Source organism: Streptomyces sp. NPDC046900 (assembly GCF_040644975.1).
Classification (GTDB): Bacteria; Actinomycetota; Actinomycetes; order Streptomycetales; family Streptomycetaceae; genus Streptomyces.
Genome location: NZ_JBEYXD010000009.1, coordinates 57,672 through 115,342 on the forward strand (window position 1 = coordinate 57,672; position 57,671 = coordinate 115,342).

A 57,671-nucleotide genomic window follows, 5' to 3' on the forward strand; every position below is an offset into this window, starting at 1 on the left:
TGTCCTGGAACCTGTGACGCGAGCGGCGAGCCGCACGCACCTCGTGAGCCGTGAGCCGTGAGCCGTGAACCGGGGGGCGCTGACGGGCCCGTGGACGACGGGCCGACCGCCGGTGCCGCCGCCAGGGCCCGCCTGGGCGGAGGCCGTACACCGACGGCCCGTAGAATCGGGCCCACCATGGCTTACCTCGACCACGCCGCGACCACCCCGATGCTTCCCGAGGCGGCAGAGGCACTGACCGCGCAACTCGGCATCACCGGAAACGCCTCCGCGCTGCACGCGTCGGGTCGCCGTGCCAGGCGAACCGTGGAAGAGGCCCGCGAGACCCTCGCCGAGGCGCTGGGCGCCCGCCCCAGCGAGGTCGTCTTCACCGCCGGCGGTACCGAGGCCGACAACCTCGCGGTGAAGGGTCTTTACTGGGCCCGCCGCGACGCCGACCCCGCCCGCACCCGCGTCCTCTCCAGCCCCGTCGAACACCACGCCGTGCTCGACGCCGTCCACTGGCTCGGCGAACACGAGGGCGCCACGGTCGAGTACCTGCCGGTCGACTCCTACGGCCGCGTCCACCCGGAGACCCTGCGCGAGGCCATCGCCCGCAACCCCGACGACGTGGCCCTCGCCACCGTCATGTGGGCCAACAACGAGATCGGCACGGTCCTGCCGGTCCGTGAACTGGCCGATGTGGCGGCGGAGTTCGACGTTCCGCTGCACTCCGACGCGGTGCAGGCCTTCGGTCAGGTCCCGGTCGACTTCGAGGCATCGGGACTCGCCGCGATGACGGTCTCCGGCCACAAGATCGGCGGACCGTACGGCATCGGCGCACTGATCCTCGGCCGCCAGTACAGCCCTGTCCCGGTACTGCACGGCGGCGGGCAGGAACGCCACGTACGCTCCGGCACCCTCGACGTACCGGCCGTCGCCTCCTTCGCCGTGGCCGGGCGGCTGGCTGCCGAGCAGCGCGAGTGGTTCGCGCGCGAGATCGGCGCGCTGCGCGACGATCTGATCGCCGCCGTCCGTGCGGCCGTGCCGGACGCGGTCCTCGGCGGGGATCCGGTGAACCGGCTCCCGGCCAACGCGCACTTCACGTTCCCCGGCTGCGAGGGCGACTCCCTGCTCCTGCTGCTGGACGCGCAGGGCATCGAGTGCTCCACGGGCTCCGCCTGCACCGCCGGTGTGGCCCAGCCGAGCCATGTCCTGCTCGCCACGGGCGCCGATCCGGACCTCGCCCGCGGCACCCTCCGCTTCTCCCTGGGCCACACGTCCACGGAGGCCGACGTGGAGGCGGTGGCCAAGGCCATCGGCCCCGCGGTGGAGCGTGCTCGCAGCGCGGGGCTGACCTGACCGACGGCCGCTCTCGCCGCCCGGCCGTCGGCGCCCATGCGGGCGGTCGTCATGCCCGGGTCCGGGCCGCCCGCCGTACGAGGCCCACGTACCGGCCCCAGTTCCAGTACGGGCCCGGGTCCGTGTGGTCCGTACCCGGCACCTGGGCGTGCCCGATGATGTGCTCGCGGTCCACGGGGATGCCGTACCGCCCGCATATCGCTGCCGCGAGCCGCGCCGACGCCTCGTACATCGCGTCCGTGAACGTGGAGGCGTGCTCGACGAAGCCCTCGTGCTCGATGCCGACGCTGCGCTCGTTGTACTCCCGGTTGCCCGCGTGGAACGCCACGTCCAGTTCGCGGACCATCTGTGTGATGCGGCCGTCCCTACGCACGATGTAGTGCGCCGCGGCAGCGTGCTCCGGGTCCTGGAACGCCTTGACCGCGCTGCGGTAGCCGCCCTGGGTGACATGGATGATCACGCGGTCGATGCCGTAGTCGTCGGGGCGGTCCGCGTGCCGCAGATTCGCCGGCGAGGCCGCCACCCACCGTGCGCCCCGGAAGTCGACCGCGCCCGGGAGCCGTGGCTTCTCCACGCCGGGCAGCCGCCACCACAGGCGCGCTAGCTCGTCCCGTGCGAGCGCGGCCGTGCCCACGGCGGCCGCCGTGCCTCCGACGAGCAACGCCCGCCGCCCGAGCCGCCGGTCACCGTCGTTCGTGGCCCCACCGTCCCCCATGTGATCGACAACGGATACTCACGGGCCCCGGTTCCCGTCCGCCCCGTACTCTTGAAGGGCTATGACTGACACTCCGCGCCGCTCCCTCCGCGTCCTCGCCGCCATGTCCGGCGGGGTCGACTCCGCAGTCGCCGCCGCCCGCGCCGCCGAAGCCGGCCACGACGTGACCGGCGTCCACCTCGCGCTGTCCGCGAACCCGCAGTCCTTCCGTACGGGCGCGCGCGGCTGCTGCACCATCGAGGACTCACGGGACGCCCGCCGCGCCGCGGACGTCATCGGCATCCCCTTCTACGTCTGGGACCTCGCCGAGCGGTTCCGCGAGGACGTGGTCGAGGACTTCATCGCCGAGTACGAGGCCGGGCGCACCCCCAACCCGTGCCTGCGCTGCAACGAGAAGATCAAGTTCGCGGCGCTGCTGGACAAGGCCCTCGCCCTCGGTTTCGACGCGGTCTGCACGGGCCACTACGCCAAGGTCGTCACCCTCGAGGACGGCACGCGCGAGCTGCACCGCGCCTCCGACATGGCGAAGGACCAGTCGTACGTCCTCGGGGTCCTCGACGAGAGGCAGCTGGCGCACGCGATGTTCCCGCTCGGGGACACGGTCACCACCAAGGGCGAGATCCGGCAGGAGGCCGAGCGCCGGGGCCTCGCGGTCGCCAAGAAGCCCGACTCGCACGACATCTGCTTCATCGCGGACGGGGACACCCAGGGCTTCCTCGCCCGGCGTCTCGGCCGTACGGAGGGCGACATCGTCGACGAGTCCGGCACCAGGCTGGGCACGCACGACGGCGCCTACGGCTTCACGATCGGCCAGCGCAAGGGCCTGCGGATCGGCACCCCGGCGCCCGACGGCAAGCCGCGCTACGTGCTCGACATCTCGCCGGTGGACAACACGGTGACGGTCGGCCCGGCGGCCTCCCTGGACGTGAGCGGGCTGACGGCGATCACGCCGCGCTGGTGCGGTGCCGTCCCGACCGGCCCCGGCACCTACACGGCCCAGCTGCGCGCCCATGGCGGCGAGTGCGAGGTCACGGCGGAACCCGTCGACGGCGAGCTCCGGGTGACCTTCACCGAGCCGGTCCGCGGCGTCGCCCCCGGCCAGGCGATCGTGCTGTACGACGGCACGCGCGTGGTGGGCTCCGCGACGATCGCGACGACCACGCGCGCGACGACCGCCGTGGCGTGACCGCCCGGCGCTAACCGGCGAAGAAGTCCGCGAGCAACGGCGCCAGCACCTCGGGGTCCACGACGTGGGTCTGGTCCTCCAGTGCGCGGTACGTGCCCTCCTGTGCCGCGTCCGCCACCGCCCTGGTCGCCCTGCGCATCCACTCGGGGCTCGCGGCACCCGCCACGGCCAGGACGGGCACTCCGATCGCGGCCAGCCGCTCCCGGGGCACCAGCCCACCGTCCATCACCGCGTCGTCGTACGCGAGGGTCGGCGCGATCGCCTCCATGTCGGCCCACATGGGGGACTGGCGGGCGCTCGCGATCACCTCGGGGGCCAGGCCGGTGAGCCGGAGGAACAGCTCCACCGCGTCCCCGGGGCGGCCCTGCCCGAGCGCTTCGCCGAGCCGGGCGGTGTACTGGGCACGTTCCCGTACGCCGCCCCCGAAGTCGGCGTACGGCGGCTCGTAGAGGGCGACCCGGGGGACGGGCAGCGCGCTCTCGGCCGCGTGCAGCACCAGCGCGCCGCCCGACGAGATGCCGTACAGCGCCGCCTCGCCGCCCGCCGCCTCGATGAGCGCGGCGAGGTCCTCGACCTCGCGTGCCACCGCGTACGGCTGGGTGTCGCCGCTGGCGCCGCGGCCCCGGCGGTCGTACACGATGACACTGAAGCGGCCGGAGAGGTGCGCGGCCAGGGGCGTCACCGTGGCGCCCGTGGACATCGCGCCGCTCACCAGGACGACCGCCGGGCCCTGTCCGGTGCGTTCGTACGCGATGGGGGTCCCGTCGCGCGAGATCGTCTGCTTGTCCATGTCTGTGAGACTGCCGCAGAGCGACGGCGTTAATCGCTCACGACACTGCTACTCGGTCATGACACTTCCACGTCGTAGAAGCAGAGGTGGTCCTTGATCCGGGCGACGTCCTCCTTGGGTTCCGGATACGCCCAGACGAGGTCCGGGGCGCCCGGCAGGGACCAGTACGACGCCGTCCCCTTGAAGGGGCAGACGGTGTGGGTCTCCGAGGGCGTCAGCAGGTCGAGGCGCACGTCCTCGGCCGGGATGTAGTAGCGCGTGGGAGAACCGGTCTCGTGCAGCACGAGGGGCCGGTCGCTCTCCGCCAGTACCTGTCCGTCGTGCACCACGCGGACATGCTGGTCGGCTTGCTCGATGGTGATCGTGTGTCCTTGGGTCATATCCGAAAAGCGTTTGCGGGCCGCCGCTTCTTCCCGCCTACGGTTGCCGCATGAACATCTGTGTCTTTCTCTCGGCCGCCGACCTCGCCGACACCTACACCCGTCCTGCCCGTCAGTTCGCCGAACTGCTCGGCAAGGGCGGTCACACCTTGGTGTGGGGCGGCTCCGACGTGGGCCTCATGAAGGTCGTCGCCGACGGTGTGCAGGAGACGGGCGGCAGACTGGTGGGGGTCTCCGTCGGGTTCCTGGCGGCCAAGGCGCGGGCGGGAGCCGACGAGATGGTGATCGCGAAGGATCTCGCGGAGCGCAAGAGGCTGCTGCTGGAGAAGGCCGACGCGATCGTGATCATGGTCGGTGGGACCGGGACGCTCGACGAGGCGACGGAGATCCTGGAGCTGAAGAAGCACAGGCACACCGACAAGCCGGTGGTCCTGCTGAACACGGCCGGCTTCTACGACGGTCTGAAGGAGCAGTTCCGCCGCATGGACGACGAGGGGTTCCTGCCGCGGCCGCTCACCGACCTGGTGTTCTTCGCCGAGGAGCCGGTGGGGGCGCTGGCCTATCTCGAGGAGTCGCTCGGCGTTCGCTAGTACCGTGGTGCGAGCATGGCGGACATGGCAACTCATGTGATCACCGGAGCTGGCTCCGGCATCGGTGCGGCCGTGGCGCACCGCCTGCACGCGCGCGGGGACGACCTCGTGCTGCACGCGCGGGACGCCGGGCGGGCCAAGGAACTGGCGGCCGAATTCCCCGGGGCGCGCACCCTGGTCGGCGACCTGTCCGATCCCGACAGGCTGTCCTGGGCGTTCTCCCACCAGACCCTCCCGGACCGGGTGGACTCCCTCCTGCACATCGCGGGGGTGGTCGACCTCGGCCGGGTGGGCGAGCTGACCCCGAAGTCCTGGCGCCACCAGCTCAACGTCAACCTGATCGCCCCCGCCGAGCTGACCCGCCACTTCCTGCCCCAGCTGCGCACGTCCCGCGGCCATGTCGTCTTCGTCAACTCGGGCGCGGGGCTGAACGCCCACGCGGAATGGTCGGCGTACGCGGCCTCCAAGCACGGACTCAAGGCCCTCGCGGACTCCCTGCGCCACGAGGAGCACGGGAACGGCATCCGGGTCACCTCGGTCTACCCCGGCCGCACGGCGAGCCCCATGCAGGCCAAGGTCCATCAGCAGGAGGGCATGACGTACGACCCGTCCCAGTGGACCGCCCCCGATTCGGTGGCGACGACGATCCTGATGTGCCTGGACCTGCCGCGGGACGCGGAGGTCAACGACCTGACGGTCCGGCCGGGCGCATAGCACCGCGACCGGAGCACCATCGGGACGGGGCGGTACGGGGGAATCCGACACCAGGCCCGGCCGGCCCGGCATGGCGTCGGGTTCCCGGGCCGAACCACCGGACGGCGTCCCCGCCTCCGGCACCGTCCCGGGGACGGCCCCGGGCAGGCCTCGCCGGCGGAGGGCCTACGCTGCCGGGGTGAGCGAAAACAGCCAGTTCAGGTTCGGTGGCGCCACCGGGGTGGGATCCATGCCCGGACAGGACGCGCGGGAGGCCGCCAAGACCGTCACGGGAAGCTTCGAGGACTTCCCGTTCCTCGCCGAACTGCCCACCCGTGGACCCGGCGCGGACATGATCGGGCGCAGTGCCGGGATGCTCGTGGACCTGTACGCGCGCGTGGAGCCCAGCGGCTGGCGGTTCGGTGACCGGCCGGGCCGGGACACCAGGCGGGCCCGCTCCTGGCTCGGTGAGGACCTCGACGCCCTGGAGGAGTTCACGCAGGGCTACGAGGGGCCGCTGAAGGTACAGGCGGCAGGCCCCTGGACCCTCGCCGCCGCCCTGGAGCTGAAGAACGGTGAGGCGTCGCTCTCCGACGCCGGCGCCTGCCGCGATCTCGCCGGTTCCCTCGCCGAGGGCCTGCGCCTCCACCTCGAGGAGGTCCGGCGGCGGGTGCCGGGCGCCCGGCTCGTGCTCCAACTCGACGAGCCGTCGCTGACCGCGGTCCTGCGCGGCCAGGTGAAGACCGCCAGCGGCTACCGGACCCACCGGGCCGTGGACCGGCAGATCGTCGAGGCCACGCTGCGGGACGTCGCCGGGGTGCACACGGACGGCCCGGTCGTGGTCCACTCCTGCGCGCCGGACGTCCCGTTCGCCCTCCTGCGCAGGGCGGGCGCGGCAGCGGTCTCCTTCGACTTCTCACTGCTCACCGAGCGTGACGACGACGTGATCGGTGAGGCGGTGGAGGCCGGTACCCGGCTCTTCGCCGGGATCGTCCCGGGGACGGACGGCCCGTTGTCAGACCCTGCCGGTAGCGTCATGGGTGTCAGGACGCTGTGGCGCAGGCTGGGGCTGCATCCGGGGCTTCTCGCGGAGGCGGTCACCCTCACGCCGACCTGCGGCCTCGCGGGCGCCTCCCCGGACTACGCCCGCAGGGCACTGGCCCACTGCGTCCGGGCGGCGAGATCCCTCGCGGACAACCCTGAGTAACGGGAGGACAACACGGTGGCCGGCGACAAGCAAGCGGAGACGACGGTACCCTCCGAGGCGCGGGAGCAGCATGCGCAGCTCGCTGAGCAGATCGAGGAGCACCGCTTCCGGTACTACGTGAAGGACGCTCCCGTCGTCAGCGACGCGGAGTTCGACCGGCTCCTGCGCTCTCTGGAGGCGCTGGAGGAGGAGTATCCGGAGCTGCGCACACCCGACTCGCCGACTCAGAAGGTGTCGGGGGCCTACGAGACGGAGTTCACGGCCGTCGAGCACCGCGAGCGCATGCTCTCCCTCGACAACGCGTTCGACGACGAGGAACTCGCCGCCTGGGCCGACCGCGTCGCCAAGGAGGTCGGCACCTCCGCGTACCACTTCCTGTGCGAGCTGAAGGTCGACGGCCTCGCGGTCAACCTGACCTATGAGAACGGCCGCCTCACGCGCGCGGCAACCCGGGGCGACGGCCGCACGGGCGAGGACATCACCCCCAATGTCCGTACGATCGCGGAGATTCCGGACCGCCTCAAGGGCGACCGTGTACCCGATCTCGTGGAGATCCGGGGCGAGGTCTACTTCCCGATGGAGAAGTTCCTGGAGCTGAACGCCCGCCTGGTGGAAGGTGGCGACAAGCCCTTCGCCAACCCCCGCAACGCGGCGGCGGGTTCCCTGCGCCAGAAGGACCCGCGCATCACCGCCGGCCGCCCCCTGCACATGGTGGTCCACGGCATCGGCGCTCTGGAGGGCTTCGAGGGCGGCCTCGCCCGGCTGTCCGAGGCCTACGACATGCTGCACACCTGGGGACTGCCCACCGCGAAGTACAACAAAGTGGTCGACGACCTCGACGGCGTACGCGAGTTCATCGCGTACTTCGGGGAGAACCGCCACTCGGTGGAGCACGAGATCGACGGTGTCGTGGTCAAACTCGACGAGATCCGCCTCCAGGGACGTCTCGGTTCCACGGCGCGTGCGCCGCGTTGGGCGATCGCCTACAAGTACGCCCCGGAAGAGGTCAACACCAAGCTCATCGACATCAAGGTGGGTGTCGGGCGCACCGGTCGCGTCACACCGTACGCGCAGGTCGAGCCGGTCACGGTGGCCGGTTCCGAGGTCGAGTTCGCCACCCTGCACAACCAGGAGGTGGTCAAGGCCAAGGGCGTCCTGATCGGCGACACCGTGGTGCTCCGCAAGGCCGGCGACGTGATCCCGGAGATCCTCGGACCGGTCGTGGACCTGCGGGACGGCACCGAGCGCGGGTTCGTGATGCCGGCCGAGTGCCCGGAGTGCGGCACGCCCCTGCGGGCCATGAAGGAAGGCGACATCGACCTGCGCTGCCCCAACGGCCGGACCTGCCCGGCGCAGTTGAGGGAGCGCGTCTCCTACCTGGCCGGCCGGGAGTGCCTCGACATCGAGCACTTCGGCGATGTGGCGGCGGCGGCGCTCACCCGCCCGCTGGAGCCGGCCGATCCGCCGCTCGCGGACGAGGGCGACCTCTTCGACCTGACCGTGGAGAGGCTGCTGCCCATCACGGCGTACGTCCTCGACCCGGACAGCGGCCTGCCAAAACGCGACCCCAAGACGGGCCGGGAGAAGATCGTCACGGTCTTCGCCAATCAGAAGGGCGAACCGAAGAAGAACACCCTGGCTCTCCTCCAGAACATCGAGGAGGCCAAGAGCCGCCCGCTCGCCCGTTTCATCAACGGTCTTTCCATCCGGCACGTCGGGCCGGTGGCGGCACAGGCACTCGCCCGTGAATTCCGCTCCATCGACCGCATCGAGCAGGCCACCGAGGCGGAGCTGGCGAGCACGGACGGCGTGGGCCCGATCATCGCCGCCTCGCTGAAGCAGTGGTTCACCGAGGACTGGCACCGCGAAATCATCCGGAAGTGGAAAGCGGCGGGCGTCCGACTGGAGGAGGAGGGCTCCGCGGAGGACGAGGGGCCGCGCCCGCTGGAAGGTCTCACGGTCGTCGTCACCGGCACCCTCGAACGCTTCACCCGCGACGGCGCCAAGGACGCGCTGCAGAGCCGGGGCGCGAAAGTGACCGGTTCGGTTTCCAAGAAGACGTCTTTCGTGGTCGTGGGCGAGAATCCTGGATCGAAGTACGACAAGGCCATGCAGTTGAAGGTCCCTGTTCTCAATGAGGACGGTTTCTCCGTCCTGTTGGAGCAAGGGCCGGAAGCGGCCGCGGAAGTCGCGCTTCCGACCGGGGAGTAGCGGTTGAAGGCCACCCGTTCCGCGCATATCAGATGCATACGGGTGGGCGGGGCGCATTCGGGCAACCGTCGACGACCGCTGCCCGTGGAAGGCTTCTGCGGCCTACTGTTGAGATGTGCGCCTGCCGTGCCCGGTCGCGTGGCGGGTATTCAGACGCGGTGGCGTTGACGGTTCGTCGGGCAGCGGGCCGTGTGGCGTGGGCACTGCCGGCTGTGAGAGGGACGGGAATGGAACCGACCGAGAGCGCCGCCCCGGACTCACGGCTACCGCTGCGCCGAATATCCGGCGCCTGGCGATTGTGCCGCCGGACAGCACGGCCGTCGGACCGTGTGCGCGTGGAGGTGCACGGCGCCATGCCGGGGTTGCTGCCCGGAGCGGCTTCCGCACCGGGAGCTTCCTTCGGCGCCGGAGTCCCTCCAAATGGTGCGCCGGGCCTGCCCGCCATAGTGGCGCCCGCCGCAGCCGGTCCGCTCGCGGTCTGGCGGGCGCTCGTACTGCCCGGCCGGGACGGCGAGCGGCACACGCCCCGGCCTGTGTTGCCCATGGCGGTCGTGACGGCCGCCGCGTTCGTCCTCGGGGCCGGCTTCGTCCGGGCGTTCGGCGAACACCACGCACTGTTCCCCTCCGGCACCGTCGGCTGGTCCCTGGCCGTGCTCACCGGCGTCATCGTCGGTCATCTGGTCGCACTCGGCCGGGTGCGCTGGTGGGGTGGCACGGGCTCGGGCGCCGCCCTGACTCTCGCCGTGCTGCTGCTGTACGGCTGGGTACCGGCAGGGATGGTCAGCCTCATCGTGGTCGTCCTGGTCGGCGCGGCCCGGCTCGGCCACTGGCGGCAGGGCGTCCTGCACGGCGCGGTCGACATCCTCGGCATCGGTGCCGCGGCGCTCGTCCTGGCGCTCTTCGGCAGCGTCCCGACCGTCGAATCGCCCTGGGACCCGCAGAGCTGGACCGTCTACACCGCACCCGAGGTCGTCCTGGTCGCCACCGCCTATCTGGCGGTGACCCGGCTGCTGCTGTGGTACCTGGGCGCCCCGGGCGCCGACGGGGTGCCCACTGTCGCCCGTTCCGCGCTGGTCAGGCATGGACTCGTCGCGGTCGCCCTGATCGGCATCGCACCGCTGGTCTGCGTGGTGGCCGTCGCGCAGCCGCTCCTGCTGCCCCTGTTCTCCATCCCGCTCATCGCCCTCGACTCCACGCTGTGGATAGCCCGCGCCCGGGCCGAGGAGCAGTTGCGCGACCCGCTGACCGGGCTGCCGAACCGGCAGTGGCTGCTGGAACGCACCTGGACGGCACTGGACGACGCCGAGCGGACCGGGGCACGGGCCGCTCTGATGCTGATAGACCTCGACCGTTTCCGGTCGGTGAACGACACACTCGGCCATCTCGCGGGCGACCGGCTGCTCCTGCAGATAGCGGAGCGGCTGCGGCTCGCACTGCCGCGCGGGGCGGAGGCCGCGCGGCTCGGAGGCGACGAGTTCGCGGTGCTGCTCCCGGTCGCGGACTCCACGACGTCGGCGTCGAGGACGGCCCGCAATCTCGTCGCGGCGCTCGGCTCGCCGCTCGATCTGGACGGGCTCACGCTCGTCCTGGAGGCCAGCGCCGGGGTCGCCGTCTTCCCCGACCACGCAGTGGACGCGGAGGGCCTGCTGCGCCGGGCCGACGTCGCGATGTACCAGGCGAAGCGGGACCGCACGGGAGTGGAGGTGTACGAGTCCAAGCGGGACTCGAACACCCCGGACCGGCTCGGACTGCTCGGCGATCTGCGGCGTGCGCTGGACGCACACGAGGTGGCGCTGCACTACCAGCCGAAGGTCCGCTTCGACGGGCAGGTCGCCGGCCTGGAGGCGCTCGTACGGTGGGTGCATCCCGAGCGCGGGAACGTGCCGCCGGACGAGTTCATAGCGATCGCGGAGTCCTCCGGGCTGATGCCCCACCTGACCGAGTACGTCCTGGAGACGGCGCTCGGCCAGGTGGCGCGGTGGCGCAGGCAGGGTCTGCGGGTGCCGGTGGCGGTGAACGTGTCGCCGCGGGACGTCCACACCCCGGGCTTCGCCGGGTCGGTGGCCGCCCGGCTGGCGCGGCACGGGGTGCCCGCCGGGGCGCTGCAGCTGGAGATCACGGAGCATGTGCTCCTGGAGGACCCCCAGCGGGCCGCGGACACACTGGCGGCGCTCTCCGGGCACGGGGTGAAGATGTCGCTGGACGACTTCGGCACCGGGTACTCCTCGCTCGTGCATCTGCGGCGGCTGCCGGTGAGTGAGCTGAAGATCGACCGGTCGTTCGTGGTGCGGCTGGCGGTGGACGCGGAGGACGCGGAGATCGTGCGCTGCACGGTGGACCTCGCGCACTCGCTGGGCCTGCTCGTCGTCGCGGAGGGTGTCGAGGACGACAAGACCTGGGAGCGGCTGCGGGACCTGGGCTGCGACGCGGTGCAGGGCTGGCTGGTCGCCGCCGCGATGCCCGCCGAGGAGACCACGGCCTGGCTGCGCGCCCGGGGGCCCCAGGGCTGGCGCCGCCCCCGCGCGGCACTGCCTGCGGCGGCGACAGACGAGTAGCCCACGAGTCGCTCGTCGGTCCGTGGGTTCGAGCGCCCGCTCGCCGTCCGCTGCCCGTAGGCCTCTGGGCTTGTGCGCCCGTCGTCCATCTGTCTGTGAGCCGTGTGTGCTCGTAGGGCCGTCTGTCTGTGGGCCGTGTGTGCTCGTAGGGGGCCGTCTGTCTGTGGGCCTGCGGGCACGTGGTGCCGTCCGTCTGTGGGCCCGCGCGTGGGTTTGGCCGTCTGTCTGCGTGCCTGCGGGCACGAGGTGCCGTCTGTCTGTGTGTCTGTACGACCGTGAGGCCGTCTGTCCCCGTGCCTGCGGGCACATGGTGCGTCCGTCGCGGCCCGACGTACCGAACGGCCCCCGAACACAAGCCCGCCCGCTCACCCCGCCCACAGGCCCGCAAGCCCGCCCGCTCACCCTGTCCACAGGCCCATTACCTCGCACCGTCCCCCCGCCCCACAGGCCCACACGCCCGCACCGTCACCCCGGCTGGCGGCCGTGTGCCCGAGGGTTCACCGGCCCGTACGTCCACTCGCCCGGCCGTGGGGCGTCGGGCCCGGGCAAACCCATGCGCGGGCATCGGGGCCGGCGCCATAGGATTGGGCCCAAACCACACACACTCACCCCAGAGGATCGCTGCATGCCTGGCATCACGCGCGAGGAGGTCGCCCACCTCGCCCGGCTGGCGCGTCTGGAGCTGAAGCCCGAAGAGCTCGACCACTTCGCAGGCCAGCTCGGCGACATCATCGGCGCGGTCGCCCGCGTCGCCGAGGTCGCCGACCAAGACGTACCGCCGACCTCCCACCCGCTGCCGCTGACCAATGTCATGCGAGCGGACGAGGTCCGTCCGTCGCTCACCCCCGAGCAGGCGCTGTCCGGTGCCCCGGCCCAGGAACAGCAGCGTTTCAAGGTGCCGCAGATCCTGGGGGAGGAGTAGCCCGTCATGACGGACAAGAACAGCATCATCCGGCTCACGGCCGCCGAGACCGCCGAGAAGATCGCCTCCGGTGAGCTCACCGCCGTAGAGGTCACCGAGGCCCACCTGGCCCGTATCGACGCCGTGGACGAGAAGGTGCACGCCTTCCTGCACGTCGACCGCGAGGGCGCGCTGGCGCAGGCCCGCGCCGTCGACGAGAAGCGGGAGCGCGGTGAGAAGCTCGGCCCGCTCGCGGGTGTGCCGCTCGCGCTCAAGGACATCTTCACCACCAAGGGCGTGCCCACCACCGTGGGGTCCAAGATCCTCGAGGGCTGGATCCCGCCGTACGACGCGACGCTCACCAAGCGCCTCAAGGACGCCGACGTCGTCATCCTCGGCAAGACCAACATGGACGAGTTCGCCATGGGGTCGTCGACGGAGAACAGCGCCTACGGGCCCACCGGCAACCCCTGGGACCTCACGCGTATCCCCGGTGGCTCCGGCGGCGGGTCGAGCGCCGCGCTCGCCTCCTTCCAGGCCCCGCTCGCCATCGGCACGGACACCGGCGGCTCCATCCGCCAGCCGGCCTCCGTCACCGGCACGGTCGGCGTCAAGCCGACCTACGGCGGGGTGTCCCGTTACGGCATGGTCGCCTTCTCCAGCTCCCTCGACCAGGGCGGGCCCTGCGCCCGTACGGTCCTGGACGCGGCGCTGCTGCACGAGGTGATCGCCGGGCACGACCCGCTCGACTCCACGTCGATCGACGCGCCCGTCCCGCCGGTGGTCGAGGCCGCCCGCAACGGCAGCGTCGCCGGCATGCGCGTCGGCGTCGTCAAGCAGTTCCGCGGCGAGGGCTACCAGGCCGGTGTCATCCAGCGGTTCGACGAGTCCGTCGAGTTGCTGAAGGAGCTGGGCGCCGAGATCGTCGAGCTGGACTGCCCGTCCTTCGACCTCGCGCTGTCGGCGTACTACCTGATCGCGCCGTCCGAGTGCTCGTCCAACCTCGCCCGCTTCGACGGCCTGCGCTACGGCCTGCGGACCGGCGACGACGGCACGCGCTCCGCCGAGGACGTCACCTCCCTCACCCGTGAGGCGGGCTTCGGCGCCGAGGTGAAGCGCCGCGTCATGCTCGGCACGTACGCCCTGTCGAGCGGCTACTACGACGCGTACTACGGCTCCGCCCAGAAGGTCCGCACGCTCATCACCCGGGACTTCGAGAAGGCTTTCGAGCAGGTCGACGTGATCGTCTCCCCGACGACCCCGACGACCGCCTTCGCGATCGGCGAGCGCGCCGACGACCCGATGGCGATGTACCTGGCCGACCTGTGCACCATCCCGACCAACCTGGCGGGCAACGCGGCCATGTCGCTGCCCTGCGGGCTCGCGCCGGAGGACAACCTCCCGGTGGGCCTGCAGATCATCGCCCCGGCGATGAAGGACGAACGCCTCTACAAGGTCGGCGCCGCCGTCGAGGCCGCCTTCGTGGAAAAGTGGGGGCACCCGCTTCTCGAGGAGGCTCCGTCGCTGTGAGTAAGGCACTGTCCAAGGCCAAGGGCTTCAAGAAGTCCAAGTCCGGTATGTACCTGTCCATGGCCACCACCGCGTTCGGCGCGTTCGGTGTCGCGAAGCAGGCCAAGAAGGCCCGCCTCGAGCACGACACGCTGCGCCTGATCGACGCGGCCGTGTCCGCCGCCGCCATCGTCACCGGCCTCGCGATCCTCTACCGCGAGCTGAAGCGGCTGGGCGACGACGACGTCCTGCTGGGCTGAGAGGGAAGTTTCACCGTGACCACCACGATCGACCTGGTGTCGTACGAGGACGCGCTGGCGTCGTACGACCCCGTCATGGGCCTCGAGGTCCATGTCGAACTCGGCACCAAGACCAAGATGTTCTGCGGCTGCTCCACGGCGCTCGGCGCCGAGCCGAACTCGCAGACCTGCCCCACCTGCCTCGGCCTGCCCGGCGCGCTCCCCGTCGTCAACACGATCGGCGTGGAGTCCGCGATCCGGATCGGTCTCGCGCTGAACTGCGAGATCGCCGAGTGGTGCCGCTTCGCCCGGAAGAACTACTTCTATCCGGACATGCCGAAGAACTTCCAGACCTCCCAGTACGACGAGCCCATCGCCTTCAACGGCTACCTCGACGTGCAGCTGGAGGACGGCGAGACCTTCCGCGTGGAGATCGAGCGCGCCCACATGGAGGAGGACACCGGCAAGTCGACGCACGTCGGCGGTGCCACCGGCCGCATCCACGGCGCGTCCCACTCCCTGCTGGACTACAACCGGGCCGGCATCCCGCTGATCGAGATCGTCACCAAGCCGATCGTCGGCGCGGGCGAGCGCGCCCCCGAGGTGGCGAAGGCGTACGTCCGCGAGCTGCGCGAACTCATCCGGGCGCTCGGCGTGTCCGAGGCCCGTATGGAGATGGGCCAGATGCGCTGCGACGTGAACCTGTCGCTGATGCCCAAGGGCGCCGACAAGTTCGGCACCCGCTCGGAGACGAAGAACGTCAACTCGCTGCGGTCCGTGGAGCGCGCGGCCCGCTTCGAGATCCAGCGCCACGCCGCCGTCCTCAACAGTGGCGGCACGGTGATCCAGGAGACCCGCCACTTCCACGAGGACACCGGTTCGACGACCTCGGGCCGCACCAAGGAAGAGGCCGAGGACTACCGCTATTTCCCCGAGCCGGATCTGGTGCCCGTCGCACCTCCGCGCGCGTGGGTGGAGGAGCTGCGCGCCGCGCTGCCGGAGCTGCCCCTGGTGCGCCGCACCCGGCTGCTCGAGGAGTGGGGGATCTCCGCCACCGACATGCAGGCGATCCTGAACGCGGGTGCGCTGGACCCGATCGTCGCCACCATCGAGGCGGGCGCCGACTCGGCCTCCGCCCGCAAGTGGTGGATGGGCGAGCTCGCCCGGCACGCCAACGAGTCGGGCAAGGGCCTGGACGAGCTGTCCATCACACCGGAGCAGGTGGCCCGCGTCACCAAGCTCGTCTCCTCCGGTGACCTCAACGACAAGCTGGCCCGCCAGGTCATCGAGGGCGTCCTCGCGGGCGAGGGCACGCCGGACGAGGTCGTCGACAAGCGCGGTCTGAAGGTCGTCTCCGACGAGGGCGCCCTGACCACCGCCGTCGAGGAGGCCATCGCCGGCAACCCGGCCATCGCGGACAAGATCCGCGGCGGCAAGGTGGCCGCGGCCGGTGCGCTGGTCGGCGCGGTGATGAAGGCCACCCGTGGCCAGGCCGACGCCGCTCGCGTCAAGGAGCTGATCCTCGAGAAGCTGGGTGTCAGCGAGGGCTGAGAAACAGCCGCGGAACAATTGTCAGGGGCGGTCCATCGGGAGATGGGCCGCCCTTGTGCTGTTCAGCGAAATGAGCCGTTTAGCAAAACCTTATGTAGCAACAGAATGGAAGAGTTTGTTCCTGTGAATTGGGTCGCACTCATGTGACTAAACCCACGAAACCGGCAAACGATCTTTTCCGGCTGCGACAGTGGGGGTGTTGGTCATTCGTTCTTTGCGGGCTGTTCAGATCCCTCAGCGGCTGTTCCCGATCAAAGATCCACGAAACACCCCTCTCAGGGAGCTTGTCTGTGGCAGCCCTTGCCCGCTGGTGTGTGCGCAACCGTCTCGTCACCGTTCTGCTCTGGCTGATCGCCTTCTGCGGTGTCACCGCGGCCGCCGCCGCCACGGGTTCCGCGTACTCGAACGACTACGGCGTCCCCGGCACGGAGTCCAATCGCGCCGCCCGGCTGCTCGACCAGGGCTTTTCCGGTCTCAGCGGCGACAGCGACACCGTGGTCTGGCAGACCGGACCCGGCGGCGTACGCGCCGCCGACGTCGAGCAGACGATGACCCGCACCCTGGACAAGATCGCCGGCCTCCCCGGAGTCGTGGCCGTGACCAGCCCCTACCAGGGCGGCCACGACGGCCAGATCAGCCGCGACGGCCGCATCGCCTACGCCGGCATCACCTTCGACAAGGCGGCCGAGGACATCGGCAAGGGCGAGGCCAAGGCCGTGGTGGACACGGCGCAGTCCGCCGAGACCGACGGCCTGAAGGTCGTGCTCGGCGGCACCGCCGTCGGGTCCGCCGAGTCGCGGGGCGGGCACCTCGCCGAGATCGTCGGCGTGGCCGTCGCCGCCGTGGTCCTGTTCCTCGCCTTCGGTTCGCTGGCCGCGTCCCTGCTGCCCATCGCGACCGCGCTGATCGGCGTCGGTACCGCGTACTCCGGCATCGGACTGCTCGGGCACGCGATGACCGTCGCCGACTTCGCACCCATGCTCGGCATGCTCATCGGGCTCGGTGTCGGCATCGACTACGCGCTGTTCATCGTCACCCGGCACCGCCGCAGCCTGAAACGCGGCATCCCGGTGGCCGAGGCCGCCGAGGGCGCCGTCGCCACCACCGGACGGGCAGTGGTCTTCGCGGGCGCGACCGTGTGCATCGCGCTGCTCGGCATGCTGATCCTGCGGCTCGGCTTCCTCAACGGCGTCGCCGTCGCCGCCTGTCTGACCGTCCTGCTCACCGTGGCCGCGTCGGTCACCCTGCTGCCCGCCCTGCTCTCCTTCATCGGCCCGCGCGCACTCAGCAGGCGCGAGCGGCGCAGGCTGTCCGAGCACGGGCCGGAACCCGAGGTGCCGACCGGGCTCTCCGCCCGCTGGTCCGCGTTCGTCGAACGCCACCCCAAGAAGCTCGGTGCCGTCGCCCTGGCCGTGATGGCCCTGCTCGCGATACCCACGCTCTCCCTCCACCTGGGCACCTCCGACCAGGGCAACGACCCGAAGACGTCGACCACCCGGCAGGCGTACGACCTCATGGCCGAGGGCTTCGGGCCCGGCGTCAACGGTCCGCTCACCCTGGTGACCCACGTGAACGGCGGCGAGGACAAACTCGCGCTCGACAACCTCGGCAGCACGCTCGCCTCCACCCGCGGCGTCGCCTCGGTGACCCCGGTGACCTACAACACCGGCGGGGACACGGCCTACCTCACCGTCGTACCGGACTCCGCCCCGCAGTCGCAGCAGACCAGTGACCTGGTGGAGCGGCTCCGCTCCGACGTGCTGCCGCGTGCGGAGCAGGGCACGACGCTCGATGTGCACGTCGGGGGGATCACGGCCGCCTACGACGACTTCGCGAACGTGATCGTCGGCAAGCTGCCGCTGTTCGTGGGCGTGGTGATCGGCCTGGGCTGTGTGCTGCTCCTGCTGGCCTTCCGCTCCTTCGCCATCCCGCTGAAGGCCGCCGTGATGAACCTGGCCGCCGTCGCCGCCGCGTTCGGCGTGGTCGTCGCGATGTTCCAGTGGGGCTGGGGGAGCGAACTGATCGGCCTCGGCCGGGCCGGCCCGATCGAGCCCTTCCTTCCCGTGATCATGGTCTCCGTGCTCTTCGGGCTCTCCATGGACTACCAGGTGTTCCTGGTCAGCCGCATGCACGAGGAGTGGCTGGAGACCGGCGACAACCGCCGGGCGGTACGCGTCGGCCTCGCCGAGACCAGCCGGGTGATCAACTCGGCGGCCGTCATCATGATCTCCGTCTTCCTCGCCTTCGTGCTCAGCGGCGACCGCGTGATCGCGATGTTCGGCATCGCGCTCGCCTCCGCCGTCGCCCTCGACGCCTTCGTCCTGCGCACGCTCCTCGTCCCCGCCCTGATGCACCTCCTGGGCAGCGCCAACTGGTGGCTGCCGTCCTGGCTGGAGCGCAGGCTGCCGCGCATCTGCATCGAGCCGGCCCAGTGCCGTGAAACGATCCCGGGGCAGCGTGGCGACGAGGACGCACTGGTGGACGTACTGGTGAAGGAGCGGCAGCGGGATGTACGCGATATCCCTGGATGACGACGGGGCCGAACTGCGGCCGCTGGAGCCGTGGCACGCCGAGGAGTTCCTGGCCCACCTGGACCGGGGGCGGGACTTCATCACCGAGCACATCCCGTTCGGGGCGAACGCCACGGACGTCGGCTCCGCCCGGGAGATCCTGCAGACGTACGCCGACAAGCGCGCCGCGGACAGCGGAAGCCTGCACGGGCTGTGGCTGGACGGAAAGCTGGTCGGCGGCGTGCTCTTCCGCGTCTTCGACGCGGCGGGCGGGAACTGCGAGATCGGCTGCTGGCTGGAGCCCGCCGGGACCGGGCGGGGACTGATCACGCGCGCGGTGCGGGTGCTCATCGACTGGGCGGTTGACGAGCGCGGCATCCACCGTGTGGAGTGGTACGCGTCGTCCGCCAACACACCGAGCATCAATGTGGCGCGGCGGCTGGGCATGAGCCGCGACGGCGTGCTGCGGGAGAGCTACCTCTACCGCGGCGTACGTCAGGACACCGAGCTGTGGTCGGTGCTCGCGCCCGAGTGGCGGGCGGCACGCGCGAGCGGCGCCCGCGACGATCTTTAAGAGACCTCTCAGACAGCGTCCGTACGGTGCGAGGCATGGGAACCAAGACAGTTGACGAGGCCGGGGCCGTAAGCGGCGCCGAGGCGACGAAGGACGAGGAAAAGGTGCAGGTCACCGAGGCAGGCGAGACGGCCGGGGAGACGGTCGAGGAGCCCCAGGCCGAGCAGACGTCCGGCGGGAGCGCACCGCAGGCAGCCACCGGCGCGGGCCAGGGAGCGGGCGCGGTGGTCTCCGTCGCACTCGGCATAGTCTCCCTCACCGGCAGCTGGGTCGGCACCGTGGCGGCAGCCCGCGAGACCCTCGTGGGCCAGCTCGGGACGTCGTCCCAGGCGACCGTCGCCAAGCAGATCAAGGAGGTGTATGGCGACGCCTGGCACGCCACCGCTCTGTGGGGCGGCCTGTTCGCGCTCGTCGCGCTCCTTGTCGGCGTCGCGGTCCTGGCCCGTCCGGCGTTCGGAGTGCCGGGGAAGCCGCAGGCCGTCTGGATCAAGTCGGTCGCCTGGGGCGGCGTCGCCCTCGGCGTCATCGGGCTGCTCCTGGCCGTCCTCAAGTACACCGATCTTCTTTTCGGACTGCCGTCCGCCGGCTGAGCCGGCCGCAGTTCTCCGGGGTCCTAGGCCTTCCGTCCGATCCTTACGGAAGGCCTGGGGCCCCCTCCTGTTTCTAAGGCCCCCGCGGTTACCCCTTCTGAGGCCCCACGAGTGCGGAAGATGCGGCAGCCTCCCGATGTGGCGAACCCCCCTGTGACAGCAAGGTTGAGGTGTCGCGGCGATCGACGCCGCACACCGGTATCTCCAGGGGAAAGCTCATGTTCGAGTACGAGATCCACAAGATGCGCTCCGCCCAGCTGATCCGCCAGGCGGCCGACCACCGGCTCGGCCTCGAGGCCCGGCGCGCGCGGCGGGCCGCCCGCCGAGTTCACCGGGAACAGGCGCGGGAGGGCCAGAACCACAGTCAGGACCAGCGCCGGTCCCGCATGACCTTCGCCGCGTGAGCGCGCGGCAGCGGGGGCACGGCGACGCGCTCCCTGAGGACGGCCGCACGGGGGTCGGCCGACCACAGCCGAGCCCGGCGACGACGAAGGCCACCGTCCCGGCGGCCGCCCCGCGACGAGCCGGAGCGGCCACGCCCGCGCGGTCCGCGGCGCCCCACGCCTCCGATGAGCCGACCGACTCCGCCCGGGCCCAGAGCCCAGCGGGGCCGGCCGGCTTCCGGCCTGCGACGGAGGGGCCGGTGGGGTCTGCGGGGCCGCGGTCGGCGGGGGTCGGGTCTAGGGCTTCGGGGTCGCCGTCGGTGGGGGTCGGGTCTGCGGTGCAGCAGTCGCTCGGTCCTGCGGCCTCGGCGTCGCAGGCGGCCAGTATCGGGCCTGCGGCCCAGGCGCCGCAGGCGAACGGCCTCCAGCCTCCAGTGCAGCGGCCCGGCGGGCCCGCGGCTCCGGCGCCGCAGGCGAATGGCCTCCAGCCTCCAGTGCAGCGGCCCGGCGGGCCCGACGCCCCGGCGTCGCGGGCGGCCGGGATCGGGTCCGCGGTGCAGTGGCCGGTCGCGTCCGTGGCCCCGGCGTCGCAGTCGGCCGGGATCGGGTCCGCGGTGCAGTGGCCGGTCGCGTCTGCGGCCTCGGCGTCGCAATCGGCCGACTTCCGGCCTCCGGTGCAGCGGCCCGTCGGGCCCGCGGCCTCGGCGTCGCGGGCGGCGGGCATCCGGCCTCCGGTGCAGCGGCCCGGCGGGCCCGACGCCCCGGCGTCGCAGTCGACCGGCATCCGGCCTCCGGTGCAGCCGCCCGGCGGCCCCGACGCCGCGCCCGACGCCGCGTCCGGCGCCCCGCACGCGCGCCGAGGTCCGGCGAGCGCCGGCGGCGTTCCGGTGTCGCGCTCCGGCGTGCACGATTCACAACCCGCGATAATCGGTGCCGCGTTGTCACCGGCCCGTGTCATCCTCGGGAGCGTGGAGACCAGGTCCGTCAGCCCCGTGTTCGTCGGCCGCACCGACGAGTTGGGGATATTGCACGACGCGCTCGCCCGCGCGGCCGCCGGCGAGCCGAAGGCGCTGCTCGTCGCCGGCGAGGCAGGCGTCGGAAAGACCAGGCTGATAGAAGAGTTCGCGGCCGCGGCGATCCGCGCGGACGCGGTGGTGACGCTCGGCGGCTGCGTCGAGATCGGCGCCGAAGGACTGCCCTTCGCCCCGTTCTCCACCGCCCTGCGCTCCCTGCGGCGGCAGCTGCCCGAGGAACTCGCCGCGGCGGCCCACGGGCAGGAGGAGGAACTGGCCCGGCTGCTGCCCGAGTTGGGCGAGGCGCGTCGTGCGAACCGGGACGACGAGGAGGGCATGGCCCGCCTCTTCGAGCTCACCGCCCGCCTTCTCGAGCGGGTCGCCGCCCGCCGTACGGTCGTGCTCGCGCTCGAGGACCTGCACTGGGCCGACGCCTCCACCCGCCACCTGCTCGCCTATCTGGTCCGGACCCTGCGCAGCGGCCGTCTGGTCGTCGTCGCCAGCTACCGCTCCGACGACATCCACCGCCGCCACCCCCTGCGCCCCCTCCTCGCCGAACTCGACCGCCTGCGCACGGTCCGCCGTATCGAGCTCGGCCGCTTCAACCGCGCCGAGGTCGAACGCCAGATCGCCGGCATCCTGGCCGCCGAGCCCGACCCCGGCCAGGTCGACGAGATCTTCGCCCGCTCCGACGGCAACGCCTTCTTCGTGGAGGAACTGGCGGTGGCCGCCTGCGAGGGCTGCTGCACCGGCCTGACCGACTCCCTGCGCGACCTCCTCCTCGTCCGCGTCGAAAAGCTGCCCGAGGCCGCGCAGCGCGTGGCCCGGATCGTCGCCGAAGGCGGCTCCACCGTGGAGTACCGCCTCCTCGCGGCCGTCACCCGGCTCGCCGAGGACGACCTCATCGAAGCCCTGCGCGCCGCCGTCGGCGCCAACATCCTGCTCGCCACGCCGGACGGCGACGGCTACCGCTTCCGCCACTCCCTGGTCCGCGAGGCCGTCAGCGACGACCTGCTGCCCGGCGAGCGCTCCCGGCTCAACCGGCGGTACGCCGAGGCCCTCGAGGCCGACCCCACGCTCGTACCGGCCGACCAGCGCGCCCCCCGCCTGGCCAGCTACTGGTACCACGCGCACGACGCGGCAAAGGCCCTGCCCGCCGTCCTCGACGCGGCCGTCGTGGCCCGCCGCAGGCACGCGCACGCCGAGCAACTGGGACTGCTGGAGCGCGCGATGGAGCTGTGGGACATGGCTCCCGACGCCGTACGGGCCGCTCTGCGCCCCCTCGACCACGCCGAGGTCTACCCACCCTGCGGCTGCGACCCGGCGACCACGCCACTGCGCTATCTCGACCTGATGGCCGAGGCGGCCGTCGCGGGCCGGCTGTGCGGGGAGCGCGAGCGCGCACTGAAGATCACCAGGCGGGCGCTGCGACTGCTGGAGCCGGAGAAGGACCCCCTTCGCACCGCGTGGTTCTGGGTGCAGCGCTCACGGCTGGTACAGAACACGGCCCGGGGCGACGGCCGGGAGGAACTGGCCACCGCCCAGGAACTGGTGCGCGGACTGCCCCCGTCGGAGGTGCACGCCGAGGTGCTCGCCGCGGTGGCCAACTGGTCGATGGTGCACGTCCCCGGCGCGGAGGCGCTCTCGGCCGCCGAACGGGCCGTCGAATACGCGCACATGGTGGGCGCCCGCGACATCGAGCTGGGCGCCCGCCTCACCCTCGGCGGCCTCCTCGTCGACGCGGGTGACATCGACGCCGGACTCGCGCAGATGTACGAGGTCAAGGAGCAGGTCGCGGACCTCGGCAACACCTCCCTTGCGGGCCGCGTCCATGTGAACCTGCCCTCCCACCTGGAGGGCATCGGCCGCTCCCGCGAGGCCGTCGAGATCCTGCGCGAAGGGCTGGACCTCACCCGGAAGCTGGGACTGACCGATTCCGAGGCCTGGGCGTGGGCCAACCTCGGTGAGTCCCTCTACTCCGTGGGCCGCTGGGACGAGGCCGCCGAAGCCGCGCTCGCCTCGGAGCGCATCGGCCAGAGCGCGATACCCCGCGGCTTCCGCGCCGCCATCCACACGCATCTCGCGGTCGCCCGGGGCGACCTGGCCGAGGCGGAACGCCAACTGTCCGCGGCCCGCGCGTTCTTCGGCAACCGCGACAGACTGCCGCAGCACGAACTGCCGCTGCTGCGCGCCGCCATCGGGATCGCCGCCGGTGAGGGCCGCCTCGACGAAGCCCGTGCCGTACTCGACGACGCCCTGAGAGCCGGCTTCCCTCCGGGCACCCAGCGCCATGCCTGGCCGCTGCTGCTCGCCGCCGCCACCGCCGAGGCCGACGCCCTCGGGCTGCCCTCGGCCGAACCGGGCCGCGCCGCAGTCCTGGCACGGATCCGCGGCGCCGCCAAGGCGCTCACCACGAACGTGCCGCTGTGGCGTGCTCACGAACGCTGGGTCCGCGCCGAGCTGTTGCGCGCCGAGAACCGCGCCGAGCCGCACGACTGGTCCGAGGCGGTGACCGCGTTCGAGGCCCTGGGCCGCCCGTACGAACTGGCCCGTGTCCGGCACCGCCTCGCGGAGTCCCTGCTGGCCTCGGGCGACGGCCAGGACGGGCGTGCGCGGGCCGCCGAGCTGCTGCGGCTGGCCGGCGCGGTGGCCGAGCACCTCGGTGCCCGTCCGCTCGCCGAGGAGGTCGCCCTGCTCAGCCGGCGCGCCCGCCTGACCCTGACGGGCGCCGACCGGCCCGCCGCGCTCGATCCGGCCGAGTCCCTGGGGCTCACGAACCGGGAGCGTGACGTGCTCCGGCTGGTCGCGGCCGGCCGCAGCAACCGCCAGATAGCCGAGCAGTTGTTCATCTCCCCGAAGACGGCCAGCGTCCACGTCTCGAACATCCTGGCCAAACTGGGCGTCTCGGGCCGGGGCGAGGCGGCGGCGGTGGCCCACCGGCTGCGGCTGTTCCCGCCCGAGACATCCGCTGTCCAGGCGGCAGGCTGAGGTCTACGCTGTCCGGGACCGGGCCGAGGGAGGCGCCGTGTTCAACATGTTCGAGGAACTGTTCGCACCGGGCCGCAAGCACACCCACGACGAGCGCCAGCGCCTGGAACTGACCAGGGTGGATGTCACGGACGGCGATCCGGGCCAGGGCCCGATCGATCTGGCGTCGGGCCGGGTGGTCATACGCCTGAGACGCGCCTCCGCGGACGAGGAGACCGACTGAGCGGCACCGCCCGTCCTACGACACCTCCAGCTCGAGGATCCGGTCGTCGGTCTTCGAGGGCTCCCCGCGACCGTCCGTGTTGCTCGTCGTCAGCCATAGTTTGTTGCCGCCGGCCGAGACCACCGTGCGCAGGCGGCCGTAGCTGCCCTTCAGGAAGGCCTGCGGCGGCGCGGAGGCCTCCGTGCCCTTCAGCGGGATGCGCCACAGCCGTTGCCCGCGCAGGCCCGCCATCCAGAGCGAGCCCTCGGCGTAGGCGATCCCGCTCGGGGAGGCCTCGTCGGTGTGCCACTGGGCGATCGGGTTGTGGAACCTGGTGTCGGAGGACTTGCCCTCGGCGACCGGCCAGCCGTAGTTGTCGCCCGGCTTGATCGCGTTCACCTCGTCCCAGGTGTCCTGACCGAACTCGGAGGAGAACAGCCGCTGCTTGTCGTCCCAGGCGAGCCCCTGGACGTTGCGGTGGCCGTAGGAGTAGACGACCGAGTTCCCGAAGGGGTTGCCGGGTGCCGGTTCGCCTTCCGGCGTCATGCGCAGGATCTTGCCGCCCAGCGACTTCCGGTCCTGGGACAGGCCCCGGTCGCCCGACTCGCCCGTGCCCGCGTACAGCATCCTGTCCGGGCCGAACGCGATCCGCCCGCCGTTGTGGATCATCCCCTTCGGGATGCCCTTGAAGACCGTGTTCGGCGCCCCCAGTTGCTCACCGGCCGGCTTCTTCGTGTCGTACAGCATGCGTGCGATGCGGTTGTCCGAGTCCGTCGTGAAGTACGCGTAGACCAGGTGGTCGGAGGCGTAGTCGGGGGAGAGGGCGATGCCCAGCAGCCCGCCCTCGCCCGCGGCCGAGACACCGGGCACCGTGCCCAGCAGTGTCTTCCGTCCGGTCTTGTCGTCGATCCGCGTGATCGTGCCGTCGTCCCGGTCGGAGACCAGCAGTCCGCCGTCGGGCAGAGGGGCCAGGCCCCAGGGGGACTTGAGGTCCGCGGCCACCGTACGCACGACCCGTACCGATCCGGTGGCCGGCGGGGTCTGCTCGGCTCCCCGCCCCGACGCCGAGGACCCGGGCGCCGAAGCCCCGGGCGCCGAACCGCTCGAGGAGACGCTGTTCCCGCTGCCCGGGGTGTTCCCGCCCCCGGCGGAGCAACCGGCCGCCAGCAGCAGCGCGGACACGGCCGACACGGCCGTCACAGCTCGACGTCGCACGATCAAGGTCCCTTCGACGCGGTGCCCTCGTCCCTTTCCTACACCGCTCGCTCCCGAACGGTTCCCGGTACCGATCGAGAATCCACCGGTCGGTCGCATCCGGGCCGCCTTGGGCTCGGGCTCAGTCCCACGATCCCTGGGCCGGCGGCAGCCCCGCCAGCTCGGTCAGGTCCTCCGTGGTCAGGGTCAGCCCGGGCGCGGCCGCGTTCTGCGCGACCCAGCGCTCCTGCTTGGCGCCGGGCACCGGGACCACATGGCGGCCCTGTGCCAGCACCCAGGCCAGCGCCACCTGTGCGGGGGTGACCTCCTCGCCGTGCCGGTGGGCCACCCGCCTCAGGCCGGCCACGATCGGCTGGTTCTCCGCCATCATCTCGGCCGTGAAACGCGGGTGCCGGGCCCGCAGATCGTCGGGTTCGAAGCCCTCGCCCGGCGTCAGCGTGCCGGTCAGGAAGCCGTTGCCGAGGGGCATGGCGGCCAGGAAGCCGACCCCTCGTGTCGCGCACCACGGCAGCAGGGCGTCCAGAGCCTCCGTCGACCACACCGACAGCTCCGCCTCCACCGCGCTCACCGGGAACACCTGCTGCATCCGCTCCAGCTGGCGGACGGTGCCGTCGTACAGTCGCGCCCCGCTCTGCCGCCCGCCCCGCACGCCCACCGCACACAGTCCGAGCGCCCGCACCTTGCCCGCCCCCACCAGCTCGGCCATGGCGCCCCAGGTCTCCTCGACGGGGACCTCGGGGTCCGCACGGTGCAGTTGGTAGAGGTCGATCACGTCCGTCTGCAACCGCCGCAGCGAGGCGTCGCAGGCACGCTTCACATAGCCCGGGCGGCCGTCGGCGACGATGTGCTGCTCGCCCACCAGCAGGCCCACCTTGGTCGACACGAACGCGTCCGTGCGCCGCTTCTTCAGGACCCGGCCCACCAGCAGCTCGTTGGTGAACGGGCCGTACATGTCGGCCGTGTCGAGCAGCGTCATGCCCAGGTCGAGTGCCTGGTGCACCGTCCGCAGAGACTCCTCGCCGCGTCTGTGCGAGCCGGAGTACGCCCAGCTCATCGGCATGCACCCGAGTCCCACGGCCCCCACTTCGAGCGTTGCCGCGCCGATCGTCCTGCGCTCCACCTGCCCGCGCCCTCCCTTTCCCGCCACCCCAAACTAACCAATGCGGCAAGGGATCCTTCGCATAGCCTCCTGACCATGACTGCCGACGTTTGGCTTCCGTTCCGCACCGAAGAGATAGAGGGGCTCCCCGAGGGCCTCACCTACCGGTTCTGGGACGGCGATCCGGAGTTTCCCTCAGACCCCGCCGAGTGCGCCTTCTACGCCGTGCCCTATATGAAGGGCAGCGAGGTCGCCGTGCGGCCCATGGCGGCGATGAAATCCGTCCGCGTGGTGCAGACGCTGTCCGCGGGCGTCGACCACGTCGAGCCGGGACTCTCCCTGCTGCCCGGGGGAGTGCGGCTGTGCAACGCCCGCGGGGTGCACGACGCCAGTACCGCCGAGCTCGCGCTGACCCTGATCCTCGCCTCGCTGCGCGGGATCCCCGACTTCGTCCGGGGTCAGGACCGGGAGGAGTGGCGTGCCGGATTCCGCCCGGCGCTCGCCGACAAGTCGGTCCTCATCGTCGGGTACGGGGCCGTGGGCGCCGCCATCGAAGAGCGGCTCGTGCCGTTCGAGGTGGCGCGGGTGGCGCGCGTCGCGCGCCGTGAGCGCACAACGGCGCGCGGCCTCGTGCATCCCTTCACCCGATTGTCGGACCTTCTGCCCGAGGCGGATGTCGTGTTGATCGCCATGCCTCTCACGGAGGAGACGAGACGCCTGGTCGACGCGGACTTCCTGGCCCGGATGAAGGACGGGGCGCTGCTCGTGAACGTGGCGCGCGGAGGCGTGGTCGACACCGAGGCCTTGCTTGCCGAGCTGGAGGCCGGCCGCATCACGGCGGCCCTCGATGTCACGGACCCGGAACCGCTGCCGAAGGGGCATCCCCTCTGGCACGCGCCCGGTGTGCTCATCAGCCCTCATGTCGGCGGTCCCACTTCGGCGTTCTGGCCTCGCGTCAAGCGGCTCCTCAGTTCCCAGCTGAACCGTTTCGCACAGGGGGAACCCCTGGAGAACGTCGTCCTGACGACCGGCGCGTAGCGACGCGGGAGGGCGGGCGACGGGGTGGTTCGAGCCGTGCGCGCGGTCCGAACGGCGCATGATGCGAGCCAACTCCGGCGCCCGCGCGCGCGGCGACCAGGGGTCGCACGACCGGCGCACACGTCGCTCTCCGTTCGCTCCCCGTCTGCTTCCGGCACACTCCGCAGTTCTCCGTGCACGCAACGTGCGGTTATTTTCCCTGATCGTCACGGAGCGTAGAGACGCTATGTCCCTGAGTGACGATGCTGGTGTATCGTCCCGACAGGGGCAGCGCCGCGCACCGTTCGGCGCCGGGGACGGAACTTTCAGACATGCGAGGGGGGCGACAGACGATGCACGGCCTATGGACGAACGATCCGACGCGGCGGGGCCGCGGGCGGCGACCCTGGCGAGCGACGACGCGCAGACGGGGTCACGGTGGTCATCACCACCCGCGCAGGCACGGCGGCCGCAAAAGGCACTCCCATCCAACGCACCGGGCCCAGCGGGATCCGGCGGCGCCCCGGACCTGGAGGACCCGGTGAGCTCCCCCGGAGCACTGCTGGCCCGCCGTCCGGTGTCCGAAGGCCGGACGCGCGTGGTTCCGCAACTCGTCCTGGCCCTGGTCTGCGCGGGATACGCCGTCGGTGCCACGGTCGGCTGGGGCTCCCGGAGCGTCGCACTGTTCATGGGCGACTTCGGGCTGAGCGCCGCGGCCGGCGGCGCGTCGGTCTCCTGCCTCCTCTACGCCCGCCGCGGCCGCAGCAGATTCCGCCCCGCCTGGCTGCTGTTCGCCCTCTCCTCCCTCATGGCGGCGCTCGGCAACGGGGTCTGGGGCTGGTACGAGGTCGTCCTCGGCCGTCCCGTCCCCTCGCCGAGCTGCGCCGACCTGTTCTTCCTCTGCTTCGCTCCGCCCGCCATCGTTGGGCTGCTCGTGCTCGCCAAAAGGCCCGTCACCAAGGCGGGTTGGGTATGCCTCGCGCTCGACGCATGGCTCATCGGCGGCTCGCTGCTCACACTGGCCTGGAGCCTCGCGCTCGCCCAGGCGGCGAAGTTCGACGGGCCGAGCGTCGCACACACCGCGCTGTCGCTCGCCTACCCGCTGCTGGACATCGCCCTGATCAGCATGGTGGTCGCCCTCCACCTCCGGCGGTCGGCGGTCAACCGCTCCGCGGTCAACACCGCCATCGGCGCACTCGCGCTGACCGTGATGTGCGACGCGCTGTTCACCTCACCGCTGCTGCACAACAGCTACCACTCCGGCCAGCTGCTGGACGCGGGCTGGTTCTCCGGCTCGCTGCTGCTCGCGTACGCGCCCTGGGTCGGTGCCCGGCCCGGACAGCCCGAGGAAGACGGCCACGCGCGCGACGCGCACGAGCACGTACCGCAGCAGCGGCAGCCGGAACAGGCGAGAACGCCCCGCCGGGCGGAGTACACGTACGGGGTCACCGAGGAGCACCGCCCCTCACTCCCGCAGGACCCCGGGCCCGGCGGGCACCCGGCCGGGCCTCCGCAGGATCCCGACCGCTACCCGGCCACGCGCCCGATCTCCGGATCACTGGCCGCGCTCATGCCGTACCTGGCCGCCGCCGTCTGCACGCTGGGGATCCTCTACAACATCCTCAACGGCCACCGGGTCGACCGCGTGGTGCTCGTCACCGCGGGCGCCGTCGTCCTCGCGCTCGTCGTCCGCCAGGGCATCATGCTGCTGGACAACATCACCCTCGCCCAGGAACTCGCGCAGAAGGAGAACCACTTCCGCTCCCTGGTGCAGGGTTCCAGCGACGTCATCATGATCGCCGCGCCCAGCGGCATCCTCAGGTACGTCTCCCCGGCCGCGGCCGGCGTCTACGGCCGCTCCGCAGACGACCTCGTCGGCACCGAGCTCGCCGCCCTCATCCACCCCGAGGACCTGGGCTGCGTGGTGCACGAAGTGCGCCGCTTCCTCGCCGCCAGCCACATCGAGGAGCCCACCACCCGCATCGAGTGCCGCTTCAGGTCCGGCACCGGCGGCTGGCTCAACGTCGAGTCCACCGTCAACCGCCACGAGGGCGGACTGATCTTCAACAGCCGGGACGTGACCGAGCGAGTCCGCCTCCAGGCGCAGCTGCAGCACAACGCCGAGCACGACCCGCTCACCGACCTGCCCAACCGCGCCCTGTTCACCAAGCGCGTCCAGCAGGCACTGTCCGGCCGCCGCGCCTCCGACCGCGGCCCCGCCCTCCGCAATACGGCGGTTCTCTTCATCGACCTCGACGGCTTCAAGGCCGTCAACGACACGATCGGGCACCAGGCCGGGGACGAGCTGCTCGTCCAGGCCGCCCGCAGGCTCCAGGACGCGGTACGGCAGGGCGACACCGCCGCCCGGCTGGGCGGTGACGAGTTCGCGGCCCTGATCGTCGGCGACGGCAGCCGGGACCGCGCCGCGCGTGAACGCCACATCGTCGAGCTCGCCGACCGGCTCCGGGTCACCCTCTCGCAGCCGTACGACATCGACGGCAACGATGTCCGGGTGGCCGCGTCCATCGGTGTGGCCTTCGCCGAACCAGGCCTCGGCGCCGGCGAGCTGCTGCGCAACGCCGACCTCGCCATGTACCGGGCCAAGGCCGCGGGCAAGGGCCGTGTGCAGCTCTACGCGCCCCAGATGCAGCAGGACGTCGTACGCAAGGCCGAGCTCGCCACCCGGCTGCGGGCCGCGCTGCACGGCGACGAGTTCACTCTGCTGCACCAGCCGGTGGTGTCGCTCGAGCATGGCCGGATCGCGACGGTCAGTGCCCAGGCACGCTGGCGCTCCTCTCAGGGCGTGCTCTTCACCCCGATGGAGTTCCTGCGGGTCCCCGAGGACAGCGACAAGACCGCCGAGCTGGGCCGCTGGGTGCTGGAGGAGGCCGTCGAGCAGGCCGCAGAGCGCACCGCGGCGGGCCTGGCCGTACCCGTAGCCGTCCGGGTGAACGCCCGCCGGCTCCTCGACCGCTCGCTGCCACTCGGCTCCGTCGAGGCTCTGCTCACCCGCCACGGACTGGCCTCGGGCGCCCTGGTGATCGAGCTGTCCGACCCCGATCCCCGGGTCTGCCTGGACGAGCTGGAACGCAGACTCGGTGCGCTGCGAAGAATCGGCGTCCGTATCGCCCTGGACGGCTTCGGCAACGGCTACGCGGCCATCACGGCGCTGCGCAGGCTCCCCGTGGACGTACTGAAACTCGACCGCAGCCTGGTCGAGGGGGTCGTCGAGTCCGCGCGGCTGCACAAGATCACCAGCGGGCTGCTGCGCATCGCCACCGACCTGGGTCTGCAGTCGATCGCCGACGGCGTGGACCTGCCCGAGCAGGTCGTCGCGCTGCGCGCGATGGGCTGCACGCACGGTCAGGGCATGGCGTTCTCCGGACCGCTGGACGAGTACCGGCTGCGCCGGGCGCTGACGTCCGGCCACTACCCGGTTCCGCACGGCCCCGCGGAGCCGGCCTTCGCCGGAGGGGCCCCCGAGGTGTACACCAGTGGTGTGCCTGCCGTTTTCGGAGGCGGGACGGGCCTACGCTCACATAATGAGACTCCTGTCCCACCCACTTGACAGTGACGGCGTGCCGGGGGGAGGGTCAGTGTCATGCGCTCCCGAATTCTCGTACTTGGACAGCGCGTCGGCTGAGCTGGGACCCACCGGAAATGAACCGGAACACCCAGCGACCACACCCGGCGCGCTCCCCTCGCTTGCCCAACGGCACGAGGGGTTTTTTGTTGCACACGCACCAGTCGAACAACGCCCAAACCTCGCAAAAACCCTCAGCATCGAGAAGAGAATGCCGATGACCGAGCAGGCCACCGGGGCCCATCACCCGCAGCCCCGGCCCCGATCCGGAGGCCATCCGTCTGCCCCCGAGCACGTCACGGGTGCGCAGTCCCTCATCCGCTCGCTCGAGGAGGTCGGCGCCGAGACGGTATTCGGCATTCCCGGCGGTGCGATCCTTCCGGCGTACGACCCGCTGATGGACTCCACGCGGGTGCGGCACGTGCTGGTGCGGCACGAGCAGGGCGCCGGCCACGCGGCCACGGGTTACGCGCAGGCCACCGGCAGGGTCGGCGTCTGCATGGCGACCTCGGGACCCGGCGCCACCAACCTGGTCACCCCGATCGCGGACGCGCACATGGACTCGGTGCCGCTGGTCGCGATCACCGGGCAGGTCGCCTCCAAGGCGATCGGCACGGACGCGTTCCAGGAGGCCGACATCGTCGGCATCACGATGCCGATCACCAAGCACAACTTCCTGGTGACCAAGGCCGAGGAGATCCCCCGGACCATCGCGGAGGCCTTCCACATCGCCTCCACCGGCCGCCCGGGACCGGTCCTGGTCGACATCGCCAAGGACGCCCTGCAGGCGCAGACCACCTTCAGCTGGCCGCCCGTCATGGACCTGCCCGGCTACCGCCCGGTCACCAAGCCGCACGCCAAGCAGATCCGCGAGGCCGCCAAGCTGATCACCTCCGCGAAGCGCCCCGTCCTCTACGTCGGCGGCGGCGTCCTCAAAGCCGGGGCCACCGCCGAGCTGAAGGTCCTCGCTGAACTCACCGGAGCGCCCGTCACCACCACCCTGATGGCGCTCGGCGCATTCCCCGACAGCCACCCGCTGCACGTGGGGATGCCGGGCATGCACGGTGCGGTCACCGCCGTCACCGCGCTGCAGAAGGCCGACCTGATCGTCGCCCTCGGAGCCCGTTTCGACGACCGCGTCACCGGCAAGCTGGACAGCTTCGCCCCGCACGCCAAGATCGTCCACGCCGATATCGACCCCGCCGAGATCGGCAAGAACCGTGCCGCGGACGTGCCGATCGTCGGTGACGCCCGCGAGGTCATCGCGGACCTGATCCAGGCCGTGCAGCGGGAGCACAGCGAGGGCCACAAGGGCGACTTCACCGCCTGGTGGACCGATCTGGACCGCTGGCGCCGCACGTACCCGCTCGGCTACGACTTGCCCGAGGACGGCTCGCTGTCCCCGCAGCAGGTCATCGAGCGCATCGGACAGCTCGCGCCCGAGGGCACGATCTTCGCGGCGGGCGTCGGCCAGCACCAGATGTGGGCCGCGCACTTCATCCAGTACGAGAAGCCCGCCACCTGGCTGAACTCCGGCGGCGCCGGAACGATGGGCTACGCGGTGCCGGCCGCGATGGGCGCGAAGGCCGGCGCCCCGGACCGCGCGGTCTGGGCGATCGACGGCGACGGCTGCTTCCAGATGACCAACCAGGAGCTGACCACCTGCGCCCTGAACAACATCCCGATCAAGGTCGCCATCATCAACAACGGCGCCCTCGGGATGGTCCGCCAGTGGCAGACCCTCTTCTACAACCAGCGGTACTCCAACACGGTGCTGCACTCGGGCCCGGCCGGCCTGAACGGCAGCTCCGCCGAGGGCCCCGCCAAGCAGCCGAGCGCGGGCACCCGCGTCCCCGACTTCGTGAAGCTGTCGGAGGCCATGGGCTGCTATGCGATCCGCTGCGAGTCCCCGGCGGACCTCGACAAGGTCATCGAAGAGGCGAACTCCGTCAACGACCGTCCGGTCGTCGTCGACTTCATCGTCCACGAGGACGCGATGGTCTGGCCGATGGTCGCGGCCGGCACCTCCAACGACGAGATCATGGCCGCGCGGGACGTCCGTCCCGACTTCGGCGACAACGAGGACGACTGAGAGAGCTGAGTGAGAACCATGTCCAAGCACACCCTCTCGGTCCTGGTCGAGAACACGCCCGGCATCCTCGCCCGGATCGCCGCCCTGTTCTCCCGTCGCGGCTTCAACATCGACTCGCTCGCGGTCGGCGTGACCGAGCACCCCGACATCTCCCGCATCACCATCGTCGTGAACGTCGAGGACCTGCCGCTCGAACAGGTCACCAAGCAGCTCAACAAGCTCGTCAACGTCCTGAAGATCGTCGAACTGGAGCCGACGCAGGCCGTCCAGCGTGAACTCGTTCTGGTGAAGGTGCGCGCCGACAACGAGACGCGCTCCCAGATCGTCGAGATCGTCCAGTTGTTCCGCGCCAAGACCGTGGACGTCTCCCCGGAGGCCGTCACCATCGAGGCCACCGGCAGCAGCGACAAGCTGTCCGCCATGCTCAAGATGCTGGAGCCGTACGGCATCAAGGAGCTGGTCCAGTCCGGCACGATCGCGATCGGTCGCGGCGCGCGCTCGATCACGGACCGTTCCCTGCGCGCCCTCGACCGGTCGGCCTAGCGGTCGCGGAGGATTCCCGTACGACCGGATACGGGTGGGCCGGCGACCCGCCGCCCGCCCGTATCCCGAGACCCCGAAACGTCACTTCCCCCACCGGCATACGGTGGACGCAACACCTGCACACCAAGGAGAGAACCCAAAGTGGCCGAGCTGTTCTACGACGCTGACGCCGACCTGTCCATCATCCAGGGCCGCAAGGTCGCGGTCATCGGCTACGGCAGCCAGGGCCACGCCCACGCGCTGTCGCTGCGGGACTCGGGCGTCGACGTGCGCGTCGGTCTGCACGAGGGCTCCAAGTCCAAGGAGAAGGCCGAGGAGCAGGGCCTGCGCGTGGTGACCCCGTCGGAGGCCGCCGCCGAGGCCGACGTCATCATGATCCTGGTGCCGGACCCGATCCAGGCCCAGGTCTACGAGGAGTCCATCGCCCCGAACCTGAAGGACGGCGACGCGCTGTTCTTCGGCCACGGCTTCAACATCCGCTTCGGCTTCATCAAGCCCCCGGCCGGCGTGGACGTGTGCATGGTCGCCCCGAAGGGCCCGGGCCACCTGGTGCGCCGGCAGTACGAGGAGGGCCGCGGCGTGCCCTGCATCGTCGCCGTCGAGCAGGACGCCTCGGGCAACGCCTTCGCGCTGGCCCTGTCGTACGCCAAGGGCATCGGCGGCACCCGTGCCGGCGTCATCAAGACGACCTTCACCGAGGAGACCGAGACCGACCTCTTCGGCGAGCAGGCCGTGCTGTGCGGTGGCACCACCGCGCTGGTCAAGGCGGGCTTCGAGACGCTGACCGAGGCGGGCTACCAGCCGGAGATCGCGTACTTCGAGTGCCTGCACGAGCTGAAGCTGATCGTGGACCTCATGTACGAGGGCGGCCTGGAGAAGATGCGCTGGTCGATCTCCGAGACCGCCGAGTGGGGCGACTACGTCACCGGTCCGCGCATCATCACCGACGCCACCAAGGCCGAGATGAAGAAGGTCCTCGCGGAGATCCAGGACGGCTCGTTCGCCCAGAACTGGATGGACGAGTACCACGGCGGTCTGAAGAAGTACAACGAGTACAAGCAGCAGGACTCCGAGCACCTGCTGGAGACCACCGGCAAGCAGCTGCGCAAGCTGATGAGCTGGGTCGACGAGGAGGCCTGAGCCTCATGCCCGAGGGGCCGGTGCCGTTCGCTCCGGCCCCTTCGGCGAACCAGGGGTAATCTCTGGAACCAGACGTTGTCCAGCCCGTCCAGCCACGGACGAGTGATCCTTCCGCAGCGGCGCAATATGTCACACGCAGCGCCACTAGACTGCTGCACAACAATCGCGTTCAGGCCCACAGCGTCGTGCGTCTTCCACGCGGCTAGCACCCCTCCACCGCCTGCGGCCGTCGGGACGGCCGTCCGCATTGGACTTGTGAGGACTCACGTGAGCTCGTACCCCAGTCGAAAAGCCACGGTACTCATCGCTGAAGAGCTGTCGCCGGCGACCGTCGATGCCCTTGGCCCTGACTTCGAGATCCGTCACTGCAACGGGGCGGACCGCGCCGAGCTGCTGTCGGCGATCGCCGACGTCGACGCCATCCTGATCCGCTCCGCGACGAAGGTCGATGCCGAGGCCATCGCCGCCGCCGGCAAGCTGAAGGTCGTCGCACGAGCCGGCGTCGGCCTCGACAACGTGGACGTCTCCGCCGCTACCAAGGCCGGCGTGATGGTCGTCAACGCCCCCACCTCGAACATCGTGACCGCCGCTGAACTCGCCTGCGGTCTGATCCTCTCCAGCGCCCGCAACATCCCGCAGGCCAACGCCGCGCTGAAGAACGGCGAGTGGAAGCGCAGCAAGTACACGGGCGTCGAGCTGGCCGAGAAGACGCTGGGCGTGGTCGGCCTCGGCCGGATCGGCGCGCTGGTCGCGCAGCGCATGTCCGCGTTCGGCATGAAGGTCGTCGCCTACGACCCCTACGTCCAGCCGGCCCGGGCCGCGCAGATGGGCGTGAAGGTGCTGTCCCTGGACGAGCTGCTCGAGGTCTCCGACTTCATCACCGTCCACCTGCCGAAGACGCCCGAGACCCTCGGTCTGATCGGCGACGAGGCGCTGCACAAGGTCAAGCCGTCCGTCCGTATCGTCAACGCCGCCCGCGGCGGGATCGTGGACGAGGAGGCGCTGTACTCGGCGCTGAAGGAGGGCCGGGTCGCCGGCGCGGGCCTCGACGTGTACGCGAAGGAGCCGTGCACGGACTCGCCGCTGTTCGAGCTCGACCAGGTCGTCTGCACGCCGCATCTGGGGGCGTCCACCGACGAGGCGCAGGAGAAGGCCGGTATCGCGGTCGCCAAGTCGGTGCGCCTCGCGCTCGCCGGCGAGCTGGTGCCCGACGCGGTGAACGTGCAGGGCGGTGTCATCGCCGAAGACGTCAAGCCGGGTCTGCCGCTCGCCGAGAAGCTCGGCCGTATCTTCACCGCGCTCGCGGGCGAGGTGGCCGTCCGGCTCGACATCGAGGTCTACGGCGAGATCACCCAGCACGATGTGAAGGTGCTCGAACTGTCCGCGATCAAGGGTGTGTTCGAGGACGTGGTGGCCGAGACGGTCTCGTACGTCAACGCGCCGCTGTTCGCCCAGGAGCGCGGTGTCGAGGTGCGCCTGACCACCAGCTCGGAGGCCACCGACCACCGCAACGTGGTGACTGTGCGCGGCACGCTCGCCGACGGCGAGGAGGTCGCGGTGTCCGGCACGCTGACCGGCCCGAAGAACCACCAGAAGATCGTGGCGGTGGGCGACTACGACGTGGACCTGGCCCTCGCGGACCACATGGTCGTGCTCCGCTACTCCGACCGCCCCGGCGTGGTCGGCACCCTGGGCCGCATCCTCGGCGAGGCCGGTATCAACATCGCCGGCATGCAGGTGGCTCGTGACATCGCCGGCGGCGAGGCACTGGCGGTCCTCACGGTCGACTCCGCGGTTCCGCAGAACGTCCTGACGGAGGTCGCGGAGGAGATCGGCGCCACGTCGGCGCGCTCGGTGAACCTCGTCTGACGCCCACGCGATCAGCGACGGGGCCCGGGCCACCTGAGGTGGCCCGGGCCCCGTCGTGTCGTCCGGCGTCTACTCCTGGGCGTCCCGCACCCGGATGCCCCGCAGGGTCGCCGTGGCCAGTGCCGCCGCGGCCAGCAGCAGGACGGCTCCGGTGATCGCCGCCGACTGCATACCGCTGGTGAACGCCTCACGCGCCGTGCCCAGCAGTTCGGCTCCCGCCCGGCCCGGCATCGAGCGGGCCGCCGCGAGCGCTCCGCCCAGCGTCTCGTGGGCGGGGGAGGGAGCCGAAGCCGGGATGCGGTGGCGGTAGACCGCGGTGCCGATGGAGCCGAGGACGGCCATGCCCAGTGCACCGCCGAACTCGGCGCCCGTCTCCATCAGGGAGGACGCGGTGCCCGCCCGCTCCGCCGGCGCGGCGCCCATGGCCAGATCCATCATCTGCGAGATCACGGTGACGATTCCGGCGGCCAGCACGCCCGCCCCGGCCAGCACCAGCCACATCGAGTCGGTGCCGGCGAGCGCCAGCATCCCGTAGCCGCAGGCCGCGACGGCGAACCCGGCCGTGACGACATGGGCTCTGTCCACGCCCTTCTGCACCAGCTGGGTGGTCACGGGGGCAGCGAAGCCGATCAGCACGGACGGGAGCAGCGCCCACAGCGCGGCCTCCAGGGCGCTCTTGCCCAGGACCGACTGCAGGTACTGGGTGGTGAAGTACGCCGAGCCCAGCATGGCGAAGGACGAGATCAGGTTGAGGGCGAGGGCGGGAGCGAAGCCGCGCGAGCGGAAGAGGACCGGAGGGACGAGCGGGGACGCCGACGTGCGCTGGCGGTGCACGAACAGCGCCGCGAACAGCAGGCCCACCGTCAGCGACAGCACGTACTGGACGTGCCATCCGTTGGCCGGGATCTCTTTGAGGCCGTAGATCAAGGGCAGCACCGCGGCCATCGACAGCGGCACACCGAGCAGGTCGAAGCGGCCGGGCCGGGGGTCCTTCGACTCGGGGAGCAGGACGGGGCCGAGGACCAGGAGCAGGGCCATCGCGGGCAGGTTGACCAGGAAGACCGAACCCCACCAGAAGTACTGGACGAGCACTCCGCTCATCACCGAGCCGAGCGCGATACCGGCGGTCATCACGCCGGACCACAGGCCGATCGCCTTGGCGCGCTGACCGGGGTCGGTGAACATCGTGCGGATCAGCGCCATCGTCGACGGCATCAGGGTGGCGCCGCCGATGCCGAGGACCGCGCGGGCCGCGATCAGGGTCTCGGCGCTGTTCGCGTACGCCGCCACCAGTGATGCGGTGCCGAAGGCCGCCGCGCCGATCAGCAGCAGCCGGCGCCGGCCGATGCGATCGCCCAGGGACCCCATCGTCATCAGCAGTCCGGCGAGGACGAAGGCGTAGATGTCGAAGATCCACAGCTGCTGCGTGCTGCTCGGTTCCAGGTCCGCGGTGATCGCCGGGATCGCGAAGTAGAGGACGGAGACGTCCATCGAGACCAGCAGCAGCGGAAGCATCAGGACGCCGAGCGCGGTCCATTCGCGGTGGCCGGCCCGGGCCGGGGCGCTCGAGGCGCGGAGGTTGTTGCTCGTGCTCGTCGAGTTCGTCATGACGAGGACTGTACGGACGTCTTAAACGCTTGTCTAGTACGAGCGTATAAATCGTTCGTCTAGGACGGTTGTCTAAATCGGAGTAGAGTGACCGCATGGGACACCGTGAGGATCTGCTCGAGGGCGCCAAGCGCTGCCTGCTGGAGAAGGGCTTCATGCGCACGACGGCGCGCGACATCGTCAAGGAGTCGGGGACCAACCTGGCGTCCATCGGCTACCACTACGGCTCCAAGGACGCGCTGCTGGTGAAGGCGTACGTCTCGCTGGTCGAGGGGATGGGCGACCGATTCGACCCCGGCTGGGGCGCGGGCGGCGAGACGAGGACGCCGCCGGGTTCGCTGGAGCGCTTCCAAGAGGTGTGGAGCAACATCATCCGGTCGCTGCCCGAGTCGCGGGCCGTCCTGCTGCTGAGCCTGGAACTCATCCTTCAGGGCGACCGGCTGCCGGAGGTGCGCAAACTGCTGGCCGAGGCGCAGGAGGAAGGCCGCTCAGGACTGCTGCCCCTGTTCCACGACCTACCCGAGGCGGAGTTCGGCAAGGAGACCGTCGACACCGAGGGCCGGTTCTACCAGACCCTTCTCCAGGGGCTCATGGTGCAGTGGATCTTCGACCCGGACACGGCGACCAGTGGCGATCAGCTCGCCGAGGGCCTGCGCCGGGTCGTCGAGTCGGCCACCGGGGACCGCACACCCGAAGGCGCCTAGAGTCGCGCCCCCTTCAGCGCCATGTGCAGCAGCAGGCGGTCCTCGCCGTCGTCCAGGTCCAGGCCGGTGAGCTGCTCGACGCGGGACAGCCGGTAGTACAGCGTCTGGCGGTGGATGCCCAGTTCGGCGGCGGTGCGTCCGGCCTGGCCCGCACAGTCCAGGAACACCTCAGCCGTGCGGGCGAGTTCGCGGTGGGCGGGGATGAGCAACGCGCGTACCGCAGGGTCGTGGGCCGTCTCGGGCGGGAGCGAGGTCAGCAGGCGGTAGGGGCCGATGGCCGGCCACTGTGCGACCGGGCCGAGCCGGGACTCCGCCAGTGCCGCGCGGGCCGCCCCCGACGCCTCATGCCAGGTGGTGCCCAACTCGCCGAGGCCGTCCCGGACTCCGGCGACCCCCGCAGCCGCCCGCCCGGCGCCCGGGCCCTGCGCGTCCCGCAGCAGCCGGGCGGCGGCCGTCAGCGCCGGCGTGAGCACATCGGCCGAGCGCAACCGCACCAGCAGGGCCAGACTCTGCCTCGAGTTGCCCCATGGCACCGTACACAGCGCGGTCGCGGCCGGGATCGTACGGGCCGACGGGGCGTCGTCCGGGTCGGCAGAGGGCCAGGGGGCGACACAGACCAGCGTGTGCAGGCCCTCCGCCCGCGCTCCCAGCGCCGCACGCAGTTCGGCCACCGCCGCCTCCTGCTGCCAGCCGCGCTCCGCGGTGAGCACCGCCCGCAGTTCCCGCGTCAGATCCGCGCCCGCCTGCGCCTCGTCGGCGAGCAGACCCCCGATACGGGCGGCGACCTCCATCGCCGCCGACAGCTGTGCCTCCGAGGGGCCCGGTTCGTCGGCGAGCAGCCACACATAGCCGAGGACGACACCCCGATGGCGTACCGGCAGACAGATCCTTCCGCGGTAGACGCCCGCCTCCGGGGTCGGCGGAATGCGGACAGGTCCGGTGGCGCGGGCGATGCCGAAGCTCTCGAACCACCGGCGCACGGCGGCAGTGGAGCGGCGCGTGAGGATCGAGCGGGTGCGGACCGGGTCGAGGGACGCCTCGTCGAACTCGCCGTCGCTGTCGTACGCGGCGAAGGCGATCAGCTCGAAGTCACGGTTCTCCAGGGTCGCGGGGGCACCGAGCAGCGCCGAGATCTCGTCGACGAGCTCCTGGTAGTCGCCACGGCCGGCCTTGAAGACATCCGCCACACGGGTATTCTCCCGCATTTTCCAAGCCGCCTCATACAAACGTCTGAGATCCAGGGCACGGATGCGTGACAGCTGTCGATGGCCGACGATCGGAGGAATCCTTAGGTTTCACGGTGGTTCTCCGTGCCGTACCCGAGTCGTCGGGATTCGGCCTCCTGTTGCCCCTGTGGAGGTGGCCCGTGCTGGGTCCCGTGATTCTCGCCGCGTCGCGCAGCGACCGGATGCGCCGTCTGATCTCGGCGGCCCCGGTGACCAAGCAGGTCGTCGACCGCTTCATCCCCGGCGAGACCGTGGACCAGATCGTCCCCGTCATCGAGGAGCTCACCGGCAGGGGCCTGGAGCTCACCATGGACGTCGTCGGCGAGGACATCACGTCTCCGGCGCAGGCCACGGCCGCGCGGGACGCCTACCTGCAGCTGATCGACCGGCTGAGGGACCTGGAGCTCGGTACGAAGGCCGAGATGTCCGTCAAGCTCTCCATGTTCGGCCAGGCGCTGCCCGGCGGTCACGAGCTGGCCCTGGCCAACGTGCGCCCCGTCGTGGAGGCCGCCGCGGCGATCGGCACCACCGTCACCCTGGACGCCGAGGACCACACCACCCTCGACTCGATGTTCGCCATCCACGAGGAGCTGCGGAAGGACTTCCCGCAGACCGGCTGTGTGATCCAGGCCTACCTCTTCCGCACCGAGGAGGACGCCCGCCGCCTCGCCGCGAGCGGCAGCCGGGTGCGTATCGTGAAGGGGGCGTACAAGGAGCCCGCGTCGGTCGCATACCAGCAGAAGCACGAGATCGACAAGGCGTACGTCCGCATCCTGAAGACGCTGATGGACGGCGAGGGATACCCGATGATCGGCTCCCACGACCCGCGGATCATCTCCATCGCGCAGGAACTCGCCCGGCGCGCCGGGCGCAAGCTGGACGAGTACGAGTTCCAGATGCTGTACGGCATCCGCAGCGAGGAGCACCTGCGCCTGGCCGCCGAGGGTCACCGTATGCGCGTCTACACCGCGTACGGCACCGACTGGTACGGCTACTTCATGCGCCGTCTCGCCGAGAAGCCCGCGAACCTGCGCTTCTTCGTCCGCTCGATGGTCAGCAAGGGCTGAGCCCGAACACCCGCTCACGTCAAGGAGTTACGGAACCCATGGACGCTGTGACCCAGGTCCCCACCCCCGTCAACGAGCCGGTGCACGGCTACGCCCCCGGCTCTCCCGAGCGCGCCCGGCTGGAGGCCAAGCTCAAGGAGCTGGCCGAGAACCCGGTCGACCTGCCGATGACGATCGGCGGTGAGAAGCGGATGGGCGGCGGCGAGCCGTTCCAGGTCGTGCAGCCGCACAACCACAAGGCCGTCCTCGGCACGCTCCGCAACGCCACCCAGCAGGACGCCGAGGACGCCATCGACGCGGCCCTGGCCGCCGCGCCCGCCTGGCGCGCGATGTCCTTCGACGACCGCGCGGCGATCATCCTGCGTGCCGCCGAGCTGCTCGCCGGCCCCTGGCGCGAGACCATCGCCGCCTCCACCATGCTCGGCCAGTCCAAGACCGCCCAGCAGGCCGAGATCGACAGCCCGTGCGAGCTGGTCGACTTCTGGCGCTTCAACGTCCACTACGCCCGCCAGATCCTGGCCGAGCAGCCCCCGGCCAACTCCCCGGGCGTATGGAACCGTCTCGACCACCGCCCGCTGGAGGGCTTCGTCTACGCGATCACGCCGTTCAACTTCTCGGCGATCGCGGGCAACCTGCCCACCGCGCCCGCGCTCATGGGCAACGTCGTGGTCTGGAAGCCGTCCCCGACCCAGACCCACGCCGCCGTGCTGCTGATGCAGCTGCTGGAGGAGGCGGGCCTGCCCAAGGGTGTCATCAACCTCGTCACCGGCGACGGCATCGCGGTCTCCGAGGTCGCGCTCGAGCACCGGGACCTGGCGGGCATCCACTTCACCGGCTCGACCAAGACCTTCCAGTACCTGTGGAAGACGATCGGCAACAATATCGAGAAGTACCGTTCGTACCCGCGTCTGGTCGGCGAGACCGGCGGCAAGGACTTCCTGGTCGCGCACCCGAGCGCCGACCGCGGGGTCCTGAAGACGGCGCTGACCCGCGGTTCCTTCGAGTACCAGGGCCAGAAGTGCTCGGCGACCTCCCGCGCGTACGTTCCGGCGTCCATCTGGAACTCCGGCTTCAAGGAGGAGTTCGCGGCCGAGGTCGACCACCTGACCATGGGTGACGTCACCGACCTGTCGAACTTCATCGGCGCCGTGATCGACGAGCGTGCGTTCGCCAAGAACAAGGCCGCCATCGACCGGGCGAAGGAAGACCCGACCTGCACGATCGTCGCGGGCGGCAGCTACGACGACTCGGTCGGCTACTTCGTGCGCCCGACCGTCATCGAGTGCACCGACCCGGAGAACGAGGTCTTCCGCACCGAGTACTTCGGCCCGGTCCTCGCCGTGCACGTCTACGAGGACGAGAAGTACGACGAGATGCTCGCCCAGATGGAGTCGGTCTCCGACTACGCACTGACGGGCTCGGTCGTCGCCAACGACCGCGCCGCGGCTGCGTACACGATGGAGAAGCTGCGCTACGCGGCCGGCAACTTCTACATCAACGACAAGTCGACCGGCGCCGTCGTCGGCCAGCAGCCCTTCGGCGGCGGCCGCGCCTCCGGCACCAACGACAAGGCCGGCGCCCCGCAGAACCTGCTGCGCTGGACCCTGACCCGCGCCATCAAGGAGGCGCTGGTCCCGCCGACCGACTACACCTACCCGCACATGGGCTGATTGCCCCACTGATCACCGCCCCTGCCCCGGTTGCGAAGAACCCGGGACGGGGGCGGTTCTCATTGCGCGAACGGTCATCCTGGTCCAGTGGCCACCCGATCCCGCACGGCCCACACCGCGGACCTCGCCTCCGGGCCCCGTCGGAGCCGTCATGGCCGGGCTCGAGCGGATCACCGACGCCGCCGGCGACTTCGGGGGGCTCTCCGCGAGTGGCGAGGGCACCGGCTTGTACGCGACCCAGGGCCGGCCGCTCTGGCCCGGCCGCCTGTGCGGTCTCGGCCCCCGCGGCGTGGTGCGGCTGCGCAGCGAGGAGGGCTGCACCTTCGTGCGCCCCGTGGCCGCGGGCCCACTCGACCCGGAGCACAAGCCGGTCTTCGACCGGCGGGACGGCGACGTGCTCTGACGTCCGTCGCCGGACGGAGGCTGGGCCAGGCAGGGGACCGGCATCCGGGTGGCTGACAGATGCGCAGGCCAGGGGCGTGTGACCCGAGTGGCCGTCTCAGATAGTAGGAAGTCCGAGTAATTGTGGAGACAGACGCGCCCTCCTCGCTTAGCTTTGTAGGAGCCGAACGTCTCGCTCGATCAAGCGAATGGCGGTCGTGAGCCGGGCCCCGTGCAGGCAACCCCTGCGGCACCGCTCCCCGCCCCTCCGGCGTCTCGTTACCCCTTTCCGCACTCCCGGATGTCGAAGGAGTCGATTTCCCATGGCCGAGACGACCGCCCGCCGCCGAGTCCGTCACCTTTCCCGTACGAGCGAGTCCGACCGTAAGAAGGCTGCCGCCGCGCTTCAGCGTGCGCTCGACCGCCGGGACAACGGCGGCGAGACCGGCCACTGAGCCGCGGCCCTCACCCCGAGGACCGTTGATCCCCGGTCGGGCCGGGAGATCACCCACCTGCCGGGAGCCGCACCCGCACGAGGTGCGGCGCGGCCGGGCGCTCCGCGTCATGTGCCGCGCCGCACCTCGAGGTGTTCGCTCCGCATCCGCACGCCACACCGCGCGCGGGTGCCGGCACCAGGAGCAGTGAGCCGCGAGTGGCCGGTACCGACGAGTGTCCGTATCCCGGACGCTCCGTGTCATTCCATGGGACAAGGAGTACGGTGCCGTCATGTCTCGCAGCATCAATCTCGCAGTGATTCCCGGTGACGGTATCGGCCAGGAGGTCGTGGCCCAAGGGCTGAGAGTCCTCTCCGCCGTCCTTCCGCAGGATGTGAAGCTGGAGACCAAGGAGTACGACTTCGGCGCCCGGCGCTACCACGCCACCGGTGAGACCCTCACCGACGCCGACCTGGAGCAGCTCAAGCAGCACGACGCGATCCTGCTCGGCGCGATCGGCGACCCGTCGGTGCCGTCCGGGGTCCTGGAGCGCGGCTTCCTGCTCAAGCTCCGCTTCGCCTTCGACCACCACGTCAACCTGCGGCCCTCCAAGCTGCTCCCGGGTGTCGCCACGCCGCTCGCGGGCCAGCCCGAGATCGACTTCGTCGTGGTCCGCGAGGGCACCGAGGGCCCGTACACGGGCAACGGCGGCACGATCCGCACCGGCACCCCGCACGCGGTCGCCACCGAGGTCTCGCTGAACACCGCCTTCGGTATCGAGCGCGTCGTGCGCGACGCCTACGCCCGCGCGCAGGCCCGCCCCCGCAAAAAGCTGGCCCTCGTCCACAAGAACAACGTGCTGGTGCACGCCGGTCATCTGTGGACGGACATCTTCACCCGGGTGGGTGAGGAGTTCCCCGAGGTCACCACCGAGTACATGCACGTGGACGCGGCGACGATCTACCTCGTCACGCAGCCCGAGCGCTTCGACGTGATCGTCACCGACAACCTCTTCGGCGACATCATCACCGACCTGGCCGCCGCCATCTCCGGCGGTATCGGAGTCGCCGCCTCCGGCAACATCAACCCGTCCGGCGAGTTCCCGTCGATGTTCGAGCCCGTGCACGGCTCGGCGCCCGACATCGCGGGCCAGGGCAAGGCAGACCCGTCTGCCACCGTCCTGTCGGTCGCCCTGCTGCTGCGTCACCTCGGCTACGAGTCCGAGGCGGCCCGCATCGAGGAGGCCGTCTCCGCCGACCTCGCGGAGCGCGCGGGCCGGCCCGCCCGCAGCACCGACGAGATCGGCGACGCGCTCGCCGTACGAGTAGCCGGCTGACCCGCCGCGCTTCTCACACCTCTGAGAAAGGCCGTCGGGTCGCCTTTGCGCCCGGCGGCTTTCCCATGCCGTCGCCGGGTGTCACCATCGACGCACCCATGGGCTACCCCTTGGGCCGCATTCACACCGTTTCGGCGGCGACTCTTCGCTTGCGATAATCGAACCAGGAGCCGCGGAATGAGGGAATGCTCGGACGTCCTACGACCGCCAACGGCGGGACGGGCGTGAGCGCGGCCCGTCAACACAACCGGTGAAGGACAACCACACATGACGACGCCCACGATCGAGCTCAAGCCCTCCGCCAGTCCGCTCTCCGACGCGGAGCGGGAGGCGATGCTGGCCAACCCCGGGTTCGGCCGCCACTTCACCGACCACATGGTGACGATCAAGTGGACCGAGGGTCGGGGCTGGCACGACGGTCAGCTCGTCCCGTACGCCCCGATCTCCCTCGACCCCGCCACCAACGTCCTGCACTACGCGCAGGAGATCTTCGAGGGCCTCAAGGCGTACCGTCGGCCCGACGGCTCGGTGGCCACCTTCCGCCCGGAGATGAACGCCCGGCGCTTCCAGCGCTCCGCCCGGCGCCTGGCCATGCCCGAGCTGCCGGTGGAGACGTTCATCGAGGCCTGCGACGCCCTCGTCCAGCAGGACAAGGCGTGGGTGCCCGCGCACGGCGGCGAGGAGTCGCTCTACCTGCGCCCGTTCATGATCGCCACCGAGGTCGGGCTGGGCGTGAAGCCCGCCAACGAGTACCTGTTCCTCGTGATCGCCTCCCCGGCCGGCGCCTACTTCGCCGGCGGCGTCAAGCCGGTCTCCATCTGGGTCTCCGAGGACCGGGTCCGCGCCGTCCCCGGCGGCATGGGTGACGCCAAGACGGGCGGCAACTACGCGGCCTCCCTGCTCGCCCAGGCCGAGGCCGCTGCCAAGGGCTGCGACCAGGTCTGCTACCTCGACGCCGTGGAGCACAAGTGGGTCGAGGAGCTCGGCGGCATGAACCTGTACTTCGTGTACGGGGACAGGATCGTCACCCCCTCGCTGACCGGCTCGATCCTCGAGGGTGTCACCCGCGACTCCCTTCTCACCGTCGCCCGGGACCTCGGCTACGAGGCCGAGGAGGGCCGCGTCTCCATCGACCAGTGGCAGGCCGACTCCGAGAACGGCACCCTCACCGAGGTCTTCGCCTGCGGCACAGCGGCGGTGATCACCCCGGTGGGTACGGTCAAGCGCGCGAGTGCCGAATGGAAGCAGCAGGACGGCGAGCCGGGCAAGGTCACCCTGGCCCTCCGCGATGCCCTGCTGGACCTCCAGCGCGGCACCCGCGAGGACACACACGGCTGGATGCACCAGCTCGGCTGAGCGTGTAAAGAGCCGCCGGGCCGCCCATTACATTGCGTCTGGGCGGCCCGGCGGTTCGTTCGAGGCGTAACGGCCTCACCGCGTCACACGCGCCGCGTCGGCCGCAGAGCCTCGCGCTGCTCGCCGCATGTACCCCTCTGCTGCTGTTCGCCGCGTCCGCCATGGCCCCCGCGTCTCGGCCCTGCCCGCACCGAGCGCCGTCCGGTGATGTCGCAGGACGAACACGGTCACCCCCGGCTGCGCGTGACTTAGAGCACTGCTCAAAGCTGTGTGACCTGTATCGGCCATCGCAGCAGTTCCGTTCCCTGATGCCAGCGTCTAGAGTGAGGACGCGTTTAGAGCAGCGCTCTAAAGTCTGGGAAGCAAGGAGGTGCCGACGCGTGAGACTCACCCCCACGGAACGTGACCGGTTGCTGCTGTTCGGGGCCGCCGAGCTCGCTCGTGCGCGGCGGGCCCGGGGTCTGAGGCTGAACGTGCCGGAGGCCACCGCGCTGATCGCCGACACCGTCTGCGAGGCCGCCCGGGACGGGAAGCGGCTCGCCGAGGCCATCGAGGCGGCGCGGTCCGTACTCGGTCCGGACGATGTGCTGCCGGGCGTCGCGGACATCGTCACCGAGGTGCACGTCGAGGCGGTCTTCGACGACGGGTCGCGGCTCGCGGTGGTCTCCGACCCCATCGGACAAGGGCTTGGGGAACGGGCCCCCGGAGCCCTGCTCCCCGGGCCCGTGCACGCCGAGCCGGAGGCGGTCGTGCGGATGCCCGTGACCAACACCGCCACGGTCCCGGTCTCCGTCACCTCCCACTTCCACTTCTTCGAGGCCAACCCGCGGCTCGACTTCGCCCGTGCCGACGCCTACGGCATGCGGCTCGCCGTGCCCGCCGGGTCGTCCGTCCGGTTCGGGCCGGGGGAGACCGTCGAGATCGGGCTCGTGCCGATCGGCGGCGGCCGGGTCGCGATCGGTTTCGCGGGTCTCGTCGACGGCCCGCTGGACGCGCCCGGAGCGAAGGAAGAGGCCCTGCGACGGGCCGCCGCCTGCGGATATCTGGGAGCCGGCCGATGAACCCCTACGCCTACGCGGCCACCCACGGCCCCCGGGCCGGCGACCGTGTCCGTCTCGGCGACTCGGGTCTGGTGGTCCGCGTCGAGTCCGACGTGCAGAAGTACGGCGACGAGTTCCTCGCCGGCTTCGGCAAGACCGCCCGCGACGGGCTGCACCTCAAGGCCACGGCCGTACGCGACACCTGTGACGTCGTCATCAGCAACGTGCTGGTGATCGACGCGGCGCAGGGGATCCGGAAGGTCTCCATAGGCATCCGGGAGGGCCGGATCCACGCGATCGGGCGGGCCGGGAATCCCGACACCCTCGACGGAGTCGACGTCGTGGTCGGCACGGGTACCTCGATCGTCTCCGGCGAGGGGCTGATCGCCACCGCCGGGGCCATCGACACGCACGTCCACCTGCTGTCGCCGCGCATCATGGAGGCCTCGCTGGCCTCCGGCGTGACCACGATCATCGGGCAGGAGTTCGGCCCGGTGTGGGGCGTCGGCGTCAACTCGCCGTGGGCGCTGCGGCACGCGTTCAACGCCTTCGACGCCTGGCCGGTCAACATCGGCTTCCTCGGCCGGGGCTCGTCGTCCGATCCCGCGCCCCTGACCGAGGCGCTGGCCGAGGGCGGCGCCTGCGGTTTCAAGGTCCACGAGGACATGGGCGCCCACACCCGCGCCCTGGACACCGCGCTGCGCGTGGCCGAGGAACACGACGTCCAGGTCGCCCTGCACAGCGACGGCCTCAACGAATGCCTGTCCGTAGAGGACACGCTCAAGGTCCTCGAGGGGCGGACCATCCACGCCTTCCACATAGAGGGCTGCGGCGGCGGTCATGTGCCCAACGTCCTGAAGATGGCTGGCGTCGCGAACGTCATCGGCTCCTCGACCAACCCGACGCTGCCCTTCGGGCGGGACGCCGTCGCCGAGCACTACGGCATGATCGTCTCCGTCCACGACCTCAAGACCGACCTGCCCGGCGACGCGGCCATGGCCCGCGACCGCATCCGTGCCGGAACCATGGGCGCGGAGGACGTGCTGCACGACCTGGGTGCGATCGGCATCACCTCGTCCGACGCGCAGGGCATGGGCCGCGCCGGCGAGACCGTGCGCCGCACCTTCGCCATGGCCGGGAAGATGAAGGCCGAGCTGGGTCCCCTGGAGGGCGACGGCCCGGACGACGACAACGCCCGCGTGCTGCGCTACATCGCGAAGCTGACGATCAACCCCGCGATCGCGCACGGCCTTTCGCACGAGGTGGGCTCGATCGAGGTGGGCAAGCTGGCCGACATCGTGCTGTGGCGACCGGAGTACTTCGGGGCCAAACCGCAGCTCGTGCTGAAGGCCGGCTTCCCGGCGTACGGAGTGGTCGGCGACCCCAACGCGGCCACCGACACCTGCGAACCCCTCGTGCTGGGACCCCAGTTCGGGGCGCACGGAGCGACCCCCGCCGACCTCTCCGTGGCCTTCGTCGCCCGGGCGGCCGCCGAGCAGGAGGGCGACCGGATGCCGACCCGAAGGCGGCGGGTCGCCGTCCGGGGCACCCGCGGGATCGGCCCCGCCGACCTGCGCCTCAACGCCCGTACCGGAACGGTCGATGTCGACCAGCGCTCCGGCCTGGTGACCCTCGACGGCGATCCCCTGCGCTCCGAGCCGGCCGAGTCCGTCTCCCTCAACCGCCTGTACTTCCTGTGAGGACGTCAGACATGACCACCCCCGCCTCCGACGGCTTCCGCATGCCCGCCGAGTGGACCCCGCACGAGCGCACCTGGATGGCGTGGCCGAGCCCCAACCCGACCTTCGACGACCCCGAGGACCTGGCGGCATCCGAGAGCGCCTGGGCGGCTGTGGCCCGCGTCGTACGCCGCTTCGAGCCGATCACCGTGGTCTGCGGTCCGGGCCGCTCGGCCCAGGCCCGTACCCTCCTCGGCCCGGGGATCGACACCGTCGAACGCGACCTCGACGACGCCTGGATGCGTGACATCGGCCCGACCTTCCTCACCGACGGGAAGGGCGGACTGGCAGCCGTGGACTGGACGTTCAACGGCTGGGGCGCCCAGAGCTGGGCCCGCTGGGAGCACGACGCCAAGATCGCCGCGTATGTGTCGGACCTCGCGGGCGCCCGGACGTACGCCTCGAAGCTGGTCAACGAGGGCGGCGCGATCCACGTCGACGGCGAGGGGACGGTCCTGCTCACCGAGACGGTCCAGCTCGGCCCCGAACGCAACCCGCACTGGACGAAGGAGCAGGTGGAGGCGGAGATCCACGCCCATCTCGGCACCCGCAAGGCGATCTGGCTGCCGCGCGGCCTGACCGCCGACTACCCTCCGCACGGCTTCGGCACCCTCGGCCATGTCGACATCGTCGCCGCGTTCGCCCGCCCCGGAGTGGTCGTCGCCCACCACCAGCCGGACCCGGCGCACCCCGACCACGAGGTGACGAAAGAGGTGATCGGGATCCTGAGGTCCGCCACCGACGCCCGGGGCCGCCGTCTGGAGGTCGTCGAGGTCCCCGCCCCCACCGTCCTGGAGGCCGACGGTCACTGGAGCGACTACTCCTACATCAACCACTACCTCTGCAACGGCGGAGTGGTGCTGTGCGGCTTCGACGACCCTCGGGACGAGATCGCCGCCGGGATCTTCCGCCGGCTGTTCCCCGAGCGGACGGTGACGCTCGTCGACGCCCGGACGATCTTCGCGGCCGGGGGCGGCATCCACTGCATCACCCAGCAGCAGCCGAAGACGGCCCTCGGGTAGAACGTTCCGGTGAATGTGATGCTCCGCGCCACCCGCGGAAGACAGCTGACCGCGCCGGTTCGCCGGCCCGACGAGATGCCGGGACGCCCCGAACGGCCGGGGACCGACGACCTCGACGTCTCCCGCCTCGGCGGCTGCCGCGCCGCCGGCCCCGATCATGGAGTCACCGGCGTCTGTTCCTGCGGGGCAGAGGCCGCCGTCGTGGCCTCCGGCTGCTCGGGCGGGCACGAGACCCGGCTCGTCCCGGACGCCGTCCGCGTGCACGCGGTGCAGGACGTGGAGGCGACCGGATGACCCGCAGCCGGCAGTCCGCCCCGCCCCGCGAGGACGTCCTCGCCGCCGCCATGGAGATGATCGCCGAGCGCGGTCTGGAGAAGCTCACCATGGCCGCGCTCGGGCGCGAGGTCGGGATGAGCAGCGGCCATCTGCTCTACTACTTCCGCTCCAAGGACGAACTGCTGCTGCAGGCCCTCGAGTGGAGCGAGGGCCGGCTCGGCGCCGAGCGCGGAAGGCTGCTCAGCCGTGGGGTGACGGCCCGTGAGCGCCTCGACGCCTACGTCGACCTCTACGTCCCGGACGGCCACCGGGACCCGCACTGGACCCTCTGGTTGGAGGTGTGGAACCGCTCGCAGAACGCCGACGACGACGCTCGCGACCGGCAGGCCGCCATCGAGCGCGCCTGGCACCGCGACCTGGTCGCCCTGATCGCGGAGGGCGTCTCGCGCGGCGAGTTCCGGCCCGTCGACGCCGACCGCTTCGCCGCCCGGCTGCGCGCCCTTCTCGACGGCTTCTCCATCCACGTGGCGATCGGCCTGCGCGGCACCGACCGGGAGCAGATCCTCGGCCATGTACGGGAGTTCCTGGACGAGTCCCTGGGGCGGCCGGGAAATCCGGACACCTGAGACGAGTCCCTGGGGCGGCCGAAAATCCGGACACCTGATCGGCCGCCGGAGGACGGCACCCCCCGGTGGCGTGAACACGATGGACAACACCCGAGGCGCTCTTGTCGCATTCGCGAACGACGGGCACGTTACGGGCCATGGGACGAGAGCACTGGAAGAGGATCTGGATCGGCTCGGCCGGCAACATGGTGGAGTGGTACGACTGGTTCGTCTACGCGAGCTTCGCCACCTACTTCGCCGGGGCCTTCTTCCCGGACGGGAACCCCACGGCCCAGCTGATGAACACGGCGGGCATCTTCGCGGTCGGTTTCTTCATGCGCCCGGTCGGCGGCTGGCTGCTCGGCCGGGTCGGTGACCGCAGAGGACGCAAGGCCGCCCTGACCCTGACGGTCACGCTGATGTCCGCCTCGGCGATCCTCATCGCCGTCGCGCCGACCTACGCCGTCGCGGGGTACGGCGGCGCGCTCGTGCTGCTCGTCGCCCGCCTGCTGCAGGGCCTGTCGGTGGGCGGCGAGTACGCGGCCAGCGCCACCTACCTCACCGAGGCGTCCGACCCGGCGCGGCGCGGGTTCGCCTCCAGCTTCCAGTACGTGTCGATGACCGCGGGCCAGATCGTCGGTCTCGGCCTCCAGATCGTCCTCCAGCGCACGATGTCCGACGACGCACTGCACAGCTACGGCTGGCGCATCCCGTTCGTGGTGGGTGCGCTGGGCGCGGCGGTCGTCTTCTATCTGCGCCGGAACATGCTGGAGACCGAGGTCTACGAGGCCGACGAGACCGGCGGCGCGGAGCGCGGCTCGCTGCGCGCGCTGTGGCGGCACCGGCGCGAGGCCCTGCTGGTGATCGCTCTGACCATGGGCGGCACGGTCGCGTACTACACGTACACCACTTATCTGACCAAGTACCTGTCCAACTCCGCGGGTCTGTCCAAGGAGACGGCGACTCTCGTCTCCTTCACCGCGCTGATCGTCTTCGCCTGCCTCCAGCCACCGGCCGGCCGACTCGCCGACCGGATCGGCCGCCGTCCGCTACTGATCACCTTCGCGGTCGGCTCCACCTTCCTGACGGTCCCGATCATGACGCTGCTGAAGCATGCGAGCAGCTTCTGGCCGGCGCTGGGTCTGTCCCTGCTCGCTCTGGTCGTGGTCACCGGCTACACCTCGATCAACGCCTGTGTGAAGGCGGAACTGTTCCCCACGGGCGTCCGGGCCCTGGGCGTCGCCCTGCCGTACGCCCTCGCCAACGCGTTCTTCGGAGGGACGGCGGAATACGTGGCGCTGTGGTTCAAGGACGCGGGCGCGGAGTCCGGCTTCTCCTGGTACGTGGCGGGCTGTGCGGCGGTGTCCCTTGTGGTCCACGTCACCATGAGGGAGACGCGGGACCTGGATCTGACCCGGGTGAGCACCTCCGAGCCGTCCACGTTGACGACCGCATCCTGAGACGGCGGTGAGCGCGAGGGCGGATTGTGCCAGACTGCCCCCGTGCTCTCGTTCGCCATGATTATTGGCAGCAGGCGCGCCGGTCCGCAGTGACCGCTACGTACGACAGGTACGGGCGGCCACCGTCGTCCTCGACCCGCGCGCAGACCTCTCGCACCCGCGAGAGGTTTTTCGTTTTCCTGGCCCACCTTCAGCCGGGAGGCACGCGCGAGGGACCATGGGGGGACGGTGGAACCGGTCATTCCGGTAGACCGAGATCAAATCAGGAGCCTTGAGACCATGACGGAAACCAGCGAGCTCGACGACTCGTTCCACGTCTTCGACACGACGCTGCGCGACGGTGCGCAGCGCGAGGGCATCAACCTCACCGTCGCGGACAAGCTGGCCATCGCACGGCACCTGGACGACTTCGGCGTGGGCTTCATCGAGGGCGGCTGGCCCGGTGCCAACCCGCGGGACACGGAGTTCTTCGCGCGGGCCCAGGAGGAGATCGACTTCCGGCACGCCCAGCTCGTCGCCTTCGGCGCGACGCGCCGGGCCGGCGGCAAGGCGGCACAGGACCCGCAGGTCAAGGCGCTGCTGGGCTCGGGTGCGCAGGTGATCACCCTGGTCGCGAAGTCCCATGACCGCCATGTCGAACTGGCCCTGCGCACGACGCTCGACGAGAACCTGGAGATGATCCGCGACACGGTGTCCCATCTGCGGGCCGAGGGCCGCCGGGTCTTCGTCGACTGCGAGCACTTCTTCGACGGCTACCGGGCCAACCCGGAGTACGCGAAGTCGGTGGTCCGCGCGGCGTCGGAGGCGGGCGCGGACGTGGTGATCCTCTGTGACACCAACGGCGGGATGCTGCCGGCCCAGGTCCAGGCGGTGGTGTCGACGGTCCTCGCGGACACGGGCGCCCGGCTCGGCATCCACGCGCAGGACGACACGGGGTGCGCCGTCGCGAACACCCTGGCGGCGGTGGACGCGGGCGCCACGCATGTGCAGTGCACGGCCAACGGCTACGGCGAGCGGGTGGGCAACGCGAACCTCTTCCCGGTGGTGGCGGCCCTGGAACTGAAGTACGGCAAGAAGGTGCTGCCCGGGGGCAGGCTGCGCGAGATGACGCGCATCTCGCACGCGATCGCCGAGGTGGTCAACCTCACGCCGTCCACGCACCAGCCCTATGTGGGTGTCTCCGCCTTCGCCCACAAGGCCGGACTGCACGCGTCCGCGATCAAGGTGGACCCCGACCTGTACCAGCACATCGACCCCGAGCTCGTGGGCAACACCATGCGGATGCTGGTCTCCGACATGGCGGGCCGCGCGTCGGTGGAGCTCAAGGGCAAGGAACTGGGGGTCGACCTGGGCGGCGACCGGGAGCTGGTCGGCCGGGTCGTGGAGCGGGTGAAGGAGCGGGAGCTCAAGGGCTACTCGTACGAGGCGGCGGACGCCTCGTTCGAGCTGCTGCTGCGCGAGGAGGTGGAGGGCGCGCCCCTGCGCTACTTCCGCACCGAGTCCTGGCGGGCCATCGTCGAGGACCGCCCCGACGGCACCCACGCCAACGAGGGCACGGTCAAGCTCTGGGCGAAGGGCGAGCGCATCGTCGCGACGGCGGAGGGCAACGGCCCGGTCAACGCACTCGACCGCGCCCTGCGGGTCGCCCTGGAGAAGATCTACCCCCAGCTCGCCGCGTTCGAGCTGGTCGACTACAAGGTCCGCATCCTGGAGGGCAAGCACGGCACGCAGTCCACGACCCGTGTGCTGATCTCCACCTCGGACGGCAAGGGCGAGTGGTCCACGGTCGGCGTCGCGGACAACGTGATCGCGGCCTCCTGGCAGGCTCTGGAGGACGCCTACACCTACGGCCTGCTGCGGGCCGGTGTGGAGCCGGCGGAGTAGCGGCCCGACGGGCCTCAGCAGGAGTCCGCGGCGAGCTTCTCGAACTCGCCGCGACTCATGACACGGTCGTCGGCCCGGGCCTGGCAGGCCCGCGACCGGTCGAGACCGGCCCGAGAAGGTGACGGCGCCGGACCGCCCGTCGTATGCGCGCCGCCCCCGTCCACGAGGGGCGGCGCGCACCGTCACCCCTCGGCTACTGCAGTCGCCACTTCTGGTTGGCCGCACCCGTGCACGACCAGATCTGCGCCCGGGCCCCGTTCGCCGACGAGTTGTCCGTCACGTCGAGGCACTTGTTCGCCGCCGAATTGACCACATCACCCGTCGACGAGTTGTACGACCACCGCTGGGCTCCGGTGCCATTGCAGTCGTACAACTGCACCTTGGCCCCGTTGGCCGTCGAACCGCCGGACACATCAAGGCACTTCCCGAGCGCCTGGATCGATCCGTCGGCCTTCACCGTCCACTGCTGGGCGCCCGTCCCGTTGCAGTCGTACAGCTGAACGCCCGTGCCATTGGCGCTCGACGCCCCCGCCACGTCCAGGCACTTGCCGGCCAGGCCCACGAACGCCCCCGACTGCTCGCCGCTGCCCGACTGCGTCCCCGACCAGGTGAACGTCGCCGACGTCTTGCCCGGCAGGGAGTACGTCGCGTGCTGCCCACCCCAGTTGATCGTCACCGTCTTCGCCGAGGCGGCGTCGTTGTACGCGATCAGCGCCTTGGAACCGTCGGGGTTGCGCCAGGCCACGTTCGGCACCGCCGAGCTCGCCGTCGAGGCGATGCGCTGCGCGCCCGGCCGTACGAACTTCGTCAGGTGGCCCATCGTGTAGTACTCGACCGTGTAGTCGACCGTCCCGCTCGCGCCGTCCCCGTTGTGGACCGTGATCAGGCCGGTGCAGGTGCCGCAACCGCCGTTGTGCGGGCCCATGTTCTGGTCCACCGCGAGCGACCACTTCGTCACGGACTTCGCCCAGTTGCGCGTGTAGTCGACGATGTTGAGCATGTCCTCGCGCTGCTGGTTGGCGATCCAGGTGCCGCCCGAGTGCTCCGTGCCGAACGCGTCCAGCTGCGGGTACTGGTTGTGGACGGTCGTCTGCTTCGTGACGTCACCGCCGTACCCGTGCCAGGCGATGCCGCCGAAGTTCGGGTGCGAGCGGACCGCCGCGTCGTCCACCGTCTGCGCGGCGTACGAGTCGTACACGTCCCAGTTCCAGTCGTGCGCGAGCACCTTCGTGGACAAGCCCGCCGCCTGCAGCTTGGGCAGCAGTTCGCTCTTCGTGAAGTACGCGAGCCCGGACGCGTTCCAGCTCATCGACGGATAGCCCGAGCAGCACGTCGGCTCGTTCTGGGCCGTGACGTAGGAGACGGGAACGCCCTGGTCGCGGTAGGCCTGGAGGTACTTCACGAAGTACGAGGCGTAGGCCCCGTAGTCCTCCGCCTTCAGCCAGCCCCCGTTGAGCTGCCCGCTGTCCTTCATCCAGGCGGGCGCCGTCCACGGCGTGGCCATGACCGTCAGCGAGGGGTTGAGCTGGAGCGCCTGCTTCGTCAGCGGAACCACGTCCGCCAGGTCGTGCGCGATCGAGAACTTGGTGAGGTTCGGGTCCGTCTGCCCGGCCGGCACGTCGTCGTAGGTGTAGCCGAAGCGCGCCAGGTCGGAGGCGCCCATCGGATTGCGCAGGAAGGACAGCCCGATGCCGTCCGTCGGCGAGAAGAGCTTCCGCATCGTGGCGTCCCGCGTCGCCTGCGAGAGCGCCCCGCTGCTGTTCATGAGCCAGGCGGCGGTGTCCGTGAAGGACGCCCCGCCGCCGGTGAACGTCTGGTAGCGGGTGTTCTCGTCGACCGTGATGTTCTCGCCGCCGCCCCCGGCACCCGCCTGGAAGGCGAACGGGGTCTGCGCCTGGAGCCCGCGCACCACATGGCGTCCGCCGGAGTCGTCGGTCGTGGTCAGCCAGGCCGTGATCTGTTCCCCGGCGGCATGCGCGGGGGCGGTGCCCGCCGCGGACAGGCCCGCGGTGGTGAGGAGTCCGGCGAGGAGCAGATGAACCGCGCGCAGCGGTGGTCTCATGGTGCGCCGCCCTTTCGGTGTGGGGGACTGGGGGCGTGCGAGGCGTGAGTAAATGACGGCGCCGCGGCCGCGTCAAGAGGGTGCGCGTTCAGTTTCCGAAGGAACAACGTCCCTGATCCGGCCGGGACTCAGGTCTGTACCTGTTCTGACGTGAAGTCTTGACGGTTTCCCGGTGCGCCAGTTAACTCACGCCCTGATCTAAGTCGTAAGCTCACGCCTGCGGACTACCAGAGCCAAGGGGAAGGTCCATGCGAAGAACCGCCCTGATCGCCTCCGCCACCCTGCTCACCGCCCTGTTCCCGCTCACCACCGCCGGGCCTGCGTCCGGCGCCGACGACCCGGCCCCCGTTCCCGTCGACCGCTTCGAGGGCGAGGTGCCCTTCGCGAGCCAGCCCGCCGACGGCATCTTCACCTGGGGCAGCGACGCCGACGACCCGCCGGCGCTGCAGTTCGCCGGTCGTACGGACGCCCCCGAGGGCGCCAAGGTCCTCGCCGGCACCTACGACATCAGCGGCTACGGCGGCTTCACCCACGACTTCGCGGCCGATCAACCGGCCCACGACTGGTCCGCCCACAAGGGCATACGCTTCTGGTGGGACGGCCAGAACAACGGCAAGAAGATCGCCTTCGAGATCAAGGACGGCGGTGCGAACGGCGAGGCCTCGGAGCTGTGGACCACCTCGTTCAACGATGACTTCACCGGCTGGAAACAGATCGAGATCCCCTTCACCGCCTTCACTTATCGCACGGACTACCAGCCTGTCGGCGGCATCGACCACGTCCTCGGGCTCACCCAGATGTGGGGCTACGCCCTCACGCTCCCGGTAGGCGTCAAGGGGCAGTTCGCCATGGACGACGTCGAGCTGTACGGCAAGGCCGACCAGTCCCTGCGGGCCTCCGTCACCACGGACTCCGCCGTCTACCCGGTCAGGGCGGGCGGCACGGCGCGGGTGACGGTCTCCGTCGGCACCACCGGTACCGCACCCCTAGACGAGCCCGTCACCGTCGCGTACGAGACGGCCGGCGGGTCCGCCGCGCCGGGCACCGACTACACCCCCGTCGCGGGCACCGTGACCTTCCCGGCCGGGACGGTCTCCGGGACCTCGCGCACCATC

47 protein-coding genes (2 of these 47 cut by a window edge) are annotated in these 57,671 nt (G+C 70.9%); 39 read left to right on the forward strand and 8 right to left on the reverse strand.

All coding sequences use genetic code 11. From position 1 onward, the window contains the following. A protein-coding gene (locus ABZ904_RS11920) for a DUF4190 domain-containing protein (RefSeq protein ID WP_359395119.1) crosses the window boundary here: on the forward strand, positions 1-17 show its end. 196 nt of this gene lie to the left of the window's left edge; the window shows 17 of its 213 coding nt (coding positions 197-213); its start codon lies beyond the left edge, outside the window; it ends in the stop codon at positions 15-17. A 160-nt stretch (positions 18-177) separates the two neighbouring features. After that, positions 178-1,341 carry a cysteine desulfurase family protein gene (locus ABZ904_RS11925; protein ID WP_361822760.1) on the forward strand — a complete coding sequence of 388 codons (1,164 nt, stop codon included), beginning with the start codon at positions 178-180 and terminating at the stop codon, positions 1,339-1,341. Between the two features lie 49 nt (positions 1,342-1,390). Here the strand turns inward: ABZ904_RS11925 and ABZ904_RS11930 are convergent, their stop codons facing one another. Continuing rightward, positions 1,391-2,056, reverse strand: coding sequence for an N-acetylmuramoyl-L-alanine amidase (locus tag ABZ904_RS11930; RefSeq protein WP_361822761.1), 666 nt, complete (start codon positions 2,054-2,056; stop codon positions 1,391-1,393). Between the two features lie 61 nt (positions 2,057-2,117). Between ABZ904_RS11930 and mnmA the strand changes: the two genes are divergently transcribed. Further along, a complete protein-coding gene (gene mnmA / locus ABZ904_RS11935; protein WP_359395013.1) occupies positions 2,118-3,242 on the forward strand; it encodes a tRNA 2-thiouridine(34) synthase MnmA in 1,125 nt (374 codons plus the stop codon). A gap of 10 nt (positions 3,243-3,252) precedes the next feature. On the opposite strand, the gene ABZ904_RS11940 is transcribed toward mnmA, so the two are convergent. After that, the gene (locus ABZ904_RS11940) at positions 3,253-4,032 is read right to left on the reverse strand and encodes an alpha/beta hydrolase (protein ID WP_359395011.1); all 780 of its coding nucleotides are present in this window, start codon (positions 4,030-4,032) and stop codon (positions 3,253-3,255) included. A gap of 56 nt (positions 4,033-4,088) precedes the next feature. Beyond that, positions 4,089-4,412: a DUF427 domain-containing protein gene (locus ABZ904_RS11945; RefSeq protein WP_359395009.1), complete on the reverse strand. Its 324-nt coding sequence runs from the start codon at positions 4,410-4,412 to the stop codon at positions 4,089-4,091. A gap of 50 nt (positions 4,413-4,462) precedes the next feature. Here ABZ904_RS11945 and ABZ904_RS11950 point away from each other — a divergent pair, with 50 nt between their 5' ends. The 15 genes from ABZ904_RS11950 to ABZ904_RS12020 all read left to right on the forward strand — a co-directional run bounded on the left by ABZ904_RS11950 (position 4,463) and on the right by ABZ904_RS12020 (position 24,149). Beyond that, positions 4,463-5,002 (forward strand): TIGR00730 family Rossman fold protein, encoded by a 540-nt coding sequence (locus ABZ904_RS11950; protein ID WP_360997783.1) that lies wholly within the window; start codon positions 4,463-4,465, stop codon positions 5,000-5,002. A 24-nt stretch (positions 5,003-5,026) separates the two neighbouring features. After that, complete coding sequence (locus tag ABZ904_RS11955; RefSeq protein WP_361822765.1) at positions 5,027-5,716, forward strand: SDR family oxidoreductase; 690 nt, start codon at positions 5,027-5,029, stop codon at positions 5,714-5,716. 178 nt (positions 5,717-5,894) lie between these two features. Beyond that, positions 5,895-6,902, forward strand: coding sequence for a methionine synthase (locus ABZ904_RS11960; RefSeq protein WP_361822767.1), 1,008 nt, complete (start codon positions 5,895-5,897; stop codon positions 6,900-6,902). 15 nt (positions 6,903-6,917) lie between these two features. Further along, complete coding sequence (gene ligA / locus ABZ904_RS11965) at positions 6,918-9,113, forward strand: NAD-dependent DNA ligase LigA (protein ID WP_361822769.1); 2,196 nt, start codon at positions 6,918-6,920, stop codon at positions 9,111-9,113. Positions 9,114-9,340: 227 nt separating this feature from the next. After that, a complete protein-coding gene (locus ABZ904_RS11970) occupies positions 9,341-11,668 on the forward strand; it encodes a bifunctional diguanylate cyclase/phosphodiesterase (RefSeq protein WP_361822772.1) in 2,328 nt (775 codons plus the stop codon). A gap of 625 nt (positions 11,669-12,293) precedes the next feature. Further along, positions 12,294-12,590 (forward strand): Asp-tRNA(Asn)/Glu-tRNA(Gln) amidotransferase subunit GatC, encoded by a 297-nt coding sequence (gene gatC, locus ABZ904_RS11975; protein ID WP_359394993.1) that lies wholly within the window; start codon positions 12,294-12,296, stop codon positions 12,588-12,590. A 6-nt stretch (positions 12,591-12,596) separates the two neighbouring features. Beyond that, positions 12,597-14,099 (forward strand): Asp-tRNA(Asn)/Glu-tRNA(Gln) amidotransferase subunit GatA, encoded by a 1,503-nt coding sequence (gatA, locus tag ABZ904_RS11980; protein WP_359394990.1) that lies wholly within the window; start codon positions 12,597-12,599, stop codon positions 14,097-14,099. Next, a complete protein-coding gene (locus ABZ904_RS11985; protein WP_359394987.1) occupies positions 14,096-14,338 on the forward strand; it encodes a hypothetical protein in 243 nt (80 codons plus the stop codon). Before gatA ends, ABZ904_RS11985 begins: the two co-directional genes overlap by 4 nt. A 15-nt stretch (positions 14,339-14,353) precedes the next feature. After that, positions 14,354-15,868: an Asp-tRNA(Asn)/Glu-tRNA(Gln) amidotransferase subunit GatB gene (gatB, locus tag ABZ904_RS11990; protein ID WP_359394985.1), complete on the forward strand. Its 1,515-nt coding sequence runs from the start codon at positions 14,354-14,356 to the stop codon at positions 15,866-15,868. 290 nt (positions 15,869-16,158) lie between these two features. After that, on the forward strand, positions 16,159-18,399 hold the full coding sequence (locus ABZ904_RS11995; protein WP_361822777.1) for an MMPL family transporter: 2,241 nt from the start codon (positions 16,159-16,161) through the stop codon (positions 18,397-18,399). Continuing rightward, entirely contained in the window at positions 18,377-18,952 is a 576-nt protein-coding gene (locus ABZ904_RS12000) for a GNAT family protein (protein WP_360997773.1), read from the forward strand. The genes ABZ904_RS11995 and ABZ904_RS12000 overlap by 23 nt, the downstream gene beginning before the upstream one ends. A 35-nt stretch (positions 18,953-18,987) precedes the next feature. Further along, positions 18,988-19,542 (forward strand): hypothetical protein, encoded by a 555-nt coding sequence (locus ABZ904_RS12005; protein ID WP_359394981.1) that lies wholly within the window; start codon positions 18,988-18,990, stop codon positions 19,540-19,542. A 218-nt stretch (positions 19,543-19,760) separates the two neighbouring features. Beyond that, the gene (locus tag ABZ904_RS12010; protein ID WP_359394978.1) at positions 19,761-19,946 is read left to right on the forward strand and encodes a hypothetical protein; all 186 of its coding nucleotides are present in this window, start codon (positions 19,761-19,763) and stop codon (positions 19,944-19,946) included. A 935-nt stretch (positions 19,947-20,881) separates the two neighbouring features. Further along, on the forward strand, positions 20,882-23,926 hold the full coding sequence (locus ABZ904_RS12015) for an AAA family ATPase (protein WP_361822875.1): 3,045 nt from the start codon (positions 20,882-20,884) through the stop codon (positions 23,924-23,926). Between the two features lie 46 nt (positions 23,927-23,972). Beyond that, on the forward strand, positions 23,973-24,149 hold the full coding sequence (locus tag ABZ904_RS12020) for a DUF6191 domain-containing protein (protein ID WP_359395113.1): 177 nt from the start codon (positions 23,973-23,975) through the stop codon (positions 24,147-24,149). Between the two features lie 15 nt (positions 24,150-24,164). Here the strand turns inward: ABZ904_RS12020 and ABZ904_RS12025 are convergent, their stop codons facing one another. After that, a complete protein-coding gene (locus tag ABZ904_RS12025; protein WP_361822782.1) occupies positions 24,165-25,349 on the reverse strand; it encodes a PQQ-dependent sugar dehydrogenase in 1,185 nt (394 codons plus the stop codon). A 115-nt stretch (positions 25,350-25,464) separates the two neighbouring features. Further along, positions 25,465-26,463, reverse strand: a complete 999-nt coding sequence (locus ABZ904_RS12030; RefSeq protein ID WP_361822784.1) for an aldo/keto reductase — start codon at positions 26,461-26,463, stop codon at positions 25,465-25,467. 75 nt (positions 26,464-26,538) lie between these two features. Between ABZ904_RS12030 and ABZ904_RS12035 the strand changes: the two genes are divergently transcribed. The 6 genes from ABZ904_RS12035 (at position 26,539) to serA (ending at position 36,686) form a co-directional block, all read left to right on the forward strand. Next, positions 26,539-27,480, forward strand: a complete 942-nt coding sequence (locus ABZ904_RS12035; protein ID WP_359394971.1) for a 2-hydroxyacid dehydrogenase — start codon at positions 26,539-26,541, stop codon at positions 27,478-27,480. A 520-nt stretch (positions 27,481-28,000) separates the two neighbouring features. Then, entirely contained in the window at positions 28,001-31,027 is a 3,027-nt protein-coding gene (locus ABZ904_RS12040) for an EAL domain-containing protein (protein WP_359394969.1), read from the forward strand. Positions 31,028-31,253: 226 nt separating this feature from the next. Further along, positions 31,254-33,134, forward strand: coding sequence for an acetolactate synthase large subunit (locus tag ABZ904_RS12045; RefSeq protein ID WP_359394966.1), 1,881 nt, complete (start codon positions 31,254-31,256; stop codon positions 33,132-33,134). An 18-nt stretch (positions 33,135-33,152) separates the two neighbouring features. Next, entirely contained in the window at positions 33,153-33,677 is a 525-nt protein-coding gene (gene ilvN, locus ABZ904_RS12050) for an acetolactate synthase small subunit (protein ID WP_359394964.1), read from the forward strand. A gap of 141 nt (positions 33,678-33,818) precedes the next feature. Continuing rightward, positions 33,819-34,817 (forward strand): ketol-acid reductoisomerase, encoded by a 999-nt coding sequence (gene ilvC / locus ABZ904_RS12055; protein WP_359394961.1) that lies wholly within the window; start codon positions 33,819-33,821, stop codon positions 34,815-34,817. A 267-nt stretch (positions 34,818-35,084) separates the two neighbouring features. Continuing rightward, complete coding sequence (gene serA / locus ABZ904_RS12060; protein WP_359394959.1) at positions 35,085-36,686, forward strand: phosphoglycerate dehydrogenase; 1,602 nt, start codon at positions 35,085-35,087, stop codon at positions 36,684-36,686. A 69-nt stretch (positions 36,687-36,755) separates the two neighbouring features. On the opposite strand, the gene ABZ904_RS12065 is transcribed toward serA, so the two are convergent. Then, positions 36,756-38,294 (reverse strand): MFS transporter, encoded by a 1,539-nt coding sequence (locus ABZ904_RS12065; protein ID WP_360997769.1) that lies wholly within the window; start codon positions 38,292-38,294, stop codon positions 36,756-36,758. Positions 38,295-38,389: 95 nt separating this feature from the next. Here ABZ904_RS12065 and ABZ904_RS12070 point away from each other — a divergent pair, with 95 nt between their 5' ends. Continuing rightward, on the forward strand, positions 38,390-38,998 hold the full coding sequence (locus tag ABZ904_RS12070; protein WP_359394955.1) for a TetR/AcrR family transcriptional regulator: 609 nt from the start codon (positions 38,390-38,392) through the stop codon (positions 38,996-38,998). Here the strand turns inward: ABZ904_RS12070 and ABZ904_RS12075 are convergent. Further along, entirely contained in the window at positions 38,995-40,203 is a 1,209-nt protein-coding gene (locus ABZ904_RS12075) for a helix-turn-helix domain-containing protein (RefSeq protein WP_360997767.1), read from the reverse strand. The genes ABZ904_RS12070 and ABZ904_RS12075 overlap by 4 nt on opposite strands. Positions 40,204-40,364: 161 nt before the next feature. Between ABZ904_RS12075 and ABZ904_RS12080 the strand changes: the two genes are divergently transcribed. The 13 genes from ABZ904_RS12080 to cimA all read left to right on the forward strand — a co-directional run bounded on the left by ABZ904_RS12080 (position 40,365) and on the right by cimA (position 54,494). Further along, on the forward strand, positions 40,365-41,291 hold the full coding sequence (locus tag ABZ904_RS12080; protein WP_360997765.1) for a proline dehydrogenase family protein: 927 nt from the start codon (positions 40,365-40,367) through the stop codon (positions 41,289-41,291). 38 nt (positions 41,292-41,329) lie between these two features. Next, a complete protein-coding gene (gene pruA / locus ABZ904_RS12085; RefSeq protein WP_360997763.1) occupies positions 41,330-42,961 on the forward strand; it encodes an L-glutamate gamma-semialdehyde dehydrogenase in 1,632 nt (543 codons plus the stop codon). A gap of 151 nt (positions 42,962-43,112) precedes the next feature. Continuing rightward, the gene (locus ABZ904_RS12090) at positions 43,113-43,364 is read left to right on the forward strand and encodes a hypothetical protein (RefSeq protein WP_360997761.1); all 252 of its coding nucleotides are present in this window, start codon (positions 43,113-43,115) and stop codon (positions 43,362-43,364) included. 301 nt (positions 43,365-43,665) lie between these two features. Next, positions 43,666-43,797: a hypothetical protein gene (locus tag ABZ904_RS12095; RefSeq protein WP_359394943.1), complete on the forward strand. Its 132-nt coding sequence runs from the start codon at positions 43,666-43,668 to the stop codon at positions 43,795-43,797. Positions 43,798-44,068: 271 nt separating this feature from the next. Next, positions 44,069-45,112, forward strand: a complete 1,044-nt coding sequence (locus tag ABZ904_RS12100) for a 3-isopropylmalate dehydrogenase (RefSeq protein ID WP_359394940.1) — start codon at positions 44,069-44,071, stop codon at positions 45,110-45,112. Positions 45,113-45,379: 267 nt separating this feature from the next. Continuing rightward, positions 45,380-46,468, forward strand: coding sequence for a branched-chain amino acid aminotransferase (locus tag ABZ904_RS12105; RefSeq protein WP_359394937.1), 1,089 nt, complete (start codon positions 45,380-45,382; stop codon positions 46,466-46,468). A gap of 380 nt (positions 46,469-46,848) precedes the next feature. Then, positions 46,849-47,529 (forward strand): urease subunit gamma, encoded by a 681-nt coding sequence (gene ureA, locus ABZ904_RS12110; protein ID WP_359394935.1) that lies wholly within the window; start codon positions 46,849-46,851, stop codon positions 47,527-47,529. After that, complete coding sequence (locus ABZ904_RS12115; RefSeq protein WP_359394932.1) at positions 47,526-49,208, forward strand: urease subunit alpha; 1,683 nt, start codon at positions 47,526-47,528, stop codon at positions 49,206-49,208. The genes ureA and ABZ904_RS12115 overlap by 4 nt, the downstream gene beginning before the upstream one ends. Before the next feature lie 11 nt (positions 49,209-49,219). Beyond that, on the forward strand, positions 49,220-50,269 hold the full coding sequence (locus tag ABZ904_RS12120; protein WP_360997757.1) for an agmatine deiminase family protein: 1,050 nt from the start codon (positions 49,220-49,222) through the stop codon (positions 50,267-50,269). Positions 50,270-50,278: 9 nt separating this feature from the next. Beyond that, positions 50,279-50,563, forward strand: coding sequence for a hypothetical protein (locus ABZ904_RS12125; RefSeq protein WP_359394927.1), 285 nt, complete (start codon positions 50,279-50,281; stop codon positions 50,561-50,563). Beyond that, entirely contained in the window at positions 50,560-51,171 is a 612-nt protein-coding gene (locus ABZ904_RS12130) for a TetR/AcrR family transcriptional regulator (protein ID WP_360997755.1), read from the forward strand. Before ABZ904_RS12125 ends, ABZ904_RS12130 begins: the two co-directional genes overlap by 4 nt. 137 nt (positions 51,172-51,308) lie before the next feature. Continuing rightward, positions 51,309-52,610 carry an MFS transporter gene (locus tag ABZ904_RS12135; protein ID WP_360997753.1) on the forward strand — a complete coding sequence of 434 codons (1,302 nt, stop codon included), beginning with the start codon at positions 51,309-51,311 and terminating at the stop codon, positions 52,608-52,610. Positions 52,611-52,889: 279 nt separating this feature from the next. Next, positions 52,890-54,494, forward strand: coding sequence for a citramalate synthase (gene cimA / locus ABZ904_RS12140; RefSeq protein WP_359394918.1), 1,605 nt, complete (start codon positions 52,890-52,892; stop codon positions 54,492-54,494). Between the two features lie 193 nt (positions 54,495-54,687). On the opposite strand, the gene ABZ904_RS12145 is transcribed toward cimA, so the two are convergent. Beyond that, positions 54,688-56,556, reverse strand: coding sequence for a ricin-type beta-trefoil lectin domain protein (locus ABZ904_RS12145; RefSeq protein WP_360997750.1), 1,869 nt, complete (start codon positions 56,554-56,556; stop codon positions 54,688-54,690). A gap of 248 nt (positions 56,557-56,804) precedes the next feature. Between ABZ904_RS12145 and ABZ904_RS12150 the strand changes: the two genes are divergently transcribed. Beyond that, positions 56,805-57,671: the beginning of a glycoside hydrolase family 3 N-terminal domain-containing protein gene (locus tag ABZ904_RS12150; protein ID WP_359394913.1), read on the forward strand. Its footprint extends 2,154 nt past the window's final position; only the first 867 of its 3,021 coding nucleotides appear in the window; its start codon is at positions 56,805-56,807; its stop codon lies off the right edge, out of view.

What these genes read in the sequence shown, in the direction of transcription:
- ABZ904_RS11925 (WP_361822760.1), top strand. Translation starts at nt 178, where the DNA reads ATGGCTTACCTCGACCACGCCGCGACCACCCCGATGCTTCCCGAGGCG.
- ABZ904_RS11930 (WP_361822761.1), bottom strand. Translation starts at nt 2,056, where the DNA reads ATGGGGGACGGTGGGGCCACGAACGACGGTGACCGGCGGCTCGGGCGG.
- mnmA (WP_359395013.1), top strand. Translation starts at nt 2,118, where the DNA reads ATGACTGACACTCCGCGCCGCTCCCTCCGCGTCCTCGCCGCCATGTCC.
- ABZ904_RS11940 (WP_359395011.1), bottom strand. Translation starts at nt 4,032, where the DNA reads ATGGACAAGCAGACGATCTCGCGCGACGGGACCCCCATCGCGTACGAA.
- ABZ904_RS11945 (WP_359395009.1), bottom strand. Translation starts at nt 4,412, where the DNA reads ATGACCCAAGGACACACGATCACCATCGAGCAAGCCGACCAGCATGTC.
- ABZ904_RS11950 (WP_360997783.1), top strand. Translation starts at nt 4,463, where the DNA reads ATGAACATCTGTGTCTTTCTCTCGGCCGCCGACCTCGCCGACACCTAC.
- ABZ904_RS11955 (WP_361822765.1), top strand. Translation starts at nt 5,027, where the DNA reads ATGGCAACTCATGTGATCACCGGAGCTGGCTCCGGCATCGGTGCGGCC.
- ABZ904_RS11970 (WP_361822772.1), top strand. Translation starts at nt 9,341, where the DNA reads ATGGAACCGACCGAGAGCGCCGCCCCGGACTCACGGCTACCGCTGCGC.
- gatC (WP_359394993.1), top strand. Translation starts at nt 12,294, where the DNA reads ATGCCTGGCATCACGCGCGAGGAGGTCGCCCACCTCGCCCGGCTGGCG.
- gatA (WP_359394990.1), top strand. Translation starts at nt 12,597, where the DNA reads ATGACGGACAAGAACAGCATCATCCGGCTCACGGCCGCCGAGACCGCC.
- ABZ904_RS12000 (WP_360997773.1), top strand. Translation starts at nt 18,377, where the DNA reads ATGTACGCGATATCCCTGGATGACGACGGGGCCGAACTGCGGCCGCTG.
- ABZ904_RS12005 (WP_359394981.1), top strand. Translation starts at nt 18,988, where the DNA reads ATGGGAACCAAGACAGTTGACGAGGCCGGGGCCGTAAGCGGCGCCGAG.
- ABZ904_RS12010 (WP_359394978.1), top strand. Translation starts at nt 19,761, where the DNA reads ATGTTCGAGTACGAGATCCACAAGATGCGCTCCGCCCAGCTGATCCGC.
- ABZ904_RS12020 (WP_359395113.1), top strand. Translation starts at nt 23,973, where the DNA reads ATGTTCGAGGAACTGTTCGCACCGGGCCGCAAGCACACCCACGACGAG.
- ABZ904_RS12035 (WP_359394971.1), top strand. Translation starts at nt 26,539, where the DNA reads ATGACTGCCGACGTTTGGCTTCCGTTCCGCACCGAAGAGATAGAGGGG.
- ABZ904_RS12045 (WP_359394966.1), top strand. Translation starts at nt 31,254, where the DNA reads ATGCCGATGACCGAGCAGGCCACCGGGGCCCATCACCCGCAGCCCCGG.
- ilvN (WP_359394964.1), top strand. Translation starts at nt 33,153, where the DNA reads ATGTCCAAGCACACCCTCTCGGTCCTGGTCGAGAACACGCCCGGCATC.
- ABZ904_RS12065 (WP_360997769.1), bottom strand. Translation starts at nt 38,294, where the DNA reads ATGACGAACTCGACGAGCACGAGCAACAACCTCCGCGCCTCGAGCGCC.
- ABZ904_RS12070 (WP_359394955.1), top strand. Translation starts at nt 38,390, where the DNA reads ATGGGACACCGTGAGGATCTGCTCGAGGGCGCCAAGCGCTGCCTGCTG.
- ABZ904_RS12075 (WP_360997767.1), bottom strand. Translation starts at nt 40,203, where the DNA reads ATGCGGGAGAATACCCGTGTGGCGGATGTCTTCAAGGCCGGCCGTGGC.
- pruA (WP_360997763.1), top strand. Translation starts at nt 41,330, where the DNA reads ATGGACGCTGTGACCCAGGTCCCCACCCCCGTCAACGAGCCGGTGCAC.
- ABZ904_RS12090 (WP_360997761.1), top strand. Translation starts at nt 43,113, where the DNA reads ATGGCCGGGCTCGAGCGGATCACCGACGCCGCCGGCGACTTCGGGGGG.
- ABZ904_RS12095 (WP_359394943.1), top strand. Translation starts at nt 43,666, where the DNA reads ATGGCCGAGACGACCGCCCGCCGCCGAGTCCGTCACCTTTCCCGTACG.
- ABZ904_RS12100 (WP_359394940.1), top strand. Translation starts at nt 44,069, where the DNA reads ATGTCTCGCAGCATCAATCTCGCAGTGATTCCCGGTGACGGTATCGGC.
- ABZ904_RS12105 (WP_359394937.1), top strand. Translation starts at nt 45,380, where the DNA reads ATGACGACGCCCACGATCGAGCTCAAGCCCTCCGCCAGTCCGCTCTCC.
- ABZ904_RS12115 (WP_359394932.1), top strand. Translation starts at nt 47,526, where the DNA reads ATGAACCCCTACGCCTACGCGGCCACCCACGGCCCCCGGGCCGGCGAC.
- ABZ904_RS12120 (WP_360997757.1), top strand. Translation starts at nt 49,220, where the DNA reads ATGACCACCCCCGCCTCCGACGGCTTCCGCATGCCCGCCGAGTGGACC.
- ABZ904_RS12130 (WP_360997755.1), top strand. Translation starts at nt 50,560, where the DNA reads ATGACCCGCAGCCGGCAGTCCGCCCCGCCCCGCGAGGACGTCCTCGCC.
- ABZ904_RS12135 (WP_360997753.1), top strand. Translation starts at nt 51,309, where the DNA reads ATGGGACGAGAGCACTGGAAGAGGATCTGGATCGGCTCGGCCGGCAAC.
- cimA (WP_359394918.1), top strand. Translation starts at nt 52,890, where the DNA reads ATGACGGAAACCAGCGAGCTCGACGACTCGTTCCACGTCTTCGACACG.
- ABZ904_RS12145 (WP_360997750.1), bottom strand. Translation starts at nt 56,556, where the DNA reads ATGAGACCACCGCTGCGCGCGGTTCATCTGCTCCTCGCCGGACTCCTC.